The sequence below is a fragment of the Pseudomonas sp. DC3200b2 genome (assembly GCF_049895785.1).
GTDB classification, from domain to species: domain Bacteria; phylum Pseudomonadota; class Gammaproteobacteria; order Pseudomonadales; family Pseudomonadaceae; genus Aquipseudomonas; species Aquipseudomonas massiliensis.
Window position 1 is genome coordinate 332,200 of sequence record NZ_JAFCTA010000003.1, and the last position, 57,671, is coordinate 389,870.

Here is a 57,671-nt window from a genome sequence, read left to right on the forward strand (position 1 = left end):
AATGACCACGAAGGCGGCGGCACAGAAAAGCATCCAGGTGTCCAGGGGCATGTTTTTCGCCAGGTTAGGAGAGAGGGGGCGATTATCACCCAGGCCAGGGCATCAGTCGCGGGCGAGGTCTGCTGCCAATGCCTCGGTATCTCGTCGATGCACCTCTTCGCCCATGGCGAAGGTATGCGCGACCACCCTATCGTCGCCCAGGGTCATCAGCACGAACAGCGTTTCGGCGATGGAGCGGCTTTGACTCAGGCGGTACTCCAGCAGGGGCGTGGCCTTGAGGTCGAGCACCACGAAATCCGCCTCATGGCCGGGCTGCAGGCTGCCGATGCGGTCTGCCAGGTCCAGCGCCCGCGCGCCGCCCAGGGTGGCCAGGTACAAGGATTTGAACGGGTTCAGGCGCGCCCCTTGCAGTTGCATGACCTTGTAGGCCTCGTTGAGGGTCTGCAGGATGGAAAAACTGGTGCCAGCGCCCACGTCGGTACCCAGGCCCACCTTCACCTTGTGGCGTTCGGCCATGGGCAGGTTGAACAGCCCGCTGCCGAGGAAAAGGTTGGAGGTGGGGCAGAACGCCACGGAGGCCCTCGCCTGACCCAGCCGGGCGCATTCGTCTTCACAAAGGTGCACGCCATGGGCGAACACCGACCGCGGCCCGACCAGCCCATGGTGGTCATACACATCCAGGTAGCCCTCGCGCTCCGGAAACAACTGCTTGACCCAGTTGATTTCCTCGCGGTTTTCACTCAGGTGAGTATGCAGGTAAAGCCCGTCGTGCTCTCGCAGCAGGCGCCCGGCCGAGGCCAATTGCTCAGGGGTGCTGGTGGGGGCGAAGCGGGGCGTCACCGCATACTGCAGCCGGCCCCGGCCGTGCCAACGCTCGATCAGCGCCTTGCTCTGGGCGTAACCGCTCTGTGCGGTGTCGGTGAGGTAGTCGGGAGCGTTGCGGTCCATCATCACCTTGCCGGCGATCAAGCGAAGGTTCAGCCTTAGCGCGGCTTCGAACAGGGCATCGACGGACTCGGGATGAACGGAGCCGAACACCAGGGCGGTGGTGGTGCCATTGCGTAGCAGCTCGGCGAGGAAGCGGCCGGCCACGTCTTCGGCGTGGGTTGCGTCTTGGAACTGCCGCTCGCAGGGGAAGGTGTAGGTGTTCAACCAGTCGAGCAATTGCTCCCCGTAAGCGCCGATCATGCCTGTTTGCGGGTAATGGATATGGGTGTCGATGAAACCTGGGGTGATGAGGGTATCCTCGAAGTGCCGCACCGGTACCTCGGGGTCCAGGTCGGGCAGCAGCGCGCTGGCCGGGCCCATGGCCAGGATCTTCCCGCCCTCTACGACAAGGAGTCCGTCGGCGATGTATTCATGGGAAGCGTGTTCGCCCAGGTCGGCAGGATCACCCAGGCTGTGCAAAAGACTGGCGCGGTAGGCTTTGCGGGTATCACTCATGAGTGGGCCTTCGAATGTTCAGGTGCGGCGGTTGCTTGATAGCCAGTTTACCTTGCATCGCCGCCACGCCAACCCGGCAGGGCCTCGCTTCAGCCAAGACCACCGGTATCAGGGCGCGGTCCGTGGACGGCTTCGGATAGGGCAAGCCTAGGACAAGCATACGGCAAGCCGTTGCCCAAGGGTGGCCGCTTGCCTGCCATCTCCGCTTCAGCGCGCCAGCATTTGCGTTACAATCGCCGCCCCGCGCCTCTATTGGAACTCCCATCAATCATGACCTTCAAGGCCCTGGACAGCCTCGCCGAGCAGATTGCCCGCCATCTGGCCGACCGTATCGTGAGAGGCGAAATGCGCCCTGGCGAGCGGATCCAGGAGCAGAAGGTGACCCAGGCCCTGGACGTGAGCCGTGGCTCGGTGCGCGAAGCGTTGCTGATCCTCGAGCGCAGGCACCTGGTAGTGATTTCCCCACGCCGCGGTGCCCAGGTGAGTGAACTCAACGCTCATCACGCGCGCAGCCTCTGCACCTTGATGAGCGAGCTGTACATTCTGCTCGGCTGCGCCGTGGCGCAGCAATGGCGCGGCGAGGAAGACCTCGGTCCCTTTCTGACCTTGCAGCAGCGTTTGCGCCAGAGCGCCGCGGCCAATGACATCCAGACGTTCGTCGATGACAGTTTCAATGTGATGCGCGCGGCCTATCCGTTCGCGGACAATCCCTACCTGAGCCAGACGGTGGAAAACCTGCAGCCGGCGATGAACCGCAATTACTATCTGGCACTGGAGCAGCGCAAGGCGGCGATGGCCGAGTACCTGGCCTTGTTCGACGGTTTGCTGAGCGCCGTCAGGGATCGCGACCTGAACACCATTCGCGCCCAGCTCAAGGCCTACGGCGAGTTGAGCTGCCAACTGGTGCTCGCCGCCCTGGGCGCTCGCTGAAGATGCGCCTCAAGTGCATCCGCCTGGCGGGATTCAAGTCCTTCGTCGATCCCACCACCGTCAACTTTCCCAGCAACATGGCGGCCGTGGTCGGCCCCAATGGCTGTGGCAAATCCAACATCATCGACGCGGTGCGCTGGGTCATGGGCGAAAGTTCGGCCAAGAACCTGCGCGGCGAGTCCATGACGGACGTGATCTTCAATGGCTCCACCAGCCGCAAGCCGGTCAGCCAGGCCAGCATCGAACTGGTGTTCGACAATAGCGAGACCACCCTGGTCGGAGAGTATGCCGCCTATGCGGAGATCTCCATTCGCCGGAAGGTGACCCGCGACGGCCAGAATACCTATTTCCTCAATGGCACCAAGTGCCGTCGGCGCGACATCACCGATATCTTCCTGGGCACCGGCCTGGGCGCGCGCAGCTACTCGATCATCGAGCAGGGCATGATCTCGCGCCTGATCGAAGCTCGGCCTGAAGAGCTGCGCAACTTCATCGAGGAAGCCGCGGGCATTTCCAAGTACAAGGAGCGGCGCCGGGAAACCGAAACCCGCATCCGCCGCACCCAGGAAAACCTCGAGCGCCTGACGGACCTGCGCGAGGAACTGGAGCGTCAGCTCGAACGCCTGCACCGCCAGGCCCAGGCGGCAGAGAAATATCAGGAATACAAGGCTCAGGAGCGCCAGCTCAAGGCACAGCTGTCGGCCCTGCGTTGGCGGGCCCTGGATGAGCAGGTGGCACAGCGCGAAGGCATCATCGGCGAGCAGGAAGTGGGCTTCGAGGCCCTGGTGGCCGATCAGCGCAACGCCGATGCCAGCATCGAGCGCCTGCGCGATGGCCATCATGAACTCTCCGAGCGCTTCAACCAGGTGCAGGCACGCTTCTATGCGGTAGGCGGGGATATCGCCCGGGTCGAGCAAAGCATCCAGCACGGCCAGCAGCGGCTGCGCCAACTGCAGGACGACCTGCGCGAAGCGGAGCGCGCTCGCCTGGAGACCGAGTCCCATCTGGGGCATGACCAGACCCTGCTCGCCACCCTGGCCGAGGAACTGGCCCTGCTCGAACCCGAGCACGAGATCGCCACCGCCGCGGCCGAGGAAAGCGCTGCCGCCCTGGAAGCGGCCGAGTCGGCCATGCAGGGCTGGCAGGAGCGCTGGGATACCTTCAATACCCGCTCCGCCGAGCCACGGCGCCAGGCGGAAGTGCAACAGGCGCGCCTGCAGCAGTTGGAGCAGTCGCTGGAACGCCTGGCCGAGCGCCAGCGGCGGCTGGCCGAAGAGCTGGCCAGCCTGGTGGCGGACCCGCAAAGCGCCGCTTTGCTGGAACTGGACGAGCAACTGGCCGCCGCGCAAACCCTGATGGAAGATCTTCAGGCCGAGGAGGCGGAGCAGGCCGAGCAACTCGAAGCCTTGCGCGAAAGCTTGCGAGGCCTCGGTCAGCGCCAGCAGGCCGGGCAAGCCGAGCTGCAGCGCCTCGGTGGCCGCCTGGCCTCCCTGGAAGCGCTGCAGCAGGCTGCCTTGAATCCGGTCGGCGGAGCCAGCGACTGGCTCCAGGCACAAGGGCTGCAAGGCCGGCCCCGGCTGGCCGAGGGGTTGCGGGTCGAGCCGGGCTGGGAGCAGGCGGTCGAGGCTGTGCTAGGGGCGGACCTGCAGGCGGTGCTGCTCGATGAGCTGGCCGCGCCAGGCTTGTCGACCTTCGAAGGCGGCGAATTACGCCTGGCCCAGGCAGTTCCCGCGCCCAGCCTGGGCGACAGCCTGTTGAGCAAGGTCAGCGGCCCGCTGGACCTTTCCGCCTGGCTCGGGCAAGTGCGCCCGGTGGACACGCTCGAAGCGGCTCTGGCGCTGCGCGCCGAGCTGGCGCCTGGGGAAAGCCTGGCGACTCGTGATGGCTACTGGGTAGGGCGGCACTTTCTGCGGGTACGTCGCGGCGATGATACCCAGGGTGGGGTACTGGCGCGGGCGCAGGAGCTGGAAGGTTTGAGCGCTACCCGAGAGGCGGCCGAGGCTGCCCAGCAAGAGCTCGAGCAAGCGTTGGAAGCAGCGCGCGAAGCCCAGCGCTCGGCAGAGCAGGCGCGTGAGCAGGTTCGCCGCCGCTTGCAGGAGGAGGCCCGCCAGTCGGGCGAACTCAAGGCCCAGCGTTCCGCCAGCCAGGCGCGCGCCGAACAGTTGAGCCTGCGGCGGCGGCGCCTGGAGGAAGAAACCCGGGAACTGAGCGAGCAGCGTGCCCTGGAAACCGAGGCCATAGGCGAATGCCGCCTGCTGCTGCAGGAAGCGCTCGACCTGATGGCCGATGACAGCGGCCAGCGTGAAGTGCTTGTAGAGGCTCGCGAGCAGTTGCGCCAGGCGGTGGAACGAACCCGCCTGGAGGCTCGCCAGCACAAGGACAGCGCGCATCAACTGGCCTTGCGCCTGGGCTCGTTGCAGGCTCAGCACAAGTCTACCGCCCAGGCCCTGGAGCGTCTGGAGCTGCAATCGGCGCGGCTGGCCGAGCGACAGGAGCAACTGACCCTGAACCTGGAAGAAGGCGAAGCGCCGCTCGAAGAGCTGCGGCTCAAGCTCGAGGCCCTGCTGGAGCAACGGCTGGCCGCCGACGAGGAAATGCGCATGGCCCGAGCCGCCCTGGACGACGCGGACCGTGAATTGCGCGAGGCCGAGAAGCGGCGCACCCAGGCCGAGCAGCAGTCGCAGTTGCTGCGCGGGCAGATGGAACAGCATCGGCTGGAATGGCAGGCCCTGAACGTGCGTCGCAAGGCCTTGCAAGAGCAGCTACAGGCCGACGGCTATGATCTGCATGGGGTGCTGCAAACCCTGGAAGCCGACGCCAGCGAAGCGGCGGCCGAGGAGGCGCTGCAGTTGCTCGACGCACGCATCCAGCGCCTGGGCGCGATCAACCTGGCGGCCATCGAGGAATATCGCCAGCAGTCCGAGCGCAAGCGCTATCTGGACGCCCAGGACGCGGACCTGGTGGAGGCGCTCGGCACGCTGGAAAGCGTCATCGGCAAGATCGACCGGGAAACGCGCAACCGTTTCAAGGACACCTTCGACCAGGTCAACAGCGGGTTGCAGGCCCTGTTTCCGAAAGTCTTCGGTGGCGGTAGCGCTTATTTGGAACTGACCGGCGAAGATCTACTCGATACTGGGGTCACGATCATGGCCCGGCCGCCGGGCAAGAAGAACAGCACCATCCATTTGTTGTCCGGCGGTGAAAAGGCACTGACCGCGTTGGCACTGGTGTTTTCCATCTTCCAGCTCAACCCCGCGCCCTTCTGCATGCTCGATGAAGTGGACGCGCCGCTGGACGATGCCAACGTAGGACGTTACGCACGCTTGGTGAAGGAAATGTCGCAAACTGTGCAGTTCATTTACATCACTCACAACAAGATCGCCATGGAGATGGCCGACCAGTTGATGGGCGTTACCATGCATGAACCCGGGTGTTCGCGGCTGGTTGCCGTGGATGTGGAGGAAGCCCTGGCGATGGTCGATGCCTGAGGCGAACGCTTGCGTTCTGCCGTGAAACACATGCGGCGAACGGTGTAAAGTTGCCTTTGGTCATGCTAGTTTATCGTTCATATATTGTGTGCGTGAGAAAAGACCAGCCAGAACATAGGCTTGGGCTCACGTTTTAAAGGGTTTCTTGACCCATTTTACTTTTTCGACATTTTTTTCGAGGCACTGGACTCCATGGAAATCGGTCTGCGCGAGTGGCTGATCGTTATCGGCATCATCGTGATCGCCGGCATTCTCTTCGATGGCTGGCGCCGCATGCGTGGCGGCAAAGGCAAACTCAAGTTCAGGCTGGATCGCAGCCTCTCCAATCTCCCCGATGAAGACGGGCCCACTGAAGTACTGGGTCCACCCCGGGTGCTGGATACCCATCAAGAACCGCAGCTGGATGAAGCCGACCTGCCGAGCATGACCGCGCCCAGCCGCGAAACCGCGCGCGAAGGCGGCCGGCGCAAGCGCCAGGAAAGCCCTCGCGCGGTGGAGCTGGCGGTGGACGAGCCGCGCCTGTCCGGCCGGGACGAATTTGAAATGGACGACGACGGGGCCGGCTCGCTGGATGACGGCACGCCTGTGGAAGAAGTGCTGGTGATCAATGTGATTTCCCGCGACCCTTCAGGCTTCAAGGGCCCGGCGCTGCTGCAGAACATCCTCGAAAGCGGCCTGCGCTTCGGCGAAATGGACATCTTCCACCGCCATGAAAGCATGGCCGGCAATGGCGAGGTGCTGTTCTCCATGGCCAATGCGGTCAAGCCCGGCGTGTTCGACCTGGATGATATCGATCACTTCACCACCCGCGCGGTGAGCTTCTTCCTGGGCCTGCCTGGCCCGCGTCACCCCAAGCAGGCGTTCGAAGTGATGGTCGCCGCCGCGCGCAAGCTCGCCCACGAACTGGATGGCGAGCTCAAGGATGATCAGCGCAGCGTATTGACTGCCCAGACCATCGAGCACTATCGCCAGCGGATCGTGGAATTCGAGCGCCGCGCGCTCACCCAGAAACGCTGAAGCGCCTGATGATGTCCAAAGCCAGCCCCGTTCATGGCGGGGCTGGCTTTTTACTTTATGTGATTGGCGCAGGCCCTGGCCTGCATGCTCGCCGGACCCGACTATGACCACTGCCTCGACCCGAATCCTGGAACTACGTGCCGAACTGGACGAACACAACTACCGGTACTACGTGCTGGACGAGCCCAGCATTCCGGATGCCGAATATGACCGCCTTTTCCGCGAGCTCCAGGCGCTGGAGGCCGAGCATCCTGAACTGGTGACGGCGGATTCGCCTACCCAGCGTGTCGGAGGCAGCGCCCAGACGGCGTTCAGCCAGGTCCGCCATGAGATTCCCATGCTCAGCCTGGGCAATGCCTTCGAGGAAAGCGACCTGCTGGACTTCGACCGTCGGGTGGTGGACGGCCTGGACCTGCCCAGGAGCCAGCCGGTGGAGTACAGCTGCGAGCCCAAGCTGGACGGGCTGGCGGTAAGCCTGCTGTACGTGGACGGCCAGTTGCAGCGTGGCGCCACCCGAGGCGATGGCACCACGGGCGAGGACATCAGCGCCAACGTGCGTACCGTGCGCAATATCCCCCTCAAACTCAAGGGCAGCGGCTGGCCCGCCATCCTTGAGGTGCGCGGCGAGGTATACATGAGCAAGGCAGGCTTCGAGCGCCTTAACGCGGCCCAGGCCGAGGCGGGCGGAAAAACCTTCGCCAATCCGCGCAACGCCGCCGCCGGGAGCCTTCGTCAACTGGATGCTCGCATCACCGCCAGCCGGCCCCTGGAGTTTTGCTGCTATGGCATCGGCCAGGTCAGCCACGACATCGCCGATACTCACATCGGCAACCTGGAGCAACTGCGCCAATGGGGCTTGCCCATCAGCCGGGAACTGAAGCTCGCCCGGGGCGCCGAGGCTTGCCTGGACTACTACCGGGACGTTGGCGAGCGACGCGACAGCCTGGCCTATGAAATCGACGGGGTGGTGTTCAAGGTGAACAGCATCGCGGCGCAGCGTGAACTGGGCTTTCGTTCGCGCGAGCCCCGATGGGCCCTGGCTCACAAGTTTCCAGCCTCCGAAGAGCTCACCGAATTGCTGGGCGTGGAATTCCAGGTAGGGCGCACCGGGGCGGTGACCCCAGTGGCCCGCCTCAGGCCCGTGAAGGTCGCCGGCGTGACCGTGGCCAATGCTACCTTGCACAACATGGATGAGGTCGCCCGCCTGGGCGTGATGATCGGCGACACCGTGATCATTCGCCGCGCCGGTGACGTGATCCCGCAGGTGATGCAGGTGGTCAGCGAGCGGCGCCCCGCCGATGCCCGCCCGGTGATGGTGCCCACTCACTGCCCGGTGTGCGGTTCGGAGGTGGAGCGCACCCAGCTGATCAAGCGCGGCAAGGGCAAGCAGACGGTCAGCGAGGGCGCGGTGTACCGCTGTGTAGGCCGCCTGGCCTGTGCCGCCCAGCTCAAGCAGGCGATCATCCATTTCGTATCCCGCCGCGCCATGGACATCGACGGGCTGGGCGACAAGATCGTCGAGCAATTGGTGGACACGGGCCTGGTGCGCTCGCCCGCCGACCTGTATCACCTGACCCAGGAGCAGGTATTGGGCTTGGAGGGCTTCGCCGAGGTTTCCAGCCGCAACCTCATCGCCGCCATCGACGCCAGCCGCACGCCCAGCCTGGCGCGCTTTATCTTCGCCCTTGGCATTCCCGACGTGGGCGAGGAGACCGCCAAGGGCCTGGCTCGTGCCCTCGGCAGCCTGGCGCGGATCATGGCCGCCCTACCCAAGGTACTGACCTACCTGCCGGACATCGGCCACGAAGTGGCCTATGAGATCGCTCACTTCTTCGAGGAAGAGCATAACCGCACGGTGATCGCTCAGTTGCTGGAGCGTGGCGTGGTGCTGCAGGGTGAAGGGGAGGTGCACGCTGAGTTCGCCGCCGTGGCCAGCTTTGAATCCTTGGTGGAGAAGCTGGGTATCCCCTATGTGGGTCCAGGCGCCGCGCAAAAACTGGCCCAGCGCTTCGGCTCCCTGGAAGCCCTCGCGGCCGCGGATTGGCTCGACCTGCGCCAGGTGGTGGCCGAGCGCACCGCCAAGGCTGTGCGCGATTATTTCGATTTACCTGCCCAGCGCGTCGAGGCCCTGGCCGCCGAAGCCCAGCTACGAGACTTCGGCATGCACTGGACCAGTGTGCGCCGTGGCGATGGAGAGGGGCTGCCCCTGGCCGGGCAAACCTGGGTGCTGACCGGCACCCTGGAAAGCATGAGCCGGGACCAGGCCAAGGAAAAGCTCGAAGCCCTGGGCGCCAAGGTGGCCGGCTCGGTCTCCGCCAAGACCCACACCGTAGTGGCCGGGCCTGGGGCCGGGAGCAAACTGGCCAAGGCCCAGCAGTTGAGGGTGGCGGTGATGGACGAAGCCCAGTGGCTAGCGTTTCTGGACCAGCAGGTCGACGGGCGCTAAGACGCTGACGGCCTTGGTTTTTTTGGAGCGGCAGGTTGTATCCCGCGGCCAAGCCTGTACAATGACCCCCGCTTGCCGGGCAACCCGGCCAGCGTGCGTCATGGTGGCCCCACCGGTCCCCTCGCAATGATTACCCGTCAACCTGGTCAGATCCGGAAGGAAGCAGCCATAGCGGGAACATCGTGTGCCGGGGTGTGGCTGGTGGGGCTGCCACCTACCGATCCCTTCTTTGTCCCCTTGATTCCAGCCCTCGGCCACTGCTTCGGCGATCAGGCTTGCGCATGCCTGCATGGCACGCGCGTGCTCGTTACTGATAGGTCAAGGTGAATTCGAGCATGCCCTCGACGGTGCCGGCGGTGACCTGATTAGCGGGCGCGGTCTGGATGATCTGCGCGGCGAATGCCAGGTCCAGGTTGCCGCTTGGGGGCAGTTGGCTGACGGGGGTGGTGGTGTTAAGCGGCATCGGACTCAGATCGGCCTTGAGCAAGCGTATCGCCACGCCCTTGGCGGTGGCGCCGTTACCGAGGGAGATCACACCCTCGGCCGGGTCACCCACTACCTGGCTGCCATCTTTCGGGGTGAAGTGGGCATGTACCGTGGCTACACCATTGTTGGGATCGTCGAGGCAACTGTGCAGCGCCAGGGTCACGGGGACAGCGGTGGTCACAGTGCCTGGGGCAGTGAAATGGCTCTGGTCCCAGCGCAGCAAGTCCACTTCCACCGGAGCGTTGGAGCCCACGGAGCACTGCGCCACAATGATCGTGCCTTCCGTGGCGAAGGTGAACGCATCGGGGATATCGGTGAAATTGCCGCGGTAGAGCGTCCGAGGCGTTACCTGAAGGGGGCCGGCGGGCAAGGCGCCAGTCTTCACCACGGTAAACCAAGCGTTTCCACCAGCGTATTCATGGAACGTCGGGGCATTGCCATAGCGCATCTCCCCATGCTGAGGGGCGATGGCGGGCCCTCCATCGGCACTACGAAGCCAGGTTCCGGCGCTATAGCCAATGGACTGGTCGTATTCGATCTGGACAGCGATCCCCGGCGCGTCGGTTTCCAGCAAGCGCTGAGGGTCGTAGCTACCCCCAGGGTTGGCTGGTGGTGATGCCATGGGCACGACAGGCGTCGAGGTGAATTCCGGGGCCGGTTTCCCCCCGGCCTGGTCCCACCAGCACTGGACGGTGGCATTATTGCCTTCCCGATTGAGGAACGCACGGGACTTTTCAGTCCCTATCACGGCGCCGATGGGTGCATCCCTGGGTACATAGAGCGTGCCGAACCGGTGAATGAAGGTCATGGGGCCTGGCGCGAAACCAGGTTTCCATCTGCAGCCATGGTCGCCTGCCAGTGCGCCGCCGGAGAGGGGAAGCCACAGGGCCACCGCCAGGGGCGCCCAACGTTGGGCCTTGTTCATAGGAGCTCCTGGATAAGATAGGTTCAACCGCACTGGAATGTTCCCTGGCGCAGGCCGTCGCGTTCCGGCAAGTCATCAGGATCCAGCATGAGCTGGCAGCGGCCGTCGGCAGTATCTGCCCAGGCCACCTCCAGCGACATGGGCGCCAGGTCCGTGGCCACCAGCAACTGACCACCCTGGCCCAGGATGCCAAGCAACCGGCCTTGTGCGTCCCGGGCTTGCGCGCCGAAAGGCAGAGGGGTTCCGTCCCGCCGCTGCAGGGTCAGCACTAGGCGGGTAATGCGTCGGGCGGCGTAGCGTGCCTTGACGATCGCGCCACGTTGCGGCACGACCTGCAGGGCACCGTTATCGAATTCCACCTCGGCGCCAAGTTGATCGGTGGTCAGCTCGAGGGTATTGACCCGGTAGGGCTGCAGGTGAGGGGCCACCATATAGCCCTTGTGGTCGGTGCGGGCGGCGGCGCCGTTACGAAGCCCGACGCCTTCAATGTCGGGGACCTCCACCAGCGCTACGGTTTCACCCAGCATGGGGGAAAGGGTGATACCGCCTCCGTGGGCCAGCAGCGAGCCGTTAGCGCTGGCGTTGACGCTTCGGTAGTCACTGCCTTGGGTCAGACCCAGGCTGTAGCTACCGTAGGGCCCCTGCCAGGCACTACTGACCGTCCCGGTGCGGTCGCCAGTCGGCCCTTGGGCGAGTGCCGCGTAATAGCTCAGTCCCTTTTCCGAGGAGTAGCCGTTGACGCTTGCCTGCTGGCTCCAGCGGTTCTGGCTGCGGTGAGCGTCGAAACCGACTCGTGACCATCCCCCTATGTCCAGCGGCAACGAAACGCTCAGGCCCAACCGGCGGTCATGCTGGGCGCCCATGCGATGTTCGGTGAGCGATTGTGAAGCGAAAAGGTTGAACTGCGCCTGTCGCCACCCTGTGCTCCAGTTCAGTTGGAACTGCCGCCGGGATGGGCGGGTGCCCCAGTAATCGTCTTGGGATAAGCGCAGGCTCAGGGATGAACCCCTTGGCAGGGTTTGACTGATAGAGGCCTCCAGGCGGCTACGACGGTTGCCGCTGAAGGCCGAGGGCTGGCTACGTTCGCGCAGGGCTTCGCCGAAGTCGCGATAGCCTTCGGTGGAATAGCGGTACCCCGCGAAACGCAGGTAGGTATTGGTGGCAAAGGCCTTGCCATAGCGCACGGCGTAGCTGTTGCCTTGATGCTCTCCGGTCAGGCCTCCGTCGCTGCGGGCATGGGTCAGGTCGGCAGCCGCCGCGCCGAGAATCCCCAAGTCTTTGCCGAGGCCGACGGTAGCGGCCTGGTAGTGATCGGCGCTGCGGGCGCCCCCGTAGAGCGTCAGGCCTCCTGCGAGGCCGTGCGCCATGCTCGCCTGGGCGAGCAGCGGCTGTTCAGCCGCAGTCCACGCCGAATTGTAGCGCCCGACCGAGGCTTCGTAGCGCCAGACACCCTGACGTAGCAGGTTGCCCAGGGTGGCGAATGCTTGAGTAAAGCGGCGAACCTGGCCGTCGGCCTCGATGAGTGTGACTTCCAGCTCGCCCGTGCCACTGGCATTGAGGTCATCGATCATGAAGGGGCCAGGGCTGACATAACCGGTATGGAGCAGGTAGCCGTTCTGGCGGATTTCCAGCTTGGCCCGGCTGAGGGCCACGCCGCTGACCACGGGCGCGTAGTTGAGCATCCCATCCGGAAACATGCCGGGGTCGCTGGCGAGCACCATTCCTGTGATGGGCTCGCTGCTGAACACTTCACCGCCGGTCCGGGTTTCGCCAAGGGTCAGGTTCGCTCGCCATGCGGGAAGGTCTCGCTGCACATAGGTCGCCTGACGCTGCCATTTGCGCTGGTATTGAGTGTGCTGAAAACTTTGCTGGCTACGTATCCGCCAGGGCCCGAGGTTGACGCCGGTGTTGAGCAGCAGATCGCCGCTCCCCTGGCGTCCCGTTCGGCCGCTGCCGTGCCCCAGGGTAGCCTGGTAGTTGACGAACGCAGCCCGGATGCCAGGGTCCCAGCGAGAAGGGTCGACGTAGCCCAGGCGTGCCCGCTTGAGCGCGATCTGCGGCAAGGAGAGGGTTACTTTCAGCGCCTTGGCGTCGAATTGTACCGCGGCGCCCTCAACCTTATTGACCAGGTCCAGGCAAGTTTCCCCAGACAGGTCTGCGTCGTCGAGAATGTTCCGACGCAAACCGATGCTTTCCAGCCAACTTAGGGGCAGGCAGGGCCGCAGGTTGTCAGCGTCGTCAGCCTCGATTGCCAGGCTGTGTTGACCAATGTCCTCGTAGTTAAGCGTGACCTGTACAGGGTAACGGCCCGGAGCGAGGCTCTGGCCCTGTTCCAGATCGCGCAGCGCCTGTGCCGCCGTGCTGCCCGAGTGCAGGAAGGCCGGGTTGAAGACAACGGACGAGGCGACGGCGGGCAGGGCGGACACGCAGCCGCCTGCCAGCACGAGCGCCCACACGCCCCTGCTCAGCGAAAAGGGATAAGTCATGAGGTTGCCGTGTCAGGGTTAAGGTAAGGTCTGCGCCTTGAGCAGGGCACTTTTACCGCCGTAGTCGTTGATGGCGCTGAAGCTGACTGTCCAGGGGGTAGCCAGTGACTGGGGCAGGCTGTAGCGCTGTTCCGAAAAGGGCGCGACCATGGGCCGCTGGGTGATGCGCAGCGTGTCGCTCCCTGAGCTGGCCTCCAGATCGCTGAAGGTGAAGTGGTACGGGCTGGGGTTATTGACAACCAGGGTGCGCCCGTTGTCCTCGCTACGCCACCGTAGCTCGGTCAGGTGCCGATGGGGTTCGCCCGCGATGGCTTTGGGCCGGTAGAACAGCTTGATCCGAGTGCGCAGGGCCAGGGTCAAGCGATTGCCGCCGCCGTCACTGTGCCTGACCTCCGGGATTTCCTGCACGTTGAAGAAGAACAGGCTTTCTCGATCCTGCGGCAGATCATTAGGCAGGCCGGTAATGCGCACCAGCTGCTGCGCGCCAGGATCCAGCCGGAACAGGGGCGGGCCGGGAATGAATGGCACCGGTGTGGTGGTATCGTCCGCCTCGGTATTGACCCACGCCTGAGCGGCGTAGGTGAGCTGGGAGGGGTTGCGCACCATCACGGTGGCGCTGCGGGCATCGCCCGCATACACGATGCGGGTGGCGCCGATGGTCAGGGCGCTGTGTGCGGGTTGGGTGATCAAGGCCACGACCATGCCGACAGCCAGAGCCCGGGATAAGGGGCGTAACATCGGTCAACTCCTCAGGTGAAGGGAGGCGCCTTTGCAGGCGCCCCGAACTCAAGGAATGTTGACGAGGAAAGAAACATCCGCCGCCACCGCCCCTGCCGTCACCGTTTTGTCGGTGCTGACCAGTGCCGTGTTGAAATTGATCTGAAGGTCTGGGCTGCTACCGACCAAGTAGGTGGGGCTCGGGGTGCCGGGTTTGATCGCTACCTGCTTTCGGTCTGTGATGGCCAAGGCTACCTTGGTGGCAGTGCCAGTGCCTTGCTTGATTAGGTAATTGTCAGCGTCCTCGCCGTCTTGCCCTTGGAAGGTCACGCTCACTGTGTCTCCTGCTGAGAGTCCGCAGGTACTAACATCACGAATCCACAGCCCGAAAGGGCGTGCAGGGGTTCGCTGTCCGGTCGCGGTGAAGTATTTGCTGTCGTAAGCCCCCAGGTTGATGACGGGGGTAGGCACGCCCGGGGCTACCGGGTCAACGATATCGACGCGGCAGGTAGCGCTGGTGATCTGGCCACGAAATTGAATGGAGCCAGTATTGGCGAATGCCGAGCTGCTGGCCAGGACCAGGGCCGCGGTGGCGATAAGGCGTTTCATGGGGGAACTCCTGTAAAGGCTGGCGCCACGCCACATGGACGGACGCAAGGTTAGCCCGCCAGCACGGCTTCGAAAAAGCCGACGGGGCGTGGCGGGCTTAAACTTATCGTTCTCCCTACTAAATGTTCAGGTTAAAAACTCTTAAATTCTCTCCGCGAAAACGTGCTTATAACCACCTTCTCGATTTATAGCCAGCGTGCCTAGCATGTATTTCATCGGCGTTAGCGGAGCCCATTTGCGAAGCGGCTCAGATCCAGAGGCAGGCGACGGGGGTGGAGCCGCGCTGACTGCCGAGCTACTGGACGGGATAACCGTTTCGGGTGAAGGCGAGCGAGTAGGGGGCGGGCTTGGTCGCGGGGAAGCGGGTATATGATGGATTTGAGCCTTCTCCTCGAACCTTACTGTTTTAACTGCTCGAATGCTTGCTCTGGCTTGCCCATTGCCTACCTTGAATACCTGCATATTGTCGCCCAATCCTGAAAAATCGAACTTGGGCATCGGTAGTAACTTTGTGGTGGGGATGACCCTGGCGGTCTGGGGCATGTTAAGGATCGACGTGCTCGCCGCTTCACCCGTCGCGGCCTTGAGCCCTTTGGCCACTGCCTTGCGTCCCAGTGCTCCGGCCATGCCGCTGATCACCAAATCCCCGACCATCAGCAGGGTCCCTACTATGCCGTCATCTTCCACGACTTCGGCCGCCACCAACAGGTTGTAAGTGAGCACGGCGGTGCTCGTCAGGGCCGAGACAGTGAAGGCACCTAGGCCAACCGCCGATGGAGGTGCAACGACCATACCCACCACTAGCATCACGGCGGATATGGCGACCGGCAGCCAACGCTCCCAGAAGCCCCGTTGCGGTTGTTCGAGGGGAGGGCGGTAGTCGGGGCCTATGATGGTACTGGTGTAGTGCCCGGTGGGGTCTCGGTAGGTGACGGGGTTGCCGCTGGCATAGGCATAGGGATTCACGCCGCCGACCCCGAAGGGGCTTTCCGAGTCTGGCGCGTTGAAACGACCCAGATGCGGGAAATAGATGCGATAGCCTTGGCCCAGCGGGTACCCGGCCAACAACGCATCCCGCCGTTCCCCGTTGAAGCCCCGGCCGCCCTGCAACCCGGGGCTGGCTTGGCCATAGGCGTCATAATGGATCGGCTGATAGTGCCCGGTCATTGACTCGCTCCGCACGGTCCCCGCCAGGTCGCTGCCCTGCCAGAGTACCCGGCCGTCCGGCAGTCTTTCCGCCACGGGCTCCCCGGTGATGTCCGTCAGGTACTGGCGGCTTCCTGTGGCATCCTGGCTATGATTCGGCGCCAAGCCCTCGTAAAACCAGCGAACCTGCTCGCCATGCTCATCGGAAGTCGCGACCAATGCATCGTGGGGGTCGTAATGATACTGCGTAGTCGCGCCTTGGCTGTCCGCGACCTTGACCAGGCGGCGATACCCATCATGGGTCAGGCTGCGACCGCGACCATCGGTGAGCAGGCAGCCGTTGTCGTCGTAGTCGAAGTGTTCCGTCGGCGCATAGTCCGCGGGGCTATAGGTGATGCCCATAAGCCGGCAAGGGTTGTCATCGGCGTAGCTATGGAGGGCGATCACGGCATCACCGTCGGCCACCTCGGTAACGGTCATCAGGACGTTGTCTAGCGCGTCGAACGAGAAGGACTGGCTAATGATAGGGCGCCCCAGCCGATCCTGCGGGAACCAGCCCGGCTCACCCTCATAGCGGCATTCGTACAGCCTGCCGCGTTCGTCATAGCGGAAATATTCCGAGAATACGAGCGCTCCGTCGACGTGGTAGTCACGCCGATAGGGCATGTCGTCGTCGCTCCACGACTGCTGGATAGAGATTGGCTTGCCACCTGGAAGAGACACGGTGCGCTTGCATTCACGGCCATGGATATCGTACTCCCGGCTGCAGACCGACTGGCCATCAGGCCCATGGGTGACGGTTCGCTCCACCTGACCCCAGACGTCGTACTCACATTCGGTGGCCAGGCTGTCCTGGTTGATCGCCTTGGAACGACCGAAACGATCATAGACATGCGTGCTGGCCTGCGCGCCATCATCCTCGCGCTTGATGCGGCGGCCTTGCCGGCTATAGGCCAGGCGGGTGGCATGCATTGGTCCATTGGGAGGCGTGGATGTGAGCCCGATCGCCTCGCCGAGCGCATTGTAGCTGAACTCGGTACGCTCGCCGCCCTCGCTGACCGCCGAGGTGACCGCCCCGGTGGCCGGGTCGTAGTCGAAATCACGAATCTGGCTTGGGCTTTCGATCCGCGTAGGTGTGTCGGCCAACTCAGGCGCGTAGCTGTAAGTCCCCAGATAACCGGAGGGTTGTCGATACTGATAAGGCCGGCTTTCGCCGCCTCGATAGAAAAAGCGTTCTGTAAGAGTCCCGACTGAACGCTCGGTCAGCCTGCCTAGACCATCGAACGCTTGCTCACCCACCAAGACGTCAAGCGCCTGGTTAGGGTCGTAGACACTTTTGCTGACCGGTAACGTCGCTGCCGAATGCTCCGCGAACGCTTGCCGAATTTCGCTCTGGTCGTCGTAAGCGGTAGCGATCAGCCGGTCGAATGCATCGTAGCGATAGCTGACCGAGCGGGTGAACGTCGATTTCGAAGCCGGGGCTCGATCCTGTGGTTCTCGCAGCGTTTGTGTTCTGGAGATACAGCGGCCAAGGCCGTCATAGGCGTAGTCGATTCGACTGATCAAAGCAGGCGGTTGATTATCACCCGCGTCAGGGGCCTGCCTGGCTGCTTCCAGTCGCGCCTCGTAACCAGGCTTGCCGAAGGCGTTGAACCGGGTGACCTTCCACTGGCACCGCTGCCCGGGGTGGTCGGGATGCTCCAGCCAGGTTTGCAACTCGGCGGCACCGTGCTCGGGAATAGGGTCGATACGGGTCACCCTGATCAGCCCGGAGGGATCTGTGGTGCTGTAGAGGTTACCCCAGGCATCGTAGCGGTAATGCGTGGTCAGCACCGTCACCTTACCCGCCTCGAAATCGTCGAAGGTTTGCGTCGATAGGCGCTGGCCGAGCCCATTGTATTGCGTAGCCGAGAGCTGGAGGGTAGCGCTGTCTTCGGTGAGCTGCCGCCACTGGGCGACCTCCCGGCCGAGACCATCCGTAACCTCGATGTGGCGCACACCCTTCACGTCGGTGAGTATTTGTCTATTGCCCCGTTCACTGTCCTGCTGTGCGACGGCCTGCATCGAAGGAGGGCCGGCGAATTCATAGTTGAAGCGTCGGGTAGCGCGATGGGCTCCGTCGGCGCCCTCCACGGACTCCTCGATAACCCGTTGCAAGGCGTCATGGACGAAGCGCACCGTTACCCCGTCGGCATCGACGCTCGCCACTTCCAGGCCTGATAGCGTGGCGACCGAGCGCTTGGATTGGCTCTGGGTCTTGTCGAAGCCAGTAAGGGTGATGGTGGTGTCCAGCGTGCTGTCAGACAGCGATGTGCCGCGCCGGGCATATTGAAAGCTCATGCAGCTTGGCTTGCCGCCCAGGATGTCTTCCTGCAGTCGAACACGCCCGTGGGCCAGGGTATCGATCGCCTGCCCGGGCGCCCTGTTCGCGGAGGAGGGAGTGTCCAGCTCGGGCTCTCCATAGTAGTGATAGGTTGATACCCGCAGAGCATCCTCTTGGCCTTCCAGACACAAGGCCTCTTCTTTAAGCAAAACCTGGCCCGCGCCCTGGCTGCCGGCCAGAGCGGGAATGGCTACATAGCGATAACCCGTGATCCGAATAGGGGCATCTGCCTCGCCGTTACCGGCTGGCCTAACGGTTTTACTTTTGATGTAGTGCACAAAGCCGTGAGGGTCTGGTGGGCAATCACCCGCCACGCCTTCCGGCGGATAATATTCATAGCTGAGCGTGACGCCGTCCGGGCCTGTTTCGCTCATCGGGTTGCCGTGAAGATCGAACGTTTGCGTCAGGGTTTCCAGACGGGTGCCGTGGCCATCGAGCTGCCAGCGCGTTTCGGTGGTTTTGGGCAACTGGCAGTAGCGTGGCTGATCCTGGAAGGGTTTGCCCGCTTCCATATGGTACTCGACGGTGCGAATGAGTTTGTGGCCGTCCTCATCCGTGGTCTCTTCTACCAGTTGATGGAAACGATTGTAACGGCGCTGGATGTCGCGTACGTGGGCCTGACCGTCATAAACCTTGGCGGTGCTACCATAGCGGAAGTTATCATCGGCTGCTTTATAGAGCTGATCGCTGCCATCGTTGGTCCAGCGGCTCAGGGCCCCATTGCCAAGATAATTCTGCGCGGTGTATTCCCAACGCGTTTCGAGCAGGGGTTGCCCCAGGCCTGGGTCCTGTCTGTGACGAGTTACGCGTGGTAGGGCCGGTGGCCTGTTGGCCAGGTCGTCGCTAGGCCAGGGGAATGGGTGCCCCTGGTCGTTGTATTCCAGCTCTTCGACGCCGCCCTGGGGCGTTTCAATGCGTTTAAGGCAAGCGTAACCGCGAATGGTCTGGTACTCGAGCGTCCATTGACCGCGTTCGATGTCTACCAGATTCACGCTGTCGAGCTGCCCGCCCGTTCGGGCGAACGCCATGGACAGGCCCGGTTGCGGGGCGTCAGGCGCCAGTGTGACCGTGGTCAGTTGGTCCTGATAGTCGATGTGCAGTAAAACCGTTTGGCCGTCATGGTCCAACACCTTGCTCAACACCGTGACATTACGGTAAGTCTCGTACTCGAGATGAAGGGTATGGCCCAGCGGGCCGACCAGTCGGTCTGTCAGGGCGACCCTTCGGCCGTTCTCGTCATGCAGGCTCATTTCCTCGATCAGCCCGCCACGGTGGACCAGTCGATAAGGGCCCGTGGCGAGGCTATCGGCGTAGAACCGAAACGCCTCCAGCTTCTGCTCGGGGATGGTGGCCGGCTTCTGCATGCCGTTGGCGGCCGTGACCTGGAAGGTTTCACCGCTGGCGGTGCTCAGCATGCCCTGGTTGTCCGGGCTGAAGCGGGTCAGGTTCAGCATCCAGCCACGACCGAAGCCTTGATCCAGCGGGTTGAGCAGGTTGTAGCTCAGCGCCAGGGACAGGCTGGGCCCGGCCAGCTCGCCACTTTGAAAGCTCGGCAAGCGCAGGCTAGCGGCAAAGTGCCCGGTACGCGGATCAACGCCTTGGGTGAAGAAGTCGCCAAAGTTGAAGGCATTGGATTGAACGTTCGTCTCGACTGTCATGAGAAAGCTTCCTTATTGCTTTACCGTGGCGCAACGTACATGGCTCGGCAGCGGCGTGGAGGTAGGCCGCAGCCCGGCAATGACCTTGCCGTCCGGGCAACTGGCGCTGCCCCCGCTTTCGGATCGCCAGTCGTCCTCGGGCTCCACGGCCAACGGGGCCTCGCCAAGGCGGGGCTCGGCGCACTCATAGGCGTCCTTCCTGGCGCCCATAAGTACCTTGCCATGGGGGCACATCACCCATCCTCCGGTGCTGCCTTTCAGGGTTTCGGAGTTTTTCATCTGCAATTCGGCGGTTTTCGCACACTGGTATTCGTAGGCACCAGCGCGGTTTACGAAAGCGCTAAGCGCGCCCTCTGCGCAGGTGGCCTTGTCAGCGCCTGGGCGCAGGACCCTGTCCGTCAGTGGAAGCGGCGTGTCGAACGCTGGCTCACCCGGCAAGCGCGACAACTGCACGCGCATGCAGGAGAGGGTTCCCCGGGTGGGGTTGCCGCGGAGCGCATTCAGGCGCAGCCCTTGCCCAACGGGAAAGCCTAGGTCGTTGGCGCCCAGGTCCAACAGGTTGACCAAGGGAAGGCTGGCACCTTCTTTCCAACTGGTAAGGGTAATGGCGTAATTGCCCTGGTCGGGGCGGCAAAGTTCATCGTCGGTCAGTACGATGCGCGTGGCTGAAGGAATGCCGCTCAAAGCGATCTTGGCAATCTCGTCGTTCGGCACAGGGCTGCCCCAGTTACGGAATTCGTAGCGCTGGTCGCTGCCGAATTGTCCAAGACCGATGTTGTAGTCTTTACCCTTGTCGTCCACGAAGTGAACCTGGCCGGTGGGGGCTAACGAAGCGGATTTCGCTGCCGAGGCGGATGGGTAGCCTTGGACCGTTCCGCACAGGTACCAGGTTTGGGCATCCTCGGGAAACGCTTCACTGCTCGTGCTTTTCCGTCCAATCAACAACTGATCGTCCGGGCAACTGAAGCGGCTGTCTCCTTCGAGGAAGGGGCCGTGCCACCTAGGCTCGGCTGTGATCCGCACAGGATTTTGGCGTTCATCCAGCACTTGCCGGCAGGCTAATCGGTAATAGGGCGCATTTTGTCCGGTCGTTCCGGTAAATGACCAAACCGCGGTGTGCGCCGGACAGATATCATAGCCGTCTGCATACTGGGCCGGCGGGCGCTCCGGCACTTTGGGCCCACCTTGCAAGCCCAAGGCCGGGTTAAGACAGCGATGCTCGTACCTATGCGTGGCAAAGTTGAAGGATCGGCCGATGATCGCGGGCGCGTTGTCGCCGCACAAGCTCGTTTCAGTGCCGGTCGTGCTGCGCCATGCGCCGGCAAGCTGGGTCAGCGGTAGTGTGGGCACGGCCTGGCCGGGCAGACGCGAGGTGGTCATGCGAACACAGGCCAAGCCATCCAGCGAGGCGCCTGGCTTACGATAGCTGGCTTTGACCCTGAAACCACTATGGATGGTGTCCTGCCCCAGGGACATCAACTGACTGATCGACAACACGCTCGCAGTGCCTTCCCCGATGGGGTAGGTCGCGTTTTCACGAACGCTGGTCAGTTCGATCCAGAAGTCCTGATCCTGGCTCTGTTCACAGAACTCACCGCTGCTCAGCACCAGGGTGCTGGCCGAGGGAATGTTGACGAAGCGCAGGTAGCGGACCTTCCCGGCCTGCACGGGCCTATCGGCCGTCTTGAGCGAGTATTGATTGCCCCAACCCCAGCTGGGGTTGAATTTAAGGTTGTCGCCATCGTCGGTATGTTCGTTCCACAGAATGACGGTGCCGGGTGGGGATTGTATTGCCTTGGTCGGATTCTGCTGCGGCGCGGAAGTCGCCTGGGCCAACGCGGTCAGGCTACAGCCGAGCCCGAGCCACGCCAGCCACTGATGCGGGCGGCGAAGGAAAGAGAAACTCATGGTCTGCTCCAGAAAAAGCAGGCACGCGCCGGATGCGTGCCCTGTGGACGGTCAGAAAAACAGCGCGCATTCCAGATAGGTCTGCCCGTTCTCATCCCCGAAATGCGCCCGTCCAACCACTGCCATAGGCTCTGGGCATTTCAGGTCGGATGAAGATTGGGAACCAACCATCAAGTGCCGCTGGCGAGGCACCATGTCCTTGCCCCAGGCATCGATCAAGGTCTGGCAGGTGTAGGTCGTGGGGCCATTTTCGTCGCCCTTGTGCGAGCGGGCGACAAGGACGCTGTTCTTAGGGCAGGCTACTTCGGCGATGTTCTTTTTATCCTCCGTGAGTCTGTAGCCCTGGGATTCATTGTCCTTTGTAATTGTCCACGTCTTCTCTTTATCGCCGGACAATAACAGCACGTCACCGCCTTGCTTGAGCGTGGCGCAGCCGATGGTGGTGTCGGCATTCTCATCGCCGTCGTGGGTTTCACTGATGATGACGCCCGCCACCGCTTTTCCATCCTTTTGCGTGCAGTCGAACGAAGCCGCGCTTTCCTTCTGCGTGATGAACCATTGTTGGCCATAGACAGCCTGTTCGGCCTGCGCCGTAGCGCCGATAGCCGTCAGTCCTGCCGTTATCAGGAAAAGGGTGGTCAGTCGAAAGGGTTTCATAAAGCCTCCAGTATCAATGCGTTGGGCCTGTATTGAACGCGTCGTTATGACGATCCGATGCCATTCAAGGAGCAAACGCCGACCGTGCCTAGCTGGCAGGTTTGTCAGTACCTTGCGTTGGTTCGAGGGGGTATGTAGCAGCATTCCCTACGTGCAAGAGATGCCCATATGAAGCAGAAACTTTCCCCACCCAGCCGGGATGCGCTGGTCGCCTGGATGAAGACGCATGACATGCTGCTGGGATGGAATGCGGTGATTGCCTATGACCGCCTTATGGTGAACCGGCTGCTACGTCAGCAATGGCTGGAAAAATATGACAACGGCGAGCGCTTGCCTCCGACCAAGGGCAGGTTCGAGGAGCAAGCCCCTGGTGAATACAGGTGGCTGGGGGGCGTTAGCTATGGGCCTCCAATTCTGGAGTTTTCGGCTTCAACGTTGGAAAGCGCCCGAGCCACCTTGATTTGGCAAGGCATCGATGGCCCGGTTGGAAAGATCGGAAACCAACCCTTGCCTGGAATGGATGCGCAGTGGGAGCTTCAAACGCTGGCCTATGAAAACCCGCTTACCGGGGCGCGGCTGATTCAGCCGGTGGATCTTCAGTTGACGAGGGTGGAGGCCGGTTCCAGCGGGGAAGTGTATCTGGACCTCAAGCATGCCAATGCCACAGCGCGCTACACGGTGGTCCCCAGGCTAGCCGAGCAGGAGAAAATGGGCGCCCAATTGCTGAGGTGGCGCTCGCAACAGGCGCTCGGCCCGCTGCGTTACGTGCTGAGTACCTGGGATGCAGGCCTGGAATTATTGTTCAGCCCAGCCGGCGGCGCTGTTCGTATTCACCCAGGTGCCGCTGAAGGAGCGGTGATGGTTCTGTTGCATGGCCAGGGCAACGCGCCAGGCGATTATCCCAGCGAGGGCGGCTACCCGTATCCGGTTCCAGCCGGTTCCACGGCCAGTCTGTTGCTCGATCAGCACTACCTTGGCCAACGGTTCCTGGCCTTGATACAGCTGGGCATCGCCCCGCAGTTGCGTATGGATTACGACGTTGAAGATGGACATTTTTCCGGGCGCGCAAAGGCAGGAAGCCTGGTGCTCTTCGGGGTACCCATCCTCGGCGGCGGCGCGGTGATTGCGTTCCGGCCTGGCGAGCGCCTGGACTTCGTGCAGCCTCAAGGCAGGTCCCTGACGATCCACGTCAGCGCCGCGGCCACGAGGGATGGCGTGTTCGCGGTAGAGCTGATCTGGGCTGGGAGCCAGATGCTGCACTTTCGAAGCGCGCCAAGTGGCACCCCGGTGGAAGATAACGAAATACAGGTTCAGTGGGATGTGCATTACCGAGGCGAGTACGTCATAGACGACAGTGGAACGCTGTTGACGAGCCGTAACCCTGAACGGGTCCGCCACACCGTGGAGGCCCGGCTTGTCAAGGCGGCTGGGCATCTGGGTGGCAGTGCGCGGAAAGCCTTCGAGGCTTATTTCGAAACCTACGTATTCGACTGGCGCATCCTGGAAGATCGGGTGCGCTCCCGCCTTCTGATACCAACCGTCACGGTCAACAGCTTGCGTCTCAACAGCGTCCTGTTTCAAAACCAGGCGCCAGTAGCGCTGGAACAACTGAGCCTGGCCGGACCACTGGCATCGTTCGGCCAGGTCAGCCCAGGGAAAACACGTTACTGGATCAAGGTTCATCATCAAGGCAATGAAAGCGATGTAGTTGCGGCCGGCACCTGCATCGATCTCGCTATCATGGACGCTGACGCTGCGCTCAAAAGCGTGAGCTGGGAGATCGTCGGGCAGGGCGCCTCCCAATGCCAGTCCGACCTTGGCGTTGTCCACGGAAGTGGTACTCAATACCGCTATCAAGCGCCTTCCGCCACGAGCTTGCATAGCCGTACCCTGCAGGTACGACTTATCGCTAGCGCGACCTTTTCCGATAGCACCAGCTGGCGTGGCCAGGTGCTGATCACGGTCCTTCGTGACGCGGTGCAAGTTTCGCCGCAGGTGTGCCTGCTGGAACGCGGGCAGCGGTGTCAGTTAACCGCGAATGCGGTGCGAGGCTCAGTCACGGCTTCGGTAGAGGGAACGGGGACGGTCGTCAACGAGCGTATTGAGCAGCGCCCGAGCGAAGACGGCTATGACTGGGAGTACCAGGCGCCCAGCGGCACCGACGCGCTCGAGGGGAACGAGCCGGCCATTCCCGGCAAGCCCCGGGCGCTTGACTATCGTCGTTTGCAGTTCAGGGGCGCCGCAAACGAGCACGGTCACTGCGACCTGGTCATTGCCTACGCGCCACTGGACCTACGGATTCGGGTGACGAAGGTACAGCCTTCGCTCGGCCAGACCCGGGTCGGCTTGCGTGCCTACTGGAAGGACGGAGAGGCTTTGACCCGCGCGGATACCCCACGGTGGGTTGTGGGCCTGGGAGAGGGCAGACTTGAGCCTGGAGCCGATGGCGACGCTGTGCTGGTGCTGCCGGAAAGGCCCTTGCAGGGCTACGTGGTGGTGGAGGTTCGCGTGTTTCGAAGCGACCTTTCCCGGGCGATGATCACTGCGCCACCGAAACCCGCCGACTTCGTGGGCGTACGACTGTTCCCGGTTCCCTGGGTGGAAATAGACATGCCCGAATGATGTGTCCGCTGGGGTGATGTAGGGTTGTGATAGCGGTGCGACCTGACAGTTCTGCCAGTACCGCCGCCTGACTCGCAGACGTATAACTTGGCCATGGTTGTCCACTCGATGGAGTTTTCATGGTCCTGAATCACCCCCGGCGCGACCTTGTCTCGCCACGCTCCTCACTGCCTCCGGCGCCACAGGTTCCTGTCATGCGGGGGCAGGTCATCCTGCTCGAAGACGTCGGTAACGAGGGGCTGCAGACCTTTATCCGGCATCCCGATCTGAAAGTGGGCGATAGTCTTACGGTGCACTGGCGTGGACGAACGCTGGACGGTATCCCTGTCGATGCTCCCCACAGTGAAGTCCCGGTGCTCGACCCGCCGCCAGACGACGGGTTGCGTATCGATATTCCGATCGAGTTCCTCACTCGGATACGCGGCGGAGAGGCTTTCTATTCCTATGGCTGGATAGACGGTGCCTCTGGCCAGGAGATGGAGTCGGAGCGACTTATCTGTTACATCGACCGCTCCGCGCAGGCTGCGCCTGAATTGCCGGTAGCCCAGATATTCGAAGCCCATGATCTGTATATCGAATATGCAAGCTTTCCCAGCAAGGGCAGCGTAATGATCGCGCCCTACGAAGCAATGGCCGTGGGCGACGTTGTCACCTATGCCTGGCAAGGCTATCGCGGTTCGCTCGCGCTGCCTGTCAGGAAGGGTTCCGTTACCCTGGACGAAAGCCACCTGGGGAAAACACTGGCGCTTGACCTGGCAAGGTCCTCTTTGTCGGGGAACGATGCCGGAGAACTCTCCTACACCGTAGCGTACAAGGCTACGAATATTACCAGCCAATCGCCGCCCCAATATTACAAGGTTGGTTCCTCCGCCGAGGTCGAACTGCCCCCGGTGACCATCGACGGTCATTCGGGAGGGGCGCTGGATCCTGCTCAGTTTCCTGACGGGATTCCGGTTCGCTGCCCTGTCTATCCGGGGATGCTGACCGGTGACCGGCTGTGGGTACGCTGGCAGGGCGCCAAGGAAGCCGTCACGCTGCAGCGTTATGTAGACATTTCGATCGCCGATAGCCAGCGGCTGTTGTTCGTCATACCGTCCAACACGGCACGTCAGCTAGGCAGCGGTACCCTGACGTGGCATTTCAGCCGGCCGGGCAAGGCGTTGCGCAGCGAGCCGCTGCACGTGGACCTTCAGGTGGCGTTGAATCTGCCCGCGCCAGTGGTCAGCGGCGTAACTCACGAGTCAGACGCGGATAACCGAGGCTATCTACGACCTGAGGCGATCGCTAGCGCCGGGGCGGTGACCCTGACCATTCCGCCGACCGCGGAGTACCCCGGGGCGACCGTGGCCATGCACTGGGCCGGCCACGAGCCAGGAGGCGCCACCGTTATCGGCCGGCCGGTGTCGGAAACCACGCCCCGAGTATTCCAGGTGGGAAGAGAGTTCATCGCCGCCAACATGGGAGAGGGTGATGACAAGCGCATCCAGGTGTTCTACCGCGCCACCCTTGCCGACCAGAGCCAGGATTCGGCCGTTTACCAGCTCCAGATCAAGGCGCCTGAGCTGGCTAGCCTGAGCACCTTGGTTTGCGAGCCGGCGCGGGACGGAACCTTGTCAAAAAAGGGGCTACCCAGCGAAGTGAGGTTCAGGTTGCCTGAATGGCTGTTCATGGCCGCCGGGCAAATCATCTATGTAACCGGCCATGGCACTGACCTGGACGGCTATCTCGTCGAAGGGCCGTTAACCCCTTCGAATGGGTACGTGGTGACAGAGCCGGACGCAGCCAGCCAGGCCGCTTCGTTTTCCAAGGCTCGCAGATGGTTCACCGATCTCAAGGACGATTCCACGCTGGACTGCGACGTCCAGGTCAGCTTCGACGGCGGACGCACTCGCATTCCCTTCCCCAAGCTCAGCTTGCGCGTCACCGTCTGACATCATCACTACACTACAAGGATATTCTTATGCCAAGTATCACTGGCCAAGAAACCGTGGAAAAGCTCATCGAATGGATGAAGCAGCCCACCACTAATTACACGCAGGACTGGAGCGCAGTTGCCGCTTACGATCGGGAGAAAGCCAACCTCCTGCTGCAGCAGGAATATATCGAGCGCTACGACAGCGGCCAGTTCATCAAGCCTTCCACGGGGCGCTTCGAGGAAGTGGACCCTAACGAAAAGACTTATCTTTCCGGGGTAACCTTCGACCCGCCGCGCCTGAGCTTTGAAAACTCTACTCTTGAATCCAGCCGGGCCACCCTGACCTGGAAAGCGGTGGATGGGGCCACGGTCAATCTATCGAGCCTTTCGCACGGTAACACCGCAACCTGGAGAGTAGTTGAACTCAATTATCAAATAGGGTTGGCCAGCTCGAAGCTGATCCAGACGATTGACCTGGAAACCAGTAGCGGTGGGACAGGGGGCGGCGAAGTCTACCTGGATATCCTTAAACCCACCTCATCGGTAGAGCCGCGGTACACGGCTGTGTCGGTCCGGTCACGGCAGTTGAAGGCCGCCCGCGAGCTACACGCTTTGCTCGCCAATACACCGGGCCAGCAGACACGCTTTGTCCTGAACACGATAAAGCCTGATCCGCAGGCGTTTTTCGATCCCACCAGCTTCGCCGTTCGTGTACATCCCAGCGCGCAAAGCACCACAAATGCGTCAGGAGCGGCGCAGGGCGCTGTTCTGGTATTTATCAGCAGCCACAACCAGGACATCGGCAGCTTTCCTAACCCCAACAACTATAAGTTTCTGATTCCGCAAGGCTATACGGCCACGCTCGCGGTGGCCAGGAAGTTCATGCTGCGGCGTTTCATAGAGCTTTTTCTCAAGGAGCTGGATTCCGATGCGGAAGTCACTTTTACGCCTCCTACCGGTGTTCCTGAGCTAGCTGAAGTCAGAACAGGCACGCTTCCTACGAAAAATTTGACTTCGACAATGAACCTTGACGGTCGCGAGATAAAGTTCGAGGTTTTGGAAAATCAGCTGGATTTCATGGGGGCCGATCCTGTTTCGCAACCTTTGACCGTAAAATTCACCGAGCCTGGCGATGGCGCTCTCGGCTTGCAGGTCACTTGGAAAGGTAGTCAAGGATTTGAATACTATAGTGGAACCGGGGGGCAGGGAAGCAATTGGGTAGATGGCGAATACCGTTGGGATTATATCTGGAACTATGCCATCGAGCTGATCGGTAACGATCTCGAAATCAAGGAATTGGCTCATTCCATCCGCCACAAATTCGTGCCGGGGAAGGTCGAGCACTATTGGGAGGATCACCAGGGGGAAGTGGTCGCCCACTTGGAAAACGAGATATTCGACAAACAGGTGCGCGCGCTGGTCACCGATGCGTTGCGAGCCGGGTTGGGCCCGCTCAATACACTACGCCTCAATCAAATGCTGTTCCGCAGCGAGGCGCCAGTGGCACTGGAAGACCTGCACATGGCCCAGGCGCCGGTCGTATTCGGCCAGGTATCGCCGGCACGAACCCGCTTTTGGCTCAAGCTTGCAGGTTTTGGCGATGAGGGGGAAGGCGTACAAGCGGGGAGCAGCCTGCCGCTGACGATCGAGGACGCCATGGGCGCGCCTAGCTCGGTGACCTGGTCCATCGAGACCATCTTCGGCCTTTCCGAGACCAAGGGTGAGGTTACGGGCACAGGCCTTCGGTATAGCTACAGGGCGCCTTCCCGCGAGAGCCTGGCGGGCGGCTATGCAATGGTACGGCTGAGCGCGACGGCGACCTTCCCCGGGGACGAAAATACGTACACTTCCAGTACGCTTGTGAAGGTTTATGCCAGCAACCTCTACGTTTCCCCGCAAGTTCGGCTATTGGCTCCAAATCATAATATCGATTTGAAAGTGGAAGGCCTGGGGGCAGGGAAATACAACGGTCGCATCGACAAGGACCCGGATGACGGGGCCAGCCAAACCGAGGCGTTGTCTGCGCATGACAACGACGATGGCTACAACTTCAGATACACGAGCCCCAATACGACCACCGATAAGGAACCGGGCAGCAGTACCAAGCCCAAGGCCATCGAATATCGTCGGCTTGCCTTCAACCAGGAGGGTGCGGACGGCGAGAGTGATAGCTATGTGGTGGTGCCTTACCACGGCGAAGAATTCGCCATCACGGTGGTGAAGGTGACCGAGCAGGGTGGCAGGACCCAGGTCGAGCTCCAGGCCTATTGGAGTGACGGCGAAGTACTCGACTCCGGGTATGCCCCCGTATGGTCGGTACCCATTGGAGTAGGCGAGATCCAGGGCAAACCCGACGGTACCGCTGTGCTTACGCTTCCCAAGGAACCTATCCAGGGCTTTTCAGTGGTGGAGGTCAGGGTTCTCTACGAAAACACGTTCGCTACTTCCACAAGCAGCAGCCATCGGTTTGCGAACGAGGCGTCGAGCGACCTTCTCGCGCCGCCCAAAGCAAACCCGGATTACGTAGGCGTAAGAATTTTCCCCGCCCCGTGGTTCGATGTCCCAGATCCCAAAAGTGGCAGCAAGAACAATGAAGCGCCCTCGCTGGAGGGGTGACCTGATCCGCGCGGGCTCCGTGCACGGGCGGGGCTTGTTCCCGCCCGCCTGACGGCAAGCCGCCTGGGAGTTTGAATATGGCAATGACAACCGAAGACCTTACCCGCTACTTGCAAAAAAATACCGTCACGCTTGGCTGGGCCAGCGTTACCGTAATTGAACTTGAAGCCGCCGCGACGAGGCTCAGCGAACTGTTCCGCTTGCGCCCCATGAGCCATTTGACCTTCAAGCCGTTCGACATTCCGGCATTCGACACGTCGCCCAATGAGACGGTGCGCTTCAAGGGGCTGCGCTTGGGTACGCCGCGGCTTAAGCCTGGGGTCGATACCAGCGGCGCGCTACCGGCGGGGGAAATGGTGCTGTTCATTCCGCTGGTGGGGGGCGTCTACAGCGTCACCGCCGTGGCGAATTCGGTGGAATATCTCTATGAACACACAGCCCTGGCGGAGCATCAGGGCTATGGATTGAGCGTGCGTTTACCCATGTCTGCCTTGCGGGGCTGGGTCAGAGAAGGGCGCGTCAATTGGCAATGGTCGCTCGATGATATAAAAGCCGTCGAATGCAACCTGGGTACCGTCCCGGCTAGCTGCCAGAAGGTAGCCGATAAGCTGCTGCCATACGCTCGCGAAATGGGCCTGCTGAAGAGCCCGGTATACACTCACTCCCTGCCGGAGGGGGTCGAGGGGCCGCTAAGCCCGGTCGGCCTGCTCATGAGCGTAACGGCTTCGGGAGAAGGCGATGACGTTTACGCGTTCAATCTATTCGCCAGCAGCACCCTGCAGCCTCAAGAAGGTTCATTGCCAGGCCCTGGTTTTCCCTTCATGCTTCCGAAGAAATCTGCGGGTCAAGGTTATGAAGCCAATGCCGGGTTATACGTCAAGTCGGTGTTTTCTCCTTTCCTGGAGTCCGCCGTCCCGGGTGCCACCGATGCCTTGCTGAGCCTGATCACTCCCGCCCCGCTACTTGACCTGGCGAGCTCGAAGTGCGTCGAAGATGCCCTCGATAACGCTTACTGGGCTCAGCTTCCCGCCCTCGAACCCCTGCCTGAAGCCGGGCAGCCGCGACTGGCGCCAGCCATCGCGACGCGCCTGCTCGGTCCGGCGGCCAAGCCGGTTGGCGATGAACATGAGGCGGCCCTTTTTGCCAACACGCCTGTCACCTTTCAGGCGGGCGGCCTGGTTGCGCCCATCAGCTGGAGTTTGACCACATGGGCGGCCGAGGGGCAGGCCCAACCCCCTGAATCCGTTGCCGAGCTGATACCTTCGCCCGAGGGCGCCAGCGCGACGTTACAGGTGGCTCCGAACGTGGAAGATGGTCATTTTCAATTACGCATTCAGGCTAGGGATGCTCAAGGCGAAACAGCGTTAGCCGACGTGATTCTGCGACCGGCCTCGCTCAGTGCCCGGGTAACGCCGCCCCTGGCGGCCGTTGATGTCGATGGCAATGCGTTCTTTGAGATATTCGACATTCTGCCCAACCTTCAAGTGTTGGGCGGGCAAGCCCAAGGCCGGGCCGAGTCGACCGAGGAGGGTTTCTTCTTTGGCGCAGCAGGCACGGCGGAGGAAGGCGCCGCCGTGGTGCTGGCCGATTCGGCTCGGTCGATGGCCGGTCAGGCGCTTGCGCCAAGCGCCCGCTATGGCCTAGGGGTGGTCGACTTGACGCCGCCGACGCGCACGCGTTCGCGCTGGACCGAGCTGGACATGTTCAAGCTGGAAGCGAGCCAGGGTGATCGTGTGTATGCCAACGGCCGTCAACAGTTGGAGGTGACCATCACCGTCGGAACCAAAGCCGTGAACGGGCGTTATGTCCCGCTCAGCCAAGCGGAGATGAACAGCCTGCAATTGTTCATCAAGGACACGTCAATCAGCCCTATCGAGTTTCTGCCACCAGGAGAGGAAGAGATCCGAGCGGAGATGGGTTTGAATTACGCCCAGACCCTTGAGCATAACGGTGCATACCGATTCTACCCCGGTGGCGCGGCCACACTGACGAATCCATCCGCTGACGATGGAAAGACCACGGCGCGCCTTTACCTGATGACGCGTACCGCGGGGAAACTGACCCTGATAGCGCGATTTACCAGTGATACAGGTGTGGTGTACAGCTCCAACGTCGTCGATGCCAATAACGGGGAACTCAGCGTTAGAGGCGTGGCACCGCCTACGTTCACCGCCGGTACTTACAGGTTCCAGCCCGAGGTTGTCGGCTCACCCTTCCCAGGCACCTGTGTGGTGAACGGAAGCGATGTCGGCAACTGCTTGCGCTCGGTCACCTATTGGAAGTTGGCATACCAGGACAGTAGCGTTACCCAGGTGCCTTTCGTTCGTTTGATGTTCGATAAGAATCCTCCAGGCAAGGCCGAGTCGCAGCTCTTTCCTACTCAGTCCCTGATGCGTTGGGAAAGCGATCGCATGGCCGAGGTAATGTTCAGCTATACCGGCTATGCCTTCGCGCCCAGCAGGGTGGATGGCGGGAAGGAAAGCGCGTTCGACCCGGCCACGATGTACTACGACCCGCTGCTGGAGTGGTTCATGGACCACCGCGACCCCGCCTCCCTCGACCATGGGGTGAAAACCGCCGCGGGCACGCCCACCCGGGTAGACGCGGGACAGCTCTGGATCGGCCTGTTCCGTACTGACGACACTCTGTACTGGAGTGACATCGACAGCGAAACCGACGAGGACAAAGCCTTGAGGCGGCACCCGTTCGCGACATTCGGCGCGCATATGGACGGCGTGGGGCTGAACGTCAACCTCATCGACCAGGACGGCAATCTGCATCCTCTTTCAATCCAGTTCAATGGCGCCAAGGGCGTAGGAGGCCACCGCGATGCATTGCGCGTCGAGGTGCGTGGCCTGTCTGATAAGTGAGAAATCGGTAATGAACATGTCAAAGCTCGCAGCGGCTGATCGCCTGCATTCCAACGCCTTCAATTTCGCCAGCTTCGTGCAAGGAGGCATGGACCCCCGTACCGGCCTGTATGCTGTTACGGTTACCCTGCCAGAGGTCAAGGCCAATGCCCTGGGCGGTCCGGTGCTTCCGCTGCGCCTTAGCTACAGCCCCGCCAGTCGGGAGAACCAGGGTTTTGGCGAAGGTTGGGCCCTGAACCTTACCCGCTACCATGCAACTGCCGCAGGCAATTTCATATTGAGCTTGCATGGTGGGGAAAGTTATCGGGTCACTGGCAGCGGTACTGAACCCGATATTGAAGAGCGCAAGCTTGAGCATTTCCATTTCTATGCCGATGGAGACAACAAGTGGCGGGTAGTCCACCACGACGGCCTGGTGGAATACCTGCAACTATTCGGCGACGTCGCTTACCCCGTGCGCTGGGAAGCGCCCTCTGGGCACGGGGTCGACCTGAACTATGGGGAAAAGGATCGGCTCGAATCCCTGCGCGATGATCTTGGCAGCGAAATCCTGCGGATCACCTACACCGCTAACCTGGTCACGATCAGCGCCTACCCCACGACCTCGCTTCCAGCCAGGTTTGAAATGGACCTGGTCGCTAACGAGGTCCGGGAAATCCGCTTGCCGGTGGAGGAGAACGCTCGCTGGGCCTTCACCTATCAACAGCGCAACGGGTATCGTTTCGTTACCCAGGTGCGAACCCCACTGGGCGCGCTGGAACGGCTGGATTATGAGGACACCGGCCACCCGTTCCCGGACAATCGTGCTGCCCGGTTGCCTCGGGTGACCAGGCACCGTGTCGATCCGGGGCGCGGCCAGGCTGAAATGGATACCCGTTACGAGTACACCGCTAACAACTTCCTCGGGGCGAACTCCAATATTTCCTGGGCCGATGACGGCCGCGACAACCTTTACAAGGCCTCCGCCGACTATACCTACGGCGGTACCGCCAGGCACTACCTGGATGGGCGCGAAGTGCGCACCGTGGAGCGACGCTATACCAGCTTCCATCTGCTTGCCAAGGAAATCACAACCCAGGGCAAAAGCGTCTTGGAGGTGACTACCGACTATCATGTGGAGCCGAACAAGCCTTTCGCCGACCAGCCGCCGTTTTGCCAGTTGCCCAAGCGTGAAGCGCGGCGTTGGCAGAATCAGGACGGGGCCACCCGTGTCGAGGTTCGCACCACCAGGTATGACCAGTACGGCCAGGTACGTGAAGAAGTGGACGCCGCCGGCATTCGTACGGTAACAGACTATTATCCAGCCGTCGGCGAGCCGGAGCTTTGCCCCGCCGACCCTTACGGCTTCGCTCGGCACCTGGCAAGCCGTACCGTACATCCGGCAGCCTCCGCCGCACCCGGCGCGCCTACTCTGGTCACGCGCTACACCTATAGGGCCTTGCCTGTCCTCGCGGGCGCCAGGTCTAGCGGTGAGTGGGTAACGGTCTGCACCGAGACCCTTGCGGACCACGCCGCGCCCGACGTGCCTCTGCGAACCCTCAACCATAGCTGGCTGAATCAACCCGACAATGTCTTGCAGCATGGTCGCCTGCAGGAGCAAGTGACCAGGATGGGCGGCTTCGACACGGTTCAAAATTTTGTCTATGCCCTCAAAGACAGCGCCTGGCTGCCTCAGAGTGTGCTGCATGCCACCATTACCGTCACCGGCGTAGCGGATGTCGAGGATCAGGAAGGGGCGGAAGGCGACGGCGCCCTGGCAGGCGCCACGGTGAGTCGTGTCATCAATCAGGAGCACTCGATCCTCACGGGCCAGGTGATGCTGGAGCGGGACGACAACGACGTGGAAATCCGCTACCACTATGATGCGCTGCAGCGGGTAACCCAGGAAACCATTGCCCCTGGCACCGAATATGAAGCCTCCAGGCACTTCAGCTATGGCCTGTCCGCGGGCGAAGGCAGCGCTGCCTGGCAGATCGAGGAGGACGTGCAAGGTGTGCAACTGCTTACCTACTCTGATGGGCTGGGCCGGGCCGTGGAGCAATGGCGTAGCGAACCCGGCGACGCGCATCTGCGCGCCCGCGGCCGGGTAATCGAACCCAGGGGCCTGAAAGTGTTTGCCGCAAGCTTCGATGCCCTGGGCCAACAGACCAGCGAAACGTTGTTCGATGACAGCGGCGCGCAAGGCGCCTCGCAGGCGCTGACCACAACGTACGAGTATGACGACTGGGGGCAACAGTGCGCGGAGCAGGGGGCGGACGGGGTGTATCACGTACGCGCCACCGATCCGGTAGGGGATGGACAAGGGCCGACCATTACCGAGTGGCAGCGCAGCCAGGACGGGGCGCTGACCAGCGCCAGGAGAGTGACCCATCTGAACCCGTTCGACCAGCCTTGGAAAATCACGCGGCTTCTGACGGAGAAGGACGAGGACGGTAAGCTGATCAGCTACGATGAGTTGCTTTGCGACTACGATGGGCTTGGACGCAAGGTGTCCGAGGACAGTGCATGGAACGGAACCAGCCGACGCAAGACGGCCTTCGCTTACGATGCGTTCGATAGGGAAGTCACCCGCACCCTCGATGACGGCGCTGTGGTTACCCGCCGCTATTCCCCGCATAGCAGCGAAGACCTGCCCGTTCACATCGACCTGGACGGTCAGATCCTGGGTACGCAGGCCTTCGACGGCCTCGGCCGGATGATCCGCGCGACCACCGGCGGTCGCCTGCGCAGCTTTTTCTACGAGGATAGCCAGACGCGCCCGAGCAAGGTCATTACGCCTAAGAAAGCGGAGATCCGGTATACCTACCAGCCTCGCCTGGGCGAGGCACCCATCGAGCGCAGGGCACCGAACCAGGGTCAGGAGCGCTATGACTACGATGGCAGAACCGCGCGCTTGCTGGCCTGTCATCAAGCGGAAGAGCAGGTGCTGACCAGGACCTACTTCACCAATGGGCAGCTTCAGCATGAAAGCCGCCGGCTCGATGGCGTCGACTACTCCATGAGCTACCGCTATAGCGCGGGCGGGCGCCTGCTCGGCTACACCGACGTCAACGGCGAGGAGCAGGTTCACCATTATGACGCTGCCGGACGCTTGAGCCAGACGCTTCTGGGCGCTAGCTTGAGCACGGACCTCACCTATGACGGGCTGGGACGTACAGCGTCCATCCGCACCAAAGACCTCGTCGATGGAAACAGCCTGGTCACGACGCTCAGCTATGATGATCTGGGCCGAGAGATCAAACGCTGCTTTGACTATGGCGATAGCGTAGATACCCTGGAACAGGCCTACGATGAAGCGGATTGCATCACCGAGAAAACGTTGCGGGCGGGCCAAACCCTGTTGCGCAGGGAAACCTTCCAGTACGACGGGCTAGGGCATTTGAGCGAATATACCTGCCAAGGCCCTGAATGCCCCGTGGACCCTTACGGCAACACCTTGTCAGGTCAGATCTTCATCTGTGACGCCCTGGACAATCACCTCATGGTGATCAGCACCTTCAGCGAAGCGGCCACCCGTCGTGCCAGGGACGCTTATGGGCGCTGGCGCCAGATGCGCTCCAGCTTGGCCGACCTGGCCAAGGCTTGCCTGGCCGAGGAAACCGACATCGCTGAGTATCGCTACGAAAACCCGGCGGACCCTGCCCAGTTGACGTCCATCGTACGCGAGGATCCATTGCCGGGTTACCCGGCCGAAATCCTCCTGCCCTATGACGAAGACGGCAACCTGCTGAGCGATGACGCTGGTCGGGAGCTGGCCTATGACGCGCTAGGCCGGTTGGTGTCCGTCCGCGGCAAGGACGCGGAGCGTGACAGCACCTACCGATACGATCCCACCGATATCATCAGCGGGCGTAGCGAAGAACAGTGCACAGAACATCGCTTCTACCGGGCTGGAGAGCTGGCTACCTTGGTGCAGGGCGAACGAAGCACTCAGATCGTGCGCGCCGGCGAGCACTTGGTGGCGGAACGGGAGGGCGAGGGGAGCTGGCGTCGGCGCACTGGGTAACCCGCATCTGAACGGTTGAACCCTGACGCTTGGTCTACCGCGGCCTGAGCCCTGTACGCTACAGGACTCAGGCCTTTGCAGTATATTTTCAAGGCGCGCCACGGCGCCTGGCCAGTTGATAGCACGCTTTCACCCCCAGTATAGGTCCAGCATGGGCGATGGGTTCAGTTCTCTTTGACGACTCTGAACTCAGTCACTTGAACGCTTCGGTTTGGCTGCTCGGTTCGGGCTTGAAATCTACCCGGGCTTGGTAACGCCGAGCCCCTGTCCAGACACGCCGCACCATTGCAGACCGGAACGGCTACTACAAGCGTGATCGCGCATTTACAAACCACTGGAGCCTACTTCATATTTCAGCCTTGCTGATCATGTAGACGTAACGGAGTAGCCCCCACGTGGAACAGTCGCTCAACCTGCCGTTGGAGACGGTGTATATCCAGCGCATAGATGGCACCCGCCTCGGCCCCTTCGAGGCGCGGCTGGAACCAAGCAAGGCGTTGATCTGGGAAGTGACCCTCAATGCCGGTGCCGGCGATACCCTGGAGCATCATCGACCTGACGGCGCCGTGGTTCACCATCTGCTCACCAATACTCATTTTCAACCCAGGATGACGGGTATCGAGGCGTACTACACCTTGCGCTGGCGTTCGGAGTAGGGCTCAGTCGGCCAAAGGACAGGCCGCGAGCCATTGTCCAACATCGAAGCACGGGCAGGCTTTGATGAATTCGTCTGCGGTAATGCGACCGTCGCCATTGCGATCCGCAGAGAAGTCCCGATGGCCTCGGATGCGTGCCTTAGGGTAACGGGCCTTGAGCTCATCCAGCAATGCGTGGAGGCTGGCGAACTGCGCTGTCGTGAAGTTATTCTCCGGCCTGCCCTTGGCGTCGACCCCGCCGATCAGGCAAATGCCCAGGGAAACCTGGTTGAATCCGCGTACGTGAGCACCGACGGCCCCCTCGGGCCGGCCCGGTTCAACCAAGCCATCGCGGCCGATCACATAGTGGTAGCCGATGTCCGACCACCCCTTGGCCAGGTGCCAGCGCCTGATGTCGGAGGCGCGTACCTGCGCATCAGGGGAGGTGGCGGCGCAGTGCACCACCAGCCAGTCGGTACGGGATCGCTGCTTGAAAGTCACGTTCGTCATGGCCTGCCTCCTTAGCAGTGCGTGAAGAGGCGTCCAGCAAAGCCTGTCGGCCGCCGGTGTTTAAGCCGGAAAGCCTGCCCTTCAACCGATGGGGCGCCACGACGGATGCTTTTTAAGCCCTGCTCGGCTACGATTGGCGGTCACTTGCTTCAGGTTGCGACGGTTTTCATGGGTTATCAGGTTCTTGCACGTAAATGGCGGCCGCGCTCGTTTCGCGAAATGGTCGGGCAGGGCCATGTGCTCAAGGCCCTGATCAACGCGCTGGACAACCAGCGCCTGCACCACGCCTACCTGTTCACCGGCACCCGCGGCGTGGGCAAGACCACCATCGCCCGAATCATTGCCAAGTGCCTGAATTGCGAAACGGGGATTACCTCGACGCCCTGTGGTACCTGTTCGGTGTGCCGCGAAGTGGATGAGGGTCGTTTCGTCGACCTGATCGAGATCGACGCCGCCAGCCGCACCAAGGTCGAGGACACCCGCGAACTGCTCGACAATGTCCAGTACGCGCCCAGCCGGGGCCGCTTCAAGGTCTACCTGATCGACGAAGTGCACATGCTGTCGTCGCATTCGTTCAACGCCCTGCTCAAGACCCTCGAAGAGCCACCGCCCTACGTCAAGTTCATCCTGGCCACCACGGATCCGCAGAAGCTGCCAGCGACCATCCTGTCGCGCTGCCTGCAGTTCGCCCTCAAGAACATGACCGCTGAGCGGGTGGTGGAGCATCTGAGCCATGTGCTGGGCGCGGAGAGCATCCCTTTCGAGGAGGATGCGCTCTGGTTGCTGGGGCGTGCCGCCGATGGCTCCATGCGCGACGCCATGAGCCTGACCGACCAGGCCATCGCCTTTGGCGAGGGGCGCGTGCAGGCGGCGGACGTGCGTGCCATGCTCGGCACCCTGGACCACGGCCAGGTATTCGACGTGCTCCAGGCCCTGCTGGAGGGTGACGCCAAGGGGTTGTTGGCGGCCATTGGGCACCTGGCCGAGCAGGGGCCTGACTGGGCCGGCGTGCTGGCCGAGATGCTCAACGTATTGCACCGGGTGGCCGTGGCCCAGGCGCTGCCCGAGGCCGTGGACAACGGCCATGGCGACCGCGAGCGGGTGCTGGCCCTGGCCCGGGCGCTGCCCGCCGAAGACGTGCAGTTCTATTATCAGATGGGCCTGATCGGCCGCCGGGACCTGCCCTTGGCGCCTGAGCCTCGTGGCGGTTTCGAGATGGCGCTGCTGCGCATGCTCGCCTTCCGCCCCGCGGGTGAAAGCGCGCCACCGGCGCAGCTAAAGCCGGCGGGGATCAGCCAGGCCACGGCTGATTCCCCCAAGGCGGTGGCCGATGTCATAGCCACGGCGCCTGTGGCCCCGTCTGTGTCTGCCGGGTTGCCCGCCGTGCAAGCCAAGCCCACCCTCGCGCCAGCTGCTAAGCCCGAGCCCGAGCCCGAGCCCGAGCCCGAGCCCGAGCCCGAATCCAAGCCCGAGCCACTGCCGGAGCGCACCCTGCAAGCCCTGGCCGCCGATGACCCGGACTTGCCCTGGAACACGCCAGCGGCCCCAGAGCCGGAGGTGCCCGTGCAGGCACCGGCTCCCGCGCCTGAAGCCATTTTGGATACCCGTGCCGAGCCGCCGCCGCTGCCACCCATGCCGGGGCCGACCCCGGCCAGCGCCGTGCCGCCCGCGCCTGAGGTGGATACCGAATTGGATGACAATGGTGGCGCGCCCATTGAATACCAGCCCGCCGGCATGCTGCGGGACGACGACCCCCCGGCCGACGACGAGTATTATCCTGCGGAGGCGGACCCGAGTAGCTATGGCTTCCTGGACGATCTGGCCAGCCACGCCGCCGAGCCCAGGGTCCTGACGCCACCACGCCCAGCCGCCGAGCCGGCCACCGGGCTGGCCTTGCGGTGGCTGGAACTGTATCCCAAGCTGCCGGTGTCCGGCCTGACCGGCAGCATAGCCGCCAATTGCAGCCTGGTGGCGGTGGAGGGCGGCACCTGGCTGCTGCACCTGGACCCGGACCAGGGCGCGCTCTTCAACGCGACTCAACAGCGGCGCCTGAACGAGGCGCTGAACCAACACCTGGGTGAAGCGATCACCTTGAAGATCGAGCTGATCCGCCCCAGCCAGGAAACCCCGGCCCAGGCTGCCGCCCGCCGCCGCGCCGAGCGCCAGCAGGAAGCGGAGCAGGCCATTGCCCGGGACCCATTCATCCGCCAGTTGGCGGAGCGGTTTGGCGCCACGGTACGCAGCGATACCATCGAACCCTTGGACACCCTGGCCAACCAGGGTGAATGAAACAGAACGAATGTGGAGATTCGACCCATGATGAAAGGTGGCATGGCAGGCCTGATGAAGCAGGCCCAGCAAATGCAGGAAAAAATGGCCAAGATGCAGGAAGAGCTGGCCAATGCCGAGGTCACCGGCCAGTCAGGCGCGGGCCTGGTCAGCGTGGTGATGACCGGCCGTCACGACGTCAAGCGCATCACCCTGGACGACAGCCTGATGCAGGAAGACAAGGAAGTGCTCGAAGACCTGATCGCCGCCGCCGTCAACGACGCGGTCCGCAAGATCGAGCAGAACAGCCAGGAAAAGATGTCGGGCATGACGGCTGGGATGCAACTGCCCCCAGGCTTCAAGATGCCGTTCTGACAAGAACGCATGCCGGCCGGCGCGGTCTTCCTTGAATCGTCCCTGATTGAAGGAACCGCGCCCCATGGCCACCCCCGTCGAGAATCACCGCTTCGTTCTGGCGTCCCGCCCGAAGGGCAAGCCTGTCGCTGAAAATTTTCGCTACGAAACCGAGCAATTGCCGCCGCTCGAGGACGGGCAGCTGCTGTTGCGCACGCTTTGGCTGTCCCTTGACCCCTACATGCGGGGACGGATGAGCGACGCTCCTTCTTATGCGCCTGCGGTGAATATTGGCGAGGTGATGACCGGCGGCACGGTCAGCCGGGTCGAAGCCTCCCGCCACCCGAAATTCAACGAAGGCGATCTGGTGGTCGGTATCACTGGCTGGCAGACCCACGCAATTTCCGATGGCACGGGCTTGCTGCCGCTGCCGGCGGGCATCCCGCAGCCGTCCATGGCGTTGGGTGTATTGGGGATGCCGGGAATGACCGCCTTCATGGGCCTGACCCATATCGGCCAACCCAAGGCCGGGGAGACCCTGGTGGTGGCCGCCGCGTCTGGCGCGGTGGGTTCGGTGGTGGGCCAGGTCGCCAAGCTTAAAGGCCTGAAGGTGGTAGGCGTGGCCGGCGGGCCGGAAAAATGCCGTTATGTGGTGGATGAGCTGGGTTTCGATGCCTGCCTGGATCATCGAGCCGACAGCTTCGCCGACGACCTGGCCAAGGCCTGTCCGGAAGGCATCGATGTCTATTTCGAGAACGTCGGCGGCAAGGTCTTCGACGCCGTCTTGCCGCTACTCAACCCTCATGCTCGGATTCCGCTCTGCGGCTTGATCGCCCATTACAACGCCGAAGACCTTCCCGAGGGCAAGGACCGTTTCAGCCTGCTACCTCGTGTATTGCTGACCAAGCGCGTGCGAATGCAAGGGTTTATCGTGATGGATGACTTCAAGGACCGCCACGCCGAATTCTTCTCCGCCATGGTGCCCTGGGTGCGCGACGGCAAGGTCAAATTCCGCGAGGACGTGGTCGAGGGGCTGGACAAGGCCCCTGAGGCGTTCTTCGGACTGCTGGAAGGCAAGAACTTCGGCAAGCTGGTGGTCAAGGTCAGCGACTGACCGGCCGCCGTTGACCCAGCCCAGGGGGCGCGGGTATAACCCGCGTCTTTCCGTTTCGTGTCAGGTTGTGTCTAAATGAGTTTCAGCCCACTGATCCGCCAACTGATCGACGCCCTGCGCATCCTCCCGGGCGTCGGCCAGAAAACCGCTCAGCGCATGGCCTTGCAGTTATTGGAGCGAGACCGCAGCGGCGGCGCGCGTCTATCCCAGGCACTGGCTCAGGCCATGGAGGGGGTAGGGCATTGCCGGCAATGTCGTACCCTGACCGAAGAACAGCTATGTCCGCAGTGTGCCGATCCGCGGCGCGACGACAGCCTGCTGTGCGTCGTGGAAGGGCCGATGGACGTCTACGCTGTGGAGCAGACGGGCTACCGCGGCCGCTATTTCGTGCTCAAGGGCCACCTGTCGCCCCTCGATGGCCTGGGACCGGAGGCGATCGGCATTCCCCAACTCATGAGCCGTATCGAGGCCGAGCCCGCCCTGGTCGAGGTGATCCTGGCCACCAACCCCACCGTGGAAGGCGAAGCCACGGCCCATTACATCGCGCAATTGCTGATGGAAAAGGGCCTGGTAGTGTCGCGCATCGCCCATGGCGTACCCCTGGGCGGCGAGTTGGAAATGGTCGACGGCGGCACCCTGGCCCACTCCTTCGCCGGCCGCAAGCCCATGGCCCTCTAGACGCTGGAAGGCAACCTCATGTGGGAGGTAGCGAAGCTGCCGAATACCAGGCTCTGGTTGATGCCCATTTCCCAGCTGGCGCTGGGTCCCATCGGCTGGAGCGCCACCTCCCTGTGGTCGCCCTGCCGGGTCACATTTCGTCGAGCGAGAAGGCGGTCAGGCTGAACACCGGCACGCCCGCTTCGGTCAGCCGCTGGCCGCCGCCGAGCTCAGGCAGGTCGATAATGGCCGCGGCCTCGTGCACATGGGCGCCCATGCGGCGGGTCAGGTTCACCGCGGCGAGCAGCGTGCCGCCGGTGGCGATCAGGTCATCGAACAGCACCAGCGAATCACCTTCGCAGAGACTGTCGCTGTGCACCTCCAGGAAAGCTTCGCCGTATTCGGTCTGGTAGCCCTCGCTGATCACGTCAGCGGGAAGCTTGCCCTGTTTGCGGAACAGGATCAGCGGCTTGTTGAGCTCGTGGGCCACTACCGCGCCGATCAGGAACCCCCGGGCGTCCATGGCGCCGATGTGGGTGACGTTCTGCTCCACATAGCGTTCGACGAAATGATCGATCACCGTGCGCATGGCCTTGGGTGACTGGAACAGCGGAGTGATGTCGCGGAAGACCACGCCGGGCTTGGGGAAGTCCACCACCGGGCGGATCAGGGACTTGAGGGCGGAATCGTCGAAAAGCATGGGGCATGTCTCGGCAGGCACAAAGGCGGTGATTATAACCGCCTCGGCGCCGTCGTGCTCAGCCCTGCATCGTCCCGCCCGCCAGGGCGCACAGGCGCTCGGGCTCAAGGATGCACACTTCCTTGCCTTCGACCTTGACCAGGCCGCTTTGCTGGAAGCGGGTGAACACCCTGGACACGGTCTCTACCGCCAGACCGAGGAAATTGCCGATGTCACTCCTGGACATGCTCAGGCGGAACTGGTCCGGAGAGTAGCCACGGGCTTCGAAACGCGCCGATAGGTTGATCAGAAAGGTGGCGATGCGCTCATCGGCGGTTTTCCTGGAGAGCAGCAACATCATTTGCTGATCCTCACGGATCTCTCGCCCCATGATTCGCAGCAATTGGCGGCGCAGTTGCGGAAGCTGGCCGGCGAGGTCTTCCAGACGCTCGAAAGGAATTTCGCACACATTGGTGGTTTCCAGGGCGATGGCGGAGACCGGGTAATGGTCGCTGTCGAGGGCGCAAAGGCCGACTACTTCGCTGGGCAAGTGAAAGCCGGTGACCTGTTCCTGACCCTCATCGCTGAGGCTGAAAGTCCGCAAGGCGCCTGAGCGCACAGCATAGAGGGCGCCGAACGGGTCACCCTGGCGGAACAGGAATTCTCCCTTTTTCAAGGGACGCCCGCGCTTGACGATGGCGTCCAGGGCGTCCATGTCTTGCAGGTCCAGCGACAACGGCAGGCAGAGCGGGGCCAGGCTGCAGTCCTTGCAGTTGGCCTGGTGGCGCGGCCCCGATTTGAGTGGCTCGGACATGAGGTCAGTTCCCTTGCGCATGAATTCACGGTCAAGGGTAACTGATTTTTTCACGACGGGGCCAACCCGAGCCCTTGCCCCGCCTGGCTCCCAGCCGCCGCGCCGTGCCTGTAGGCGTGATGCAGGCCGGGCAAACCCTGGTGCAGTGTTGCCAGCAAGGTCCAGGCTGGATGCAGATGCGGGGATGGCGCTTTCAAGTCCTCTGAGGCACAGTCCGGCTTTTGCCCGGAGGCAAACGATGGCAAGCGAATGGGCCGAACGCATGAAGGAAAACGGCTGGCTATGGGACAGTACCTCGGACCAGGTCGGCGATGAGGGCCGCACCTGCCTGATTCTGGCTCATGGCGCCGGCGCCCCGATGGACAGCCCCTTCATGAACAGCATCGCCAGCCTGATTGCCCGCGGTGGCGTGGACGTGCTGCGGTTCGAGTTTCCGTACATGGCGCAGCGTCGGCTGGATGGGGGCAGGCGGCCCCCCAACCCGCAGGCGCGCCTGCTGGAAAAGTGGCGGGAAGTCCATGCCCTGGCCCGGACCCAGGTGACTGGGAAGTTGGCCATTGGCGGCAAATCCATGGGCGGGCGCATGGCCAGCCTGCTGGCCAATGAGCTAGGGGCCGATGCCCTGGTCTGCCTGGGGTATCCCTTCTATGCCGCCGGCAAGCCGGACAAGCCACGGGTGGAGCATTTGGCCGAACTGCAAGTGCCTACCCTGATCATCCAGGGTGAGCGTGACGCCCTCGGTAATCGGGCCGCGGTCGAAAGTTATCGCATGGCGGCCGCTGTCGAGCTGTACTGGATGCCAGCGGCCGACCATGATCTCAAGCCGCTCAAGGCTTCAGGCTTTACCCACGGCCAGCATCTGGAGGCGGCGGCGGATCGCGTCTGCGCCTTCCTGCAATGAGGGTAGGCCCGGTTCAGCGGTTGAAGCGCTCCACCAGGGAGTACTGACTGTCGGCCGTCTGGGTCAGGGCCTCGCTCAGCAGGGCGCTGCTCTGGGCCTTGCCGGCAGTCTGGTCAGCCAGTTCAGCGATGGTGGTGATATTGCGACTGACTTCCTCGGCCACCGAGCTTTGCTCTTCGGTGGCGGCGGCAATCTGGGTGGTCATGTCGGCAATATTGGCTACCGCGTCGCTGATGCCGGCCAGGGCGTTGTCGGCCTCCAACACTCGCGCCACACCTTCCTGAGCCTGACGGTGGCCGGCTTCCATGGTCTGCACCGCCGCGTTGGCGGTCTGCTGCAGCTTGGCGATCAGGCCGTGTATCTGTCCGGTGGATTCGGCGGTGCGCTGGGCCAATTGGCGAACCTCGTCGGCCACCACGGCGAAGCCACGGCCCATTTCACCGGCACGGGCGGCTTCGATGGCTGCGTTCAGCGCCAGCAGGTTGGTCTGGTCAGCGATGCCCTTGATCACATCCACCACGCCGCCGATTTCGTCACTGTCCTTGGCCAGGCGGGTAACCGTCTGCCCCGTCTCGCCCACCGAGGTGGACAGACGTTCGATCGCCTCGCGGGTTTCCCCGGCAATGTCACGCCCGCGACGGGTCAGTTGGTTGGCCTGCTGGGTAGCGTCGGCGGCGCGCTGTACATGGCTGGCCACCTCCTGAGTGGTGGCGGCCATCTCGTTCACGGCGGCGGCCACTTGCTCGGTTTCCGCTTTCTGCCGATCCAGCCCCTCGGAGCTTTCGTGGGCCAGGCGGTCTGCCTGGCGGGCCTGGCCGTTGAGCTGCTCGGCGGTATCCTGCAGGCGGGTCAGGCAGGTTTTCAGCCGGGCTTCCTGGCTGAGCATGGACATTTCCAGGCGGCCTTGCACGCCACGGCTGTCGGTAAACATCTGCGCGATCAGCGGGTCGGAGGTGGTTTGCTCGGCCAGGTGCAACAAGCGTCTCAGGCCGCGCTGCTGCCAGCTCAGGCCCAGCAGGCCCAGGGGAACCGAGAGCACGGCGGCGAAGATGAAGCCCCAGCCCGCGCTCAGCCACAAGGCAATGAGGAAGCCCACCTGGCTGACCAGGATAAAGGGCAGCCAATCCCGCATCACGGGCAGCCAACGCTCCAGGGGGGTGACCGGTGACTTCCCAGCGTTGAGCCGGGCATACAGGGCCTGGGCGCGGCGTACCTGTTCAGCGGTGGGCTTGACCCGAACCGACTCGTAGCCCACCACCTGGCCGCGCTCGAGCACGGGCGTGACGTAGGCGTTGACCCAATAGTAGTCACCGTTCTTGCAGCGGTTCTTGACGATACCCATCCAAGGCTTGCCGCCCTTGAGGGTTTCCCACATGTGGGCGAACACCGCCGCGGGTACATCCGGGTGGCGTACCAGGTTATGCGGGGCGCGAATCAGCTCGTCGCGGCTGTAGCCGCTGATGTCCACGAACGCGTCGTTGCAGTAGGTGATCATCCCCTTGGTGTCGGTGGTGGAGATCAACCGCTGCTGGTCGGGGAAGGACCGTTCGCGTTGGGTGACGGGCTGATTGTTGCGCATGGTAGACAGGTTCCGCTGAGGGCTTTGGCAGGGTGTCGGCGCCATGGGCGGATAGTTTAGTGAAAGCGGTAAGTTTTTCCCCTTTCAAGATAGGGGTTTACACGATTCCGGGATTTGGCTGGAGATTCCGGGGCATCGATCGTACTCGCCAGCCGTGGTTGGGCACGAGCAAGGCTGGCGAATGCGCTGTGCGGAAATGGGTTGTCAGGCCGCGATCAACTGCCTCAATACATAGTGCAAGATCCCACCCGCCTTGAAATATTCCACCTCGTTCAGGGTGTCGATCCTGCACAGCAGCGCCGCCTCCTCTCGCTCGCCGGTGGGCCGGGTAATGACCAGGGTCAGGCTCATGTGAGGGCTCAGGGCGGCGCCGTTCAAGCCGAGGATGTCGAAGCGTTCGCGCCCGGTCAGCCCCAGGGACTTGCGGTTCTGCCCGGCCTGGAACTGCAGTGGCAGCACGCCCATGCCCACCAGGTTGGAACGGTGGATGCGCTCGAAGCTTTCCGCGATCACTGCCTTCACGCCGAGCAGGTTGGTGCCCTTGGCCGCCCAGTCACGGCTTGAGCCGGTGCCGTACTCTTGCCCGGCGATGATCACCAGGGGCGTGCCGCTTTCCTTGTAGCGCATGGCGGCGTCATAGATGGCGAGCCTGTCCCCGGTAGGAATGTGCAAGGTATTGCCGCCTTCCTCGCCGCCCAGCATTTCATTGCGAATGCGGATGTTGGCGAAGGTGCCGCGCATCATCACTTCATGGTTGCCCCGTCGGGAGCCGTAGGAATTGAAGTCCTTGGGCTCGACGCCTTGTTCGCGCAGGTAGCGTCCGGCGGGGCTGTCGACCTTGATATTGCCGGCGGGGGAAATATGGTCCGTGGTGACCGAGTCTCCCAGCAGCGCCAGGGCATGGGCGCCTTTGACGTCAGCGATGCTTGGCAGTGGTCCGGCGATGCCTTCGAAGAACGGGGGGTGGCGGATATAGGTGGACGCTTCATCCCACACATAGGTCGCCGCCTCGGGCACCTGAATGGCTTGCCAGCCGGCATCGCCGGCGAACACTTCGGCATATTCCTTGTGGAACATGGCGGTATCCACCTGGGCCACGGCATCGGCGATCTCACGCTGGCTGGGCCAGATGTCCCGCAGATACACCGGCTGGCCATCCTGGCCGGCGCCCAGGGGCTGGTTGGCGATGTCGATCCGCACGTTGCCGGCCAGGGCATAAGCCACTACCAGCGGCGGCGAGGCCAGCCAGTTGGTTTTTACCAGCGGGTGCACGCGACCTTCGAAGTTACGGTTCCCTGACAGCACCGAGGCGACGGTCAGGTCAGACCGCTGGATGGCCTGTTCGATAGGCGCGTCCAATGGGCCGGAGTTGCCGATGCAGGTGGTGCAGCCGTAACCCACCAGGTCGAAACCGAGCTGTTCGAGGTAAGGCAGCAGTCCAGCGGCCTTGTAGTAGTCCGTGACCACTTTCGAACCAGGAGCCAGGGAGGTCTTCACCCAGGGCTTGCGGGTGAGGCCCTTCTCCACGGCTTTCTTGGCCAGCAGCCCGGCGGCCATCATCACGCTGGGGTTGGAGGTGTTGGTGCAGGAGGTAATGGCGGCGATCACCACCGCCCCGTGCTTGAGGGTATGGGTCTGACCATCGAGCGTGTATTGAGCCTCGCCGGTCTGCCCGCTGTCCGCCACTTCGGTTGCGGGGCTCGGTGGGCTATTCGATGCCTGAGGTGCCGGCTTGAGTTGTAGGCCGATGAAATCGTTGAATGCCTGGCTCACCTGACTCAGCGGCACCCGGTCCTGGGGACGCTTGGGGCCGGCCAGGCTCGATTCCACGGTGCCCATGTCCAGTTCCAGGGTGGCGCTGAAGGCGGGCTCGTCTCCGGGCAAGCGCCACAGGCCCTGGGCCTTGCAGTAGGCTTCCACCAATTGCACCTGTTCCTCGGCGCGGCCGGACAGGCGCAGGTAGCCCAGGGTGATCTCATCCACCGGGAAGAAGCCGCAAGTGGCGCCATATTCCGGCGCCATGTTGGCGATGGTGGCGCGGTCTGCCAGCGGCAGGTCGGCCAGGCCGTCGCCGTAGAACTCGACGAACTTGCCCACTACACCCTTCTTGCGCAACATCTGGGTAACGGTCAGTACCAGGTCGGTAGCGGTGATGCCTTCGCGCAGCTTGCCGGTGAGCTTGAAACCGACCACCTCGGGAATCAGCATCGACACCGGCTGCCCGAGCATGGCCGCCTCGGCCTCTATGCCGCCCACGCCCCAGCCCAGCACGCCCAGGCCGTTGATCATGGTGGTGTGCGAGTCGGTACCGACCAGGGTGTCCGGGAAGGCGTAGGTACGCCCGTCTTCTTCCCGGGTCCAAACGGTGCGGCCCAGGTATTCCAGGTTCACCTGGTGGCAGATGCCCGTTCCCGGCGGCACCACGCTGAAGTTGTCGAAGGCGTTCTGGCCCCAGCGCAGGAAGGCGTAGCGCTCGCCGTTGCGCTGCATCTCGATGTCCACGTTCTGGGCAAAGGCCGCGTCGGTGCCGTAGCGGTCCACCATCACCGAGTGGTCGATGACCAGGTCTACCGTGGAGAGCGGGTTGATCCGCTGAGGATCCCCGCCGGCCCGGGCCACGGCGGCGCGCATGGCGGCCAGGTCGACCACGGCCGGTACGCCGGTGAAATCCTGCATCAGCACCCGGGCCGGGCGGTACTGTATTTCCCGGTCCGAGCGTCGCTGTTCCAGCCAGGCGGCCAGCGCCCTGAGGTCGGCCACTGTCACGGTGCCGCCGTCTTCCCAGCGCAGAAGGTTTTCCAGCAGCACCTTCAAGGACATGGGCAAGGCCCTGAGGTCGCCTAGCTGGTCAGCCGCCGCTGTCAGGCTGAAATAATGGTATTGGCGATCCGCCACGGTCAGCGTTCGCAGGGTTTTCAGGCTATCGAGGGAAGGCATGCGAGTTCTCCTGGGCGGCCCGCACGGTACGGGCCCACGGCTCACGTTCTTTGCACTGGACTTTCCTGGCGGGCACGCGGTTCCCGTTTTTTGCCTGTTTGGGCCAGGGTGCTCTGCCCACCGTACAGCTGCTGGCTGCTATCATGCGGCTTTTGGCGCGCGGGTATCGCGCCGTCCTGTGCCTGACAGCGCCAGTGCAACCCTTCGCGTGTAGAGGAAGCCCATGACTCAGCCCTCCGAACCTCATACGGCCGATGCCGTGCTCGATGCCAGCGGGCTCAACTGCCCGGAACCGGTGATGATGCTGCATCAGTATGTACGAGACCTGGCGGCCGGCGGGCTCTTGAAGGTCATCGCCACCGACCCTTCCACCCGTCGCGATATCCCCAAGTTCTGTGCTTTCCTGGACCACCAGCTGGTCGACCAGCAGGAGCGGGAAGGCACCTACCTCTACTGGATTCGCAAGAAGGCGCAGTGAGCGCCCATAGGCTCAGTCATGCTGATCGTGGTCGATGAAAACATTCCCCTGGCCGAAGCCTTCTTCGGGGGTTTCGGTCAGGTGCGCCGCTTGCCCGGCCGTACCCTGTCCGCCGAGGCCGTGCGTGACGCCGACGCGCTGCTGGTGCGCTCGGTGACCCGGGTCAACCCGGCCCTGCTCGAGGGTAGCGCGGTGCGCTTCGTCGGTACCTGCACCATCGGCACCGACCACCTGGACCTGCCCTGGCTGGAAAGCGCCGGCATCCGCTGGGCCAGCGCGCCAGGCTGCAATGCGCGCGGGGTGGTGGACTATGTCCTGGGAAGCCTGTTCTCCCTGGCCGAACTGGACGGTGTCGCCCTGGCAGGCCGCCGCTACGGCATCGTCGGCGCGGGCCAGGTAGGTGGGCGGCTGGCCCGTGTACTTCGCGGTCTTGGCTGGGACGTGCGGGTGTGCGACCCACCAAGACAGGCGCTCGAGGAGGGCGACTATTGCAGCCTGGAAGAGATCATCGAGCAGTGCGACGTGATCAGCCTGCATACACCGCTCACTCGAACGGGCCCGCAGGCAACCTGGCACCTGTTCGACCGTCAGCGGCTGGAGCGCCTGCGGCCAGGCGCCTGGCTCATCAACGCCGCCCGCGGGCCGGTGATCGACAACCAGGCCCTCAAGGCAGTACTCAACCAGCGCGACGACCTTCAGGCCGTGCTTGACGTCTGGGAAGAAGAGCCTCGCGTGGACCTGGACCTGGCCCGACTGTGCGTGATCGCGACGCCACATATCGCCGGTTACAGCCTCGATGGTCGGCAACGTGGCACCGAGGCGATCTACCAGGCTTTTTGCGCCTGGCAGGGGCAACGCCCATCGCTATCGCTGGAAACCCTGCTGCCGGCGCCCTGGCTGGCTCGGGTCGACATGCATGGCGAGGCCGACCCGGCCTGGGCCCTGGCCATGCTGTGTCGTGGAGTCTATGACCCTCGTCGGGACGATGCCGACTTCAGGCGTAGCCTGGACGCTGACGAAACCCGGCAACGCGCCGCCTTCGATGCGCTGCGCAAGGCCTACCCGGTGCGCCGGGAAATCACTGGCCTGAAGGTAAGGATCGAAGGGCAGGCACCGCTGCTGCGGCGCTATGTGCAGGGCCTCGGCGCCACCCTGCTCGATTGAGGCATGACAACGGGGCAGGCGTCTGGCGCGCCTGCTCCCGGTTTAGCGGTATTCGCAGAGGTAGGCGGTTTCGCTGGCCACTTCCAGTTGGAACTTGCTGTTGGCAGGCACCTGGAACTGACTTCCGGCCTCGAAGGTTTCCCACTGGTCGCTTTCAGGCAGCTTCACTTTCAGCGCGCCCGAGACCACGTGCATGATTTCCCGCTGCGCGGTGCCGAATTCATAATTGCCCGCAGCCATGACACCAATGGTGGCCGGGCCTTCGGCCGTTTCGAAGGCAATGGATTTGACGGTGCCGTCGAAGTACTCGTTGACCTTGAACATTGCGATTCCTCTCGCTTGGGGCTGAAAACGGTGTGCCAGTATGCCCAAGGGCGTAGGGGGCGTCATCCGCTTTTGTACTGTTCAGGTAATGCGAGGGGCAGCAGGCGCGCTGTATTGCGGGCGTCTTCCAGCGCACGATGCTGTTGTCCTTGAAAGTGCAGGCCAGCCAGCTGCAGGGCACCGTTGAGGCCGGCAGGGCGGGGCAGCTGGCGTGCCTTGGCGAAGCGCTGCTTGAGGTTGACGTGAGGCAGTTCGGCCAGTTGACTGCTCAAGCCATGCTCCCGCCACGCAAGCAGGAACTGCTGGCGATCATAGTCGCCCCAGCTGACCCAGCCGGCCAGAGGGCTGGGCAGGTGCCCCAGCCAGCGTTCGAATTGTGCCCAAACCAGAGGCAGGGCTTGCGCGGCGTCGATGTCGGCCTGCCCGATATGGGTCAGACTTTTGCAGAACGAGGTCAATAGCGGTCGCCGCTGGGGGCGCACGAAGCGCTGGAAGTGATCCAGCTCACGGCCGTCGCGGTTGACCAGGCAGGCGCCGATCTCGATGATCTCCATTTCCTCGACCGGCCAGCCACCTTCGTCGGTGGTGGCTTCCAGATCGATGACCAGCCAGTTTGGCATTGTGTCTTCCTTGCGAATCCTGTCTGCTAGAGCCTAGCAAGCTTATAAGGTTCCAGCGCGGCCGCCTTGGCGTCGGCATGCGAGGTTGTTGGCTTGGGTAAAACCGCCTAGCTTAAAGAGCATGTTCAAGCGGAGCCTTTGCCTTGTCCTCCAAGCCCTTGCGCCTGGCCCTCGGGGTCGCCGTCACCGTCGCCATGCTGGGCAATCCGCGTCCTGCGGTGGCGCAGGAGCTGGTGCGCGTCGCGGCCGTGCATTTTCCGCCCTATGTACTGGAACCGGAGGCGGGTGCCGACGCGGGCCTGCTGCCCGAGCTTCTGGCGGCCTTGAACCGGATGCAGGACCGCTATCAATTCAAGGTGGTCCCCACGTCATTGCCCAGGCGGTTCCAGGACCTGCGTCAAGGTCGGGTAGACATCGCCATGTTCGAAAATCCGCGTTGGGGATGGGATGCGATTTCCTACGCGGCCGTGGACATGGGGATCGAAGACGCGGAAGTGTTCGTGGCTAGGCATCTGGAAGGCCGTGACGAGCGCTACTTCAGTCGGCTGAGCGACAAGCGCCTGGCCCTCTACAGCGGCTATCACTATGCCTTCGCGTCTTTCAATGCAGACCCGGCCTACCTGGCCAGCCACTACAGGGCTACCCTGACGTACTCCCATGACAGCAACCTGCTGATGGTGGCGCGCAACCGGGCCGATGTGGCACTGGTGACCCGCTCTTACCTGAACCACTTCTTCAAGGAAAACCCCGAGCTGAAGGATCGCCTCATGGTGTCCAGGCGAACCGACCAGCTCTATCATCACTACGCGATCGTGCGTCCGGACGCTTCGCTGAGCGCAGAAGTGCTGGCGAGCCTGTTCGAGCAACTGCATGCCAACGGTGAGCTGAGCCGGATCTTCGCGCCCTACGGGATCACCGTTCTGCCCCAGGTGGATGGCACGGCCGTCATCGAGCACCGTGCCCCCTGATCCAGCCTCAGCCGAGTTCGAAAGCTTCCAGGCGCGCGCCCTGGCGGTCCCATTCCAGCACCCAGCCCTGGCGGTCCCAGTCGCCCAGCACGATACGCCGCGCCGGCGCGGTACCGACTTCCAGCTTGTGCACGGCCGGGCGGTGGGTATGACCATGGATAAGCGTCTGGACGCCGGCACGGTCCATCACCTGAGGCACTTCCTCGGTGGTCACGTCCACGATGAAGCTGGCCTTGTTGCGCGTATGGGCGCGGCTCTCGTTGCGCAGGCGGCGTGCCAGGCGCTGGCGCCAGGCCACTGGCAGGTGCCTCAGCAGCCACAGCGTGGCCGGATGGCGCAGTACCCGCCTCAGTTTGAGGTAGCCCTCGTCCCGGGTGCACAGCAGGTCACCGTGCATGAGCAGTACCTGTTCACCGTCCAGGCTGATGACGCTCGGATCCGGCAGCAGGGTGCAGCCGGCGGCGCGACAGAAGGCCTGGCCGATGAGAAAGTCCCGGTTGCCATGCATCAGGAACACTTCGGTGCCGCTGTCGGCCAGCGCGCGCAGGGCCGAGCACATGCTGGCCTGGTAGGGCGTCATGGCATCGTCGCCGATCCAGGCTTCGAAGAAGTCGCCCAGGATATACAGCGCCTTGGCGCTTCGGGCCCGCCCTTCAAGAAAGTGCAAAAACGCCCGGGTGATGTCCGGGCGCTCTTCTTGCAAGTGCAGATCGGAGATCAGCAGTATCACTCGATGATCTCGGCGTTCTCGATGACCACGTCTTCCTTGGGCACGTCCTGGTGGCCGGCCTTCGAGCCGGTGGAGACGCTCTTGATCTTGTCGACCACGTCCTGGCCTTCGATCACTTCGCCGAACACGGCGTAGCCCCAGCCTTGGGTGGTAGGCGAGGTGTGGTTGAGGAAGCTGTTGTCCGCCACGTTGATGAAGAACTGGGCGGAGGCAGAGTGCGGGTCCATGGTGCGGGCCATGGCTACGCTGTACTTCTTGTTCGGCAGGCCGTTGTTGGCCTCGTTCTTGATGGGCGCGCGCTTGTCGGTCTTTTCCTTCATGCCCGGTTCGAAACCGCCGCCCTGGATCATGAAGTTCCCGATCACGCGATGGAAGATAGTGTTCTGGTAGTGGCCGGCCTTGACGTACTCGATGAAGTTGGCCACGGTGACCGGGGCCTTGTCGGCGTCGAGTTGCAGCACGATGTCGCCATGGTTGGTGGACAATTTGACCTTGGACATAAAATTCGCTCTTTTCAGACTTTCAAGGAACGCCACGGTTTTACGGTGACGGCCTGTCGGTGGGTTGACAGCTTCAGCTATGATACGGGCTTTGTTTTAGGCTTTGCACGAAAAGTGGCCGCGCCGCCGACCTTTCCTGTAAACCCTAGCTGGCCTTATAGCGTATTTGAAGGATTCCATGACCAAGCCTACCGCCGACAACGCTCCGAACGCCGCCGCCAAGGCCGAGCCCGTGGTTCCGGCCAACTTCCTGCGACCGATCATGCGCGCCGACCTGGACGCCGGCAAGCACGCCGCCATCGTCACGCGCTTTCCGCCAGAGCCCAACGGTTACCTGCATATCGGCCATGCCAAGTCCATCTGCGTGAACTTCGGCCTGGCCGAAGAGTTCGGCGGTAGCTGCCACCTGCGTTTCGACGACACCAACCCGGCCAAGGAAGACCAGGAATACATCGACGCCATCATGGCCGACGTCAAGTGGCTGGGCTTCCAATGGGCGGGCGAAGTGCGCTACGCCTCCCATTATTTCGACCAGCTGCATGACTGGGCGGTGGAGCTGATCAAGGCCGGCAAGGCCTATGTGGACGATCTCACCCCCGAGCAGGCCCGCGAATACCGTGGCAGTCTCACTGAGCCAGGCAGGAACAGCCCGTTCCGTGACCGGAGCGTCGAGGAAAACCTGGACCTGTTCGCGCGCATGAAAGCCGGCGAGTTCAAGGACGGCGAGCGCGTGCTGCGCGCCAGGATCGACATGGCATCGCCGAACATGAACCTGCGCGACCCCATCCTGTACCGCATTCGCCATGCCCATCACCATCAGACCGGCGATGCCTGGTGCATCTACCCCAATTACGATTTCACCCATGGCCAGTCCGATGCCATCGAAGGCATCACCCACTCCATCTGCACCCTGGAGTTCGAAGGCCATCGCCCGCTGTACGAGTGGTTCCTCGACAACCTGCCGGTGCCCAGCAAGCCGCGCCAGTACGAGTTCTCGCGCCTGAACCTGAACTACACCATCACCAGCAAGCGCAAGCTCAAGCAGCTGGTGGACGAGCAGCACGTGCGTGGCTGGGACGACCCGCGCATGTCCACGCTGCAGGGCTATCGTCGCCGTGGCTATACACCTCGGGCCATTCGCAACTTCTGCGAGATGATCGGCACCAACCGTTCCGACGGCGTGGTGGACATGGGCATGCTCGAGTTCGCCATCCGTGAGGACCTGGATCGCACCGCGCCGCGCGCCATGTGCGTGCTGCGCCCCCTGAAGGTGACCCTCACCAACTATCCGGAAAGCGAGCGGCAGGTGCTGGAACTGGCGCGCCATCCCAAGGAAGACATGGGCATGCGCCAGCTGCCCTTCGCCCGCGAGCTGTACATCGACCGCGACGATTTCATGGAGAACCCGCCCAAGGGCTACAAGCGCCTGGAGCCAGGCGGCGAGGTACGCTTGCGCGGGGCCTACGTGATCCGCGCGGACGAAGCGATCAAGGACGCCGAAGGCAATGTCGTGGAGCTGCGCTGCTCCTACGACCCGGATACCCTGGGCAAGAATCCCGAGGGGCGCAAGGTCAAGGGCGTCATCCACTGGGTGCCGGCCGAGGCCAGCGTGGAATGCGAGGTTCGCCTGTACGACCGGCTGTTCCGCTCGGCGAACCCAGAGAAATCGGAGGAGGGCGGCAGCTTCCTGGACAACATCAATCCGGATTCCCTGCAGGTGCTTACCGGCTGCCGCGCCGAGCCGTCCCTGGCCCAGGCCCAGCCCGAGGACCGCTTCCAGTTCGAGCGCGAGGGGTACTTCTGCGCGGACCTGAAAGATACCCGGCCAGGCAAGCCTGTGTTCAACCGTACCGTGACCCTGCGTGACTCCTGGAGCTGATGCCACCGTGCTGACCATCTACAACACCCTGACCAAGGCCAAGGAACCCTTCAAGCCAATGGATGGCAACAAGGTGCGCATGTACGTCTGCGGCATGACGGTCTACGACTACTGCCACCTGGGCCACGGTCGCAGCATGGTCGCCTTCGACCTGATTACCCGCTGGCTGCGCCATAGCGGCTATGACCTGACCTATGTGCGCAACATCACGGATGTCGAGGACAAGATCATCAATCGCGCTCGCGAAAACGGCGAGCCCATCGATGCCCTCACTGCCCGCATGATCGACGCCATGCACGAGGACGAGCGACGGCTCAATATCCTGCCGCCGGACCAGGAGCCGCGGGCCACCGACCATATCGCCGGCATGCAGGCGATGATCCAGCAACTGATCGATAAGGGCTATGCCTATGCGCCGGGCAATGGCGACGTGTATTACCGCGTCGGCAAGTTCCAGGGCTACGGCAAGCTGTCGCGCAAGCGTATCGAAGACTTGCGCATCGGCGCTCGCATCGAGGTGGAAGAAGCCAAGCAGGATCCGCTCGACTTCGTGTTGTGGAAGGCCGCCAAGCCGGGGGAGCCGAGCTGGGAGTCTCCGTGGGGGCCGGGCCGGCCGGGCTGGCACATCGAATGCTCGGTGATGTCCACCTGCTGCCTGGGCGAAACCTTCGACATCCATGGTGGCGGCAGCGACCTGGAATTCCCGCACCATGAGAACGAGATCGCCCAGAGCGAGGCGGCCACGGGCAAGCCCTACGCCAACGCCTGGATGCATTGCGGGATGATCCGCATCAATGGCGAGAAGATGTCCAAGTCCTTGAACAACTTCTTCACCATCCGCGATGTGCTGGAAAAGTACCATCCCGAGGTGGTTCGCTACCTGCTGGTAGCCAGCCATTACCGTAGCGCCATCAACTATTCCGAAGACAGCCTGCGCGATGCCAAGGGCGCCCTCGAACGTTTCTACCACGCGCTCAAGGGTCTGCCCCTGAGCCAGCCGGCGGGCGGAGAAGCCTTCGTGGAGCGCTTCGCCGCGGCCATGAACGACGACTTCAACACCGCTGAGGCTTGCGCGGTGCTGTTCGACCTGGTGCGCGAGATCAACCGCCTGCGCGATACCGATGCCCAGGCCGCCGCTGGCCTGGCCGGGCGCTTGCGTGAACTGGGCGGCCTGCTCGGCGTTCTCCAGCTCGACGCCGAAGCCTTCCTGCGCGCTGGCGCCGAGCATCGGGTCAACGCTGCCGAGGTAGATGCCCTCATCCAGGCGCGCTTGCAGGCACGGGCGGACAAGAACTGGGCAGAGTCCGACCGTATCCGCGATCAGCTGACCGCCATGGGTGTATTGCTGGAGGATGGCAAGGGCGGCACCAGCTGGCGCCTGGCGGACTAGCGGACAGCGATTCCCCAGCTGGCGCTGGGTCCCACAGGTGGGAGGCAGCGCCAGCTGCCGAATGGCTCTCAAGGCCAGCGCCTGTTCGGCCGTTTCGCTGGCGCTTACCCGGCATTCATTTCCCGCAGCCGCTTGTAGACGGTGTTGCGGCTTACGCCAAGCCGTCGGGCTACCTGGGAGATATTGCCATCCGTGGCGCGCAGCAGGGCGTTGATGTCCTGGGCAGGTACCTCCATCATCCGGGCGGGTAGCGCCTGTGGCGGCGACCAGGTCGCGGCGGGGTGGTCCGCCATTGCCAGCAGTTCTTCCGGCAGGTGCTCCAACTCGATCAGCGCGTCGTCCGCCAGGGCGAGGGCGACCTGGATCACGCTGTTGAGTTGACGCAGGTTGCCGGGCCAGGGGTGAGTCATCAGAGCGTGGAGGGCCGCCTCGCTGAAACCGGCGTCCTGCTCTGGCTGGCGGTGCCGCTCCCATATGGCCTGGATCAGTTCACGGCGATCGCTACGCGCTCTCAAGGGGGGCAAGGTCAGGGTAAAGCCGGCGATCCGGTAGTACAGGTCTTCACGGAATCGTCCCTCGGTCACAGCCTCGCGCAGGTCACGGTGAGTCGCGCAAAGGATCCGGACATCCACCGGCACCGGATCGCCGCTGCCCAATGGCTGGATCGCCCGTTCCTGCAATACCCGCAGCAGCCGGGCCTGGGTGCCTAGTGGCATGTCGCCGATTTCATCGAAGAACAGCACGCCCTTGTCAGCCTTGCGGATCAAGCCGAGGTTGCCCTTCTGGTTGGCCCCGGTGAAGGCACCGCGCTCGTAGCCGAAGAGCTCGGATTCAACCAACTC

At 62.8% G+C, this 57,671-nt stretch carries 39 protein-coding genes and 1 other RNA gene (2 of these 40 only partly in view); 21 read left to right on the forward strand and 19 right to left on the reverse strand.

Annotation, left to right across the window (positions count from 1 at the left end):
• Both ACP691_RS10910 and guaD read right to left on the reverse strand, forming a co-directional pair.
• Window positions 1-51 carry the 5' portion of a LysE family translocator gene (locus ACP691_RS10910; protein WP_426149470.1) on the reverse strand. It extends 576 nt beyond the left edge of the window, so 51 of the gene's 627 nt are visible here — the first part of the coding sequence; the start codon lies at window positions 49-51; its stop codon lies beyond the left edge, outside the window.
• Window positions 52-102: 51 nt separating this feature from the next.
• Complete coding sequence (gene guaD / locus ACP691_RS10915; RefSeq protein ID WP_426149471.1) at window positions 103-1,443, reverse strand: guanine deaminase; 1,341 nt, start codon at window positions 1,441-1,443, stop codon at window positions 103-105.
• A gap of 270 nt (window positions 1,444-1,713) precedes the next feature.
• On the opposite strand from guaD, the gene ACP691_RS10920 reads away from it, so the two are divergent.
• From ACP691_RS10920 to ffs, 5 genes are all read left to right on the forward strand, one after another.
• A complete protein-coding gene (locus ACP691_RS10920) occupies window positions 1,714-2,373 on the forward strand; it encodes a GntR family transcriptional regulator (protein ID WP_426149472.1) in 660 nt (219 codons plus the stop codon).
• 2 nt (window positions 2,374-2,375) lie between these two features.
• A complete protein-coding gene (gene smc, locus ACP691_RS10925) occupies window positions 2,376-5,861 on the forward strand; it encodes a chromosome segregation protein SMC (protein WP_426149473.1) in 3,486 nt (1,161 codons plus the stop codon).
• A 192-nt stretch (window positions 5,862-6,053) separates the two neighbouring features.
• Window positions 6,054-6,878, forward strand: coding sequence for a cell division protein ZipA (gene zipA, locus ACP691_RS10930; RefSeq protein ID WP_426149474.1), 825 nt, complete (start codon window positions 6,054-6,056; stop codon window positions 6,876-6,878).
• 103 nt (window positions 6,879-6,981) lie between these two features.
• A complete protein-coding gene (gene ligA, locus ACP691_RS10935) occupies window positions 6,982-9,324 on the forward strand; it encodes an NAD-dependent DNA ligase LigA (RefSeq protein ID WP_426149475.1) in 2,343 nt (780 codons plus the stop codon).
• 110 nt (window positions 9,325-9,434) lie between these two features.
• Window positions 9,435-9,531, forward strand: an RNA gene (ffs, locus tag ACP691_RS10940) — signal recognition particle sRNA small type.
• A 100-nt stretch (window positions 9,532-9,631) separates the two neighbouring features.
• Here ffs and ACP691_RS10945 read toward each other — a convergent pair.
• The 7 genes from ACP691_RS10945 to ACP691_RS10975 all read right to left on the reverse strand — a co-directional run bounded on the left by ACP691_RS10945 (window position 9,632) and on the right by ACP691_RS10975 (window position 22,299).
• Window positions 9,632-10,735, reverse strand: a complete 1,104-nt coding sequence (locus ACP691_RS10945) for a fimbrial protein (RefSeq protein WP_426149476.1) — start codon at window positions 10,733-10,735, stop codon at window positions 9,632-9,634.
• A 23-nt stretch (window positions 10,736-10,758) separates the two neighbouring features.
• A complete protein-coding gene (locus ACP691_RS10950) occupies window positions 10,759-13,221 on the reverse strand; it encodes a fimbria/pilus outer membrane usher protein (RefSeq protein WP_426149477.1) in 2,463 nt (820 codons plus the stop codon).
• Window positions 13,222-13,239: 18 nt separating this feature from the next.
• Window positions 13,240-13,959, reverse strand: a complete 720-nt coding sequence (locus tag ACP691_RS10955; RefSeq protein ID WP_426149478.1) for a fimbrial biogenesis chaperone — start codon at window positions 13,957-13,959, stop codon at window positions 13,240-13,242.
• Between the two features lie 48 nt (window positions 13,960-14,007).
• The gene (locus ACP691_RS10960; protein WP_426149479.1) at window positions 14,008-14,547 is read right to left on the reverse strand and encodes a fimbrial protein; all 540 of its coding nucleotides are present in this window, start codon (window positions 14,545-14,547) and stop codon (window positions 14,008-14,010) included.
• A 141-nt stretch (window positions 14,548-14,688) separates the two neighbouring features.
• Window positions 14,689-19,734, reverse strand: coding sequence for an RHS repeat domain-containing protein (locus ACP691_RS10965; protein WP_426149480.1), 5,046 nt, complete (start codon window positions 19,732-19,734; stop codon window positions 14,689-14,691).
• Window positions 19,735-19,746: 12 nt separating this feature from the next.
• Window positions 19,747-21,642: a hypothetical protein gene (locus ACP691_RS10970; protein WP_426149481.1), complete on the reverse strand. Its 1,896-nt coding sequence runs from the start codon at window positions 21,640-21,642 to the stop codon at window positions 19,747-19,749.
• Between the two features lie 51 nt (window positions 21,643-21,693).
• A complete protein-coding gene (locus tag ACP691_RS10975; RefSeq protein WP_426149482.1) occupies window positions 21,694-22,299 on the reverse strand; it encodes a hypothetical protein in 606 nt (201 codons plus the stop codon).
• 168 nt (window positions 22,300-22,467) lie between these two features.
• Between ACP691_RS10975 and ACP691_RS10980 the strand changes: the two genes are divergently transcribed.
• From ACP691_RS10980 to ACP691_RS11005, 6 genes are all read left to right on the forward strand, one after another.
• Complete coding sequence (locus tag ACP691_RS10980) at window positions 22,468-24,921, forward strand: hypothetical protein (protein ID WP_426149484.1); 2,454 nt, start codon at window positions 22,468-22,470, stop codon at window positions 24,919-24,921.
• Between the two features lie 119 nt (window positions 24,922-25,040).
• Window positions 25,041-26,852, forward strand: coding sequence for a hypothetical protein (locus tag ACP691_RS10985; RefSeq protein WP_426149485.1), 1,812 nt, complete (start codon window positions 25,041-25,043; stop codon window positions 26,850-26,852).
• A gap of 29 nt (window positions 26,853-26,881) precedes the next feature.
• Window positions 26,882-29,452: a hypothetical protein gene (locus tag ACP691_RS10990; protein ID WP_426149486.1), complete on the forward strand. Its 2,571-nt coding sequence runs from the start codon at window positions 26,882-26,884 to the stop codon at window positions 29,450-29,452.
• A 77-nt stretch (window positions 29,453-29,529) separates the two neighbouring features.
• Window positions 29,530-32,322 (forward strand): hypothetical protein, encoded by a 2,793-nt coding sequence (locus ACP691_RS10995; RefSeq protein WP_426149487.1) that lies wholly within the window; start codon window positions 29,530-29,532, stop codon window positions 32,320-32,322.
• A gap of 16 nt (window positions 32,323-32,338) precedes the next feature.
• Window positions 32,339-36,328, forward strand: coding sequence for an RHS repeat domain-containing protein (locus ACP691_RS11000; protein WP_426149488.1), 3,990 nt, complete (start codon window positions 32,339-32,341; stop codon window positions 36,326-36,328).
• A 395-nt stretch (window positions 36,329-36,723) separates the two neighbouring features.
• Window positions 36,724-36,984: a hypothetical protein gene (locus ACP691_RS11005; RefSeq protein WP_426149489.1), complete on the forward strand. Its 261-nt coding sequence runs from the start codon at window positions 36,724-36,726 to the stop codon at window positions 36,982-36,984.
• 3 nt (window positions 36,985-36,987) lie between these two features.
• Here ACP691_RS11005 and ACP691_RS11010 read toward each other — a convergent pair whose 3' ends face one another.
• Window positions 36,988-37,473 carry an N-acetylmuramoyl-L-alanine amidase gene (locus tag ACP691_RS11010; protein WP_426149490.1) on the reverse strand — a complete coding sequence of 162 codons (486 nt, stop codon included), beginning with the start codon at window positions 37,471-37,473 and terminating at the stop codon, window positions 36,988-36,990.
• 168 nt (window positions 37,474-37,641) lie between these two features.
• Here ACP691_RS11010 and dnaX point away from each other — a divergent pair, with 168 nt between their 5' ends.
• From dnaX to recR, 4 genes are all read left to right on the forward strand, one after another.
• Window positions 37,642-39,762, forward strand: coding sequence for a DNA polymerase III subunit gamma/tau (dnaX, locus tag ACP691_RS11015; protein ID WP_426149491.1), 2,121 nt, complete (start codon window positions 37,642-37,644; stop codon window positions 39,760-39,762).
• 27 nt (window positions 39,763-39,789) lie between these two features.
• The gene (locus ACP691_RS11020) at window positions 39,790-40,116 is read left to right on the forward strand and encodes a YbaB/EbfC family nucleoid-associated protein (protein ID WP_426149492.1); all 327 of its coding nucleotides are present in this window, start codon (window positions 39,790-39,792) and stop codon (window positions 40,114-40,116) included.
• 64 nt (window positions 40,117-40,180) lie between these two features.
• On the forward strand, window positions 40,181-41,209 hold the full coding sequence (locus tag ACP691_RS11025) for an NADP-dependent oxidoreductase (protein ID WP_426149493.1): 1,029 nt from the start codon (window positions 40,181-40,183) through the stop codon (window positions 41,207-41,209).
• Between the two features lie 75 nt (window positions 41,210-41,284).
• Entirely contained in the window at window positions 41,285-41,887 is a 603-nt protein-coding gene (gene recR / locus ACP691_RS11030) for a recombination mediator RecR (RefSeq protein WP_426149494.1), read from the forward strand.
• A gap of 130 nt (window positions 41,888-42,017) precedes the next feature.
• On the opposite strand, the gene ACP691_RS11035 is transcribed toward recR, so the two are convergent.
• Together ACP691_RS11035 and fnr are read right to left on the reverse strand one after the other, a co-directional pair.
• Window positions 42,018-42,566, reverse strand: a complete 549-nt coding sequence (locus tag ACP691_RS11035; protein ID WP_040260851.1) for an adenine phosphoribosyltransferase — start codon at window positions 42,564-42,566, stop codon at window positions 42,018-42,020.
• Between the two features lie 58 nt (window positions 42,567-42,624).
• Window positions 42,625-43,359, reverse strand: coding sequence for a fumarate/nitrate reduction transcriptional regulator Fnr (fnr, locus tag ACP691_RS11040; protein WP_426149495.1), 735 nt, complete (start codon window positions 43,357-43,359; stop codon window positions 42,625-42,627).
• Between the two features lie 238 nt (window positions 43,360-43,597).
• On the opposite strand from fnr, the gene ACP691_RS11045 reads away from it, so the two are divergent.
• Window positions 43,598-44,260, forward strand: coding sequence for an alpha/beta family hydrolase (locus ACP691_RS11045; RefSeq protein WP_426149496.1), 663 nt, complete (start codon window positions 43,598-43,600; stop codon window positions 44,258-44,260).
• A 13-nt stretch (window positions 44,261-44,273) separates the two neighbouring features.
• Here ACP691_RS11045 and ACP691_RS11050 read toward each other — a convergent pair whose 3' ends face one another.
• Together ACP691_RS11050 and acnA are read right to left on the reverse strand one after the other, a co-directional pair.
• A complete protein-coding gene (locus ACP691_RS11050) occupies window positions 44,274-45,839 on the reverse strand; it encodes a methyl-accepting chemotaxis protein (protein WP_426149497.1) in 1,566 nt (521 codons plus the stop codon).
• Window positions 45,840-46,043: 204 nt separating this feature from the next.
• The gene (acnA, locus tag ACP691_RS11055) at window positions 46,044-48,776 is read right to left on the reverse strand and encodes an aconitate hydratase AcnA (protein WP_426149498.1); all 2,733 of its coding nucleotides are present in this window, start codon (window positions 48,774-48,776) and stop codon (window positions 46,044-46,046) included.
• Window positions 48,777-48,999: 223 nt separating this feature from the next.
• Between acnA and tusA the strand changes: the two genes are divergently transcribed.
• On the forward strand, window positions 49,000-49,254 hold the full coding sequence (tusA, locus tag ACP691_RS11060) for a sulfurtransferase TusA (protein WP_040260846.1): 255 nt from the start codon (window positions 49,000-49,002) through the stop codon (window positions 49,252-49,254).
• Window positions 49,255-49,272: 18 nt separating this feature from the next.
• A complete protein-coding gene (gene pdxB, locus ACP691_RS11065; protein WP_426149499.1) occupies window positions 49,273-50,418 on the forward strand; it encodes a 4-phosphoerythronate dehydrogenase PdxB in 1,146 nt (381 codons plus the stop codon).
• A gap of 42 nt (window positions 50,419-50,460) precedes the next feature.
• Here the strand turns inward: pdxB and ACP691_RS11070 are convergent, their stop codons facing one another.
• Window positions 50,461-50,742: a pyrimidine/purine nucleoside phosphorylase gene (locus ACP691_RS11070; RefSeq protein ID WP_040260844.1), complete on the reverse strand. Its 282-nt coding sequence runs from the start codon at window positions 50,740-50,742 to the stop codon at window positions 50,461-50,463.
• Between the two features lie 62 nt (window positions 50,743-50,804).
• Entirely contained in the window at window positions 50,805-51,362 is a 558-nt protein-coding gene (locus tag ACP691_RS11075) for an exonuclease domain-containing protein (protein WP_426149500.1), read from the reverse strand.
• 143 nt (window positions 51,363-51,505) lie between these two features.
• Here ACP691_RS11075 and ACP691_RS11080 point away from each other — a divergent pair, with 143 nt between their 5' ends.
• Window positions 51,506-52,330, forward strand: a complete 825-nt coding sequence (locus ACP691_RS11080) for a substrate-binding periplasmic protein (protein WP_426149501.1) — start codon at window positions 51,506-51,508, stop codon at window positions 52,328-52,330.
• Window positions 52,331-52,337: 7 nt separating this feature from the next.
• Here the strand turns inward: ACP691_RS11080 and lpxH are convergent, their stop codons facing one another.
• A complete protein-coding gene (gene lpxH / locus ACP691_RS11085) occupies window positions 52,338-53,060 on the reverse strand; it encodes a UDP-2,3-diacylglucosamine diphosphatase (RefSeq protein ID WP_426149502.1) in 723 nt (240 codons plus the stop codon).
• On the reverse strand, window positions 53,057-53,560 hold the full coding sequence (locus ACP691_RS11090; protein WP_426149503.1) for a peptidylprolyl isomerase: 504 nt from the start codon (window positions 53,558-53,560) through the stop codon (window positions 53,057-53,059). The genes lpxH and ACP691_RS11090 overlap by 4 nt, the downstream gene beginning before the upstream one ends.
• A gap of 178 nt (window positions 53,561-53,738) precedes the next feature.
• Between ACP691_RS11090 and ACP691_RS11095 the strand changes: the two genes are divergently transcribed.
• Both ACP691_RS11095 and cysS read left to right on the forward strand, forming a co-directional pair.
• Window positions 53,739-55,439 (forward strand): glutamine--tRNA ligase/YqeY domain fusion protein, encoded by a 1,701-nt coding sequence (locus ACP691_RS11095; RefSeq protein WP_426149504.1) that lies wholly within the window; start codon window positions 53,739-53,741, stop codon window positions 55,437-55,439.
• A 7-nt stretch (window positions 55,440-55,446) separates the two neighbouring features.
• On the forward strand, window positions 55,447-56,829 hold the full coding sequence (gene cysS / locus ACP691_RS11100; protein ID WP_426149709.1) for a cysteine--tRNA ligase: 1,383 nt from the start codon (window positions 55,447-55,449) through the stop codon (window positions 56,827-56,829).
• A 104-nt stretch (window positions 56,830-56,933) separates the two neighbouring features.
• Here the strand turns inward: cysS and ACP691_RS11105 are convergent, their stop codons facing one another.
• Window positions 56,934-57,671, reverse strand: partial view of a sigma-54-dependent Fis family transcriptional regulator gene (locus tag ACP691_RS11105; protein ID WP_426149505.1) — the final stretch only. Its footprint extends 1,053 nt past the window's final position; 738 of the gene's 1,791 nt are visible here — the last part of the coding sequence; its start codon lies off the right edge, out of view; the stop codon is at window positions 56,934-56,936.

Bases quoted from the DNA above. Each gene is read 5' to 3' on its own strand.
- guaD (WP_426149471.1), bottom strand. From the start codon at position 1,443: ATGAGTGATACCCGCAAAGCCTACCGCGCCAGTCTTTTGCACAGCCTG.
- ACP691_RS10920 (WP_426149472.1), top strand. From the start codon at position 1,714: ATGACCTTCAAGGCCCTGGACAGCCTCGCCGAGCAGATTGCCCGCCAT.
- smc (WP_426149473.1), top strand. From the start codon at position 2,376: ATGCGCCTCAAGTGCATCCGCCTGGCGGGATTCAAGTCCTTCGTCGAT.
- zipA (WP_426149474.1), top strand. From the start codon at position 6,054: ATGGAAATCGGTCTGCGCGAGTGGCTGATCGTTATCGGCATCATCGTG.
- ligA (WP_426149475.1), top strand. From the start codon at position 6,982: ATGACCACTGCCTCGACCCGAATCCTGGAACTACGTGCCGAACTGGAC.
- ACP691_RS10945 (WP_426149476.1), bottom strand. From the start codon at position 10,735: ATGAACAAGGCCCAACGTTGGGCGCCCCTGGCGGTGGCCCTGTGGCTT.
- ACP691_RS10950 (WP_426149477.1), bottom strand. From the start codon at position 13,221: ATGACTTATCCCTTTTCGCTGAGCAGGGGCGTGTGGGCGCTCGTGCTG.
- ACP691_RS10955 (WP_426149478.1), bottom strand. From the start codon at position 13,959: ATGTTACGCCCCTTATCCCGGGCTCTGGCTGTCGGCATGGTCGTGGCC.
- ACP691_RS10960 (WP_426149479.1), bottom strand. From the start codon at position 14,547: ATGAAACGCCTTATCGCCACCGCGGCCCTGGTCCTGGCCAGCAGCTCG.
- ACP691_RS10965 (WP_426149480.1), bottom strand. From the start codon at position 19,734: ATGACAGTCGAGACGAACGTTCAATCCAATGCCTTCAACTTTGGCGAC.
- ACP691_RS10970 (WP_426149481.1), bottom strand. From the start codon at position 21,642: ATGAGTTTCTCTTTCCTTCGCCGCCCGCATCAGTGGCTGGCGTGGCTC.
- ACP691_RS10975 (WP_426149482.1), bottom strand. From the start codon at position 22,299: ATGAAACCCTTTCGACTGACCACCCTTTTCCTGATAACGGCAGGACTG.
- ACP691_RS10980 (WP_426149484.1), top strand. From the start codon at position 22,468: ATGAAGCAGAAACTTTCCCCACCCAGCCGGGATGCGCTGGTCGCCTGG.
- ACP691_RS10985 (WP_426149485.1), top strand. From the start codon at position 25,041: ATGGTCCTGAATCACCCCCGGCGCGACCTTGTCTCGCCACGCTCCTCA.
- ACP691_RS10990 (WP_426149486.1), top strand. From the start codon at position 26,882: ATGCCAAGTATCACTGGCCAAGAAACCGTGGAAAAGCTCATCGAATGG.
- ACP691_RS10995 (WP_426149487.1), top strand. From the start codon at position 29,530: ATGGCAATGACAACCGAAGACCTTACCCGCTACTTGCAAAAAAATACC.
- ACP691_RS11000 (WP_426149488.1), top strand. From the start codon at position 32,339: ATGTCAAAGCTCGCAGCGGCTGATCGCCTGCATTCCAACGCCTTCAAT.
- ACP691_RS11010 (WP_426149490.1), bottom strand. From the start codon at position 37,473: ATGACGAACGTGACTTTCAAGCAGCGATCCCGTACCGACTGGCTGGTG.
- dnaX (WP_426149491.1), top strand. From the start codon at position 37,642: ATGGGTTATCAGGTTCTTGCACGTAAATGGCGGCCGCGCTCGTTTCGC.
- ACP691_RS11020 (WP_426149492.1), top strand. From the start codon at position 39,790: ATGATGAAAGGTGGCATGGCAGGCCTGATGAAGCAGGCCCAGCAAATG.
- ACP691_RS11025 (WP_426149493.1), top strand. From the start codon at position 40,181: ATGGCCACCCCCGTCGAGAATCACCGCTTCGTTCTGGCGTCCCGCCCG.
- recR (WP_426149494.1), top strand. From the start codon at position 41,285: ATGAGTTTCAGCCCACTGATCCGCCAACTGATCGACGCCCTGCGCATC.
- ACP691_RS11035 (WP_040260851.1), bottom strand. From the start codon at position 42,566: ATGCTTTTCGACGATTCCGCCCTCAAGTCCCTGATCCGCCCGGTGGTG.
- fnr (WP_426149495.1), bottom strand. From the start codon at position 43,359: ATGTCCGAGCCACTCAAATCGGGGCCGCGCCACCAGGCCAACTGCAAG.
- ACP691_RS11045 (WP_426149496.1), top strand. From the start codon at position 43,598: ATGGCAAGCGAATGGGCCGAACGCATGAAGGAAAACGGCTGGCTATGG.
- ACP691_RS11050 (WP_426149497.1), bottom strand. From the start codon at position 45,839: ATGCGCAACAATCAGCCCGTCACCCAACGCGAACGGTCCTTCCCCGAC.
- acnA (WP_426149498.1), bottom strand. From the start codon at position 48,776: ATGCCTTCCCTCGATAGCCTGAAAACCCTGCGAACGCTGACCGTGGCG.
- tusA (WP_040260846.1), top strand. From the start codon at position 49,000: ATGACTCAGCCCTCCGAACCTCATACGGCCGATGCCGTGCTCGATGCC.
- pdxB (WP_426149499.1), top strand. From the start codon at position 49,273: ATGCTGATCGTGGTCGATGAAAACATTCCCCTGGCCGAAGCCTTCTTC.
- ACP691_RS11070 (WP_040260844.1), bottom strand. From the start codon at position 50,742: ATGTTCAAGGTCAACGAGTACTTCGACGGCACCGTCAAATCCATTGCC.
- ACP691_RS11075 (WP_426149500.1), bottom strand. From the start codon at position 51,362: ATGCCAAACTGGCTGGTCATCGATCTGGAAGCCACCACCGACGAAGGT.
- ACP691_RS11090 (WP_426149503.1), bottom strand. From the start codon at position 53,560: ATGTCCAAGGTCAAATTGTCCACCAACCATGGCGACATCGTGCTGCAA.
- ACP691_RS11095 (WP_426149504.1), top strand. From the start codon at position 53,739: ATGACCAAGCCTACCGCCGACAACGCTCCGAACGCCGCCGCCAAGGCC.